This window comes from Streptantibioticus cattleyicolor NRRL 8057 = DSM 46488 (assembly GCF_000240165.1).
Classification (GTDB): Bacteria; Actinomycetota; Actinomycetes; order Streptomycetales; family Streptomycetaceae; genus Streptantibioticus; species Streptantibioticus cattleyicolor.
In genome coordinates, this window is sequence record NC_017586.1 from 5,935,858 (window position 1) to 5,991,935 (window position 56,078).

Here is a 56,078-nt window from a genome sequence, read left to right on the forward strand (position 1 = left end):
CACCGGGCTGCGGCTGCTCAACCCCGGCTCGCCCACCGACCGGCGCCGCCAGCCCTACCGCACCTACCTCACCGCCGAGGCCGGCCACGGCGAGCTGACCGGCGTCACCTGGCACCGGATCCCGCCGCCCGGACGGTGACCCGCCGGGCGCGTACGGCTCACCAGGCGTAGATCCGCGTCATGATCTCGCGCCGGGCGGCGCGGTCCGGCCCCGGGTAGGAGACCAGCACCGGCACACCGTTCGGGTCCCGCCCCTCCACCAGGGTGAAACCGTCCCCCGACTCGGTGGTCAGATAGGCCCCGCGGTCCTTGAGGAAGTCCTCGCAGCGGCGCAGGTCGTCGGGGTCGCGCGCGGTCCAGATCGCGTACTGGATGCCCACCGCGCCCATCGGATGCTCCCCGTGCGGGCCGATCTCCCGCAGGTAGACCTGGGAGCCCTCGGCGCCGGTCAGCAGCGCCGCCGACGTCTCCCGGGCGGTGGTGCGCAAACCCAGCAACCCGCTGTAGAAACCGGCCGATTCCTCCAGGTCGTGCACGAAGAGCACCACCGAGGCCAGCCGGAGACCGGGCCGCTCCGGCTCCTCGCCGACTCCGGCGGCCCCGTCGCGGCCGGCCCGCGTCCCGTGCGGCTCAGACGACATCGGCGCCCTTCCCTTCCCGTGTGCTCGAAGGCTTCCCGCGGCCGTGCCCCGTCCCCTCCCACGGTATCGGGCCGCGCGCCGGGGCGCCCCGGCGCGCGGCGCTCACTCCTCCCGGTACGCCAGCCCCGCCAGCGCCGCGCCCTGGCGCAGCACGTCACGGAGCATCACCGGGGTCAGCCGCCCGGTGAAGACGTTGCGCTGACTGGGGTGGTAGCAGCCCAGCACCGCCAGCCCCGGGCCGCCGGTCCGGTCCGGCAGCGTCACCCGCACCCCGTGGCCGAACGCCGGACGCGGCCGGCCCACCGTCCATCCGGCGCCCTCCAGCACCGGCAGCAGCGCCTGCCAGCCGAAGCCGCCGAGCACCACCACCGCCCGCAGCGTCGGCCGCAGCAACGCCAACTCCCGCTCCAGCCACGGCCGGCAGGTGTTCCGCTCCCGCGTCGTCGGCCGGTTCTCCGGCGGCGCGCAGTGCACCGGCATGGTGATCCGCGTCCCCAGCAGCTCCAGCCCGTCGCCGGGGCGCTCGGCGGTCGGCCGGGAGGCCAGCCCCACCGCGTGCAGCGCCGCGTAGAGCACGTCCCCGGACGGGTCGCCGGTGAAGGCCCGCCCGGTGCGGTTGCCGCCGTGCGCCGCCGGGGCGAGGCCCACCACCGCGAGCGCCGCGTCGGACGGCCCGAACCCCGGCACCGGACGCGCCCAGTACTCCCAGTCCAGGTAGGCCCGGCGGCGTACCCGGGCGACCTCCTCGCGCCACGCCACCAGCCGCGGGCAGGCCCGGCAGCCGGTGACCGCGGTGTCCAGCGCGGCCAGTGTCCCGGCCCGCCCGGCGGCGCGCACCGGGTACCCCGCCTCGTCCTCCGGCCGCACCGTGTCGCGCCCGCCCGCCATCGCGTGCCTCCTGTTCGTCCGTCGCCACCGGCACACCCGGACGGCTGCCCCGCGCCGTCCCTCCGATGCGCGCCCCGGGTGGCGCGCCGCCCCGGGGCCGGTTAGGTCTTACCTCAACCGAAGGACCGACCCGGGCACCGGCGACCCACCGGTGGCCGGCCGCACCCGTCCCGCCTCGCGTCACAGTGGAGTCGCGCCATGTTCCCAGAGCCAGCATCCCGCACCCCGCGCGACGCCGAGCGCTCCGCGAGCCACCCCGGGCTCTCCGCGCCGCCGACGCTGGAGGAACAGCAGGAACAGGCGCGCACCCTGCTGCGTACCGCCGCCACCCAGCGCCCGGTGGCCGAGGTGGCGGCGCTGGTGTCGCTGCTGAAGCAGACCGGCGGGGTGCCCGACCCGGCGGAGGAGGCGCTGCACGCGGCGGCGCTGGCCCGTCCGGTCGAGGAGGTCACCGAACTCGTCGCCCTGCTCAACCGGCCGCCGCACGACCCGGAGGTGGCCACCGCCGCCCTGCGCGCCGCGGCCCTCGCCCGCCCCATCGACGAGGTGAACGCCCTGGTGGTCGCCCTCAACCGGCCGCCGCACGACCCCTCGGTCGCCGACGACGCGCTGCGCGCCGCCGCGACGGGCCGCCCGGTGGAGGAACTGGTGCAGCTCGTCCGGCTGCTCGGCCACCGCGTGGACGAGCAGGACGCCCTGCCGCCCGAACCGCCGGCCGGCCACGACGTGTACCCGGCCGACGACCACCACGGCGGGGGCTGGGCGGACGAACCCGCCGCGACGACCGCCTTCGCCCTCCCCGACCCCGGCTACGAGCCCGCCATGGAACCGGAACCGGTCACCGACGTCTACCCGGCCGAGCCCGCCATGGTGTCCGAACACCGCGAGCTGTTCGCCCCGTTGCCGCCCATCCCCGCCTACGCCGGCCCGCTGTCGGCCGTGGACCCGGCGGCCACCGGGGGCGGACGCGGCCTGGACGCCATGGCGCGCGGGGCGCTGCGCTGGCCGGCCGCCGCCGCGCTGGCGGTCTGCGGGCTGATCCATCTGCCGCCCGGATTCCCGCAGTTGCGCGCGGACGGCTTCGCCGACGTGGTCTCCCTCGCGGTGACCGCGCTCTGCCTGGTGCTCGCGGTCTGCCTGGCCGGCCGGGACACCGCGCGGCTGTGGCTGGCCGGCGCGGCGGCCGGGCTGGCGGTGATCGTCCTGCACGCGCTGGCCGGCGTCCCCGCGCTCGCCGGCCTCGGGCTGGACGCCATCGGCACCGCGGCGGGGCTGGCGGCGGGCACCTTCGCGCTGCTCGCCGTGGTGCTCTCCGCCGCCGCCCTGCTGTGGCGGCCCCGTGCCGAGCGGGACGCGGCCCCCGGGGCGTGACCGGCGGCCGGGTCACCGGGGCTCCAGCACCACCCACACCTGGCCCGGCCGGAACGTCATCCGCCGCCCGCGGAAGGTGAACACCGTGCCGCCGTCCGGCTCCGGCCGCGACCAGGCGGCGTCGTACCGCCGGCCGTCCCGCAGCACCACCGCGTCCCCGCCGCCGACCGTCGGCGCGAACGGCGAGCGCACCCCCGGGGAGTCCATGAAACCGCGCGGCGACGTCGTCTCCGCGACCTTCTGCACCACCACCGTGGCCGCGCCCAACGGCCCGCCGTCGGTGGTCCGCCCCGCCGTCCCGTCCAGCGCCACCAGGTACTTCCCGGCCGCCGGCGACCAGGTGAAGGTGAACGAGGCGGCCGGCATCCGCGCCGTGTACGCACCGGCCGCCACCCCGCCGTCCGGCGCCGGGCCGAACCGGAAGCCCACGTCCCGCGCCGGCGCCGCCCCCGGGCAGTGGCGCAGCGCGGCGGCGGGGGAGACGTACTCGTTGTACGGCGGCGCGCCCGGGCCGCGGTGGAAGGCCGCGTCCGCCTGCGACGGCGAGCAGTTGACCACGTCCGCCGCCGCCAGCACCGGCAGGAACCCCGTCAGCGCCCCCGAGTAGACGAAGGCCGCCCGGCCGTAGGCGCGCAGGATCTCCAGGTCGGTCTCTCGGGCGCTGCGCACCGGGCCGATGGCGTCACCGGGCGGCAGATGGCGGTCGTCGTAGACGGCGAGGAACCGGGAGAGGCCGCCTTCCACCTCGGCCGCGTAGACCACGTCGGCCGCCGCCAGCCCGGTCTGCGGACGGGCGAACGAGACGTTGTCCACCTTCACCGCCAGCACCCGCCCGGCCGCCCCGGGCACCCCGGTCAGCGGGGAGACCACCGGTCCGCCGGGCGCCGCCGGCCGGGTGCGCGGGCCACCGGTGCCCAGCACCACCACCGCCACCACGACCCCGGCCACCACCGTGAGCACCGCCCCGGCCAGCGCCACCCGGCCGCGTACCGGCAGCGCCGTCCACCACGACCGCAGCCGGGCGAGGGAATCGGCCACCACAGCTCACCTCCGCGACGCCCGGCCGGATACCGGACGTGACCGACGGTAACCACCCGCCGGGCGCCGGCCGGGCAACCGCCCGGGGTGTTTCCCCGCGCGATGCGCGGCGACCCGCCGGGGAGGACGATGGATGCTGGAAGCGGAGCCGGTGCGAGGGAGGCCGCCGTGGAGTTCGACGTCGTCGTGGAGATACCGCAGGGGTCGCGCAACAAGTACGAGGTGGACCACGACACCGGGCGCATCCGGCTGGACCGGATGCTCTTCACCGCGACCCGCTACCCGGCCGACTACGGCTACGTGGACGGCACCCTGGGCCGGGACGGCGACCCGCTGGACGCCCTCGTCCTGGTCGGCGAACCCACCTTCCCCGGCTGCGCCATCGAGTGCCGCGCCATCGCCATGTTCTGCATGACCGACGAGAAGGGGCCGGACGAGAAGGTGCTGTGCGTCCCGGCGCACGACCCGCGCTACGACGAGGTGCAGGACATCGGTGACGTGCCGGAGTTCGACCGGCTGGAGATCACCCACTTCTTCGAGGTCTACAAGGATCTGGAGCCGGGCAAGTCGGTGGAGGGCTCGCACTGGGAGGGCCGGGCGAGCGCCTACGCCGAGATCGAGGCGGCCCGGCAGCGCGCGGCCGGCGCCGGCCACGGCTGACCGCGGCTCAGGCGCGCGGGCCGCTGCTCCACCGCGGTCCGATCTCCTCCCACTCGCGCTCCCACTCGGCGGCCCGGTGCCGGTCGAGGGCGGCCCGCGCGACCCGGTCGGCCCCCAGCACCACCCCGCACACCCCGCACCCCACGGCGGTGCCCATCGCCCACCCCTGCGCGTCGGCCTGGAGGCCCCCGGTCGGCGGCAGGGCCACCCGGCCCCGGTCGTCGAGCCAGATCGTGGTGGCGGACCCCGCCCTCGTCCCCTCCGGCACCGTGGCCTCGCCGGAGTGCGGCAGGCCGTCCGGCCCCGTCCAGCGCACCGCCGTCGGCACCCGCGTCGCGCCGAGGCCGGCCGCCCCGAACGCCGCCCGGTCGCCCGCGTCGCGCAGCAGCACCGCGGCCACCGGATGGCGGTGGAGCGCCTGGTCGTGCAGCGAGTCCACCACGGCCGACGCGGCGGCGGCACCGGCGGCCGGCGCCCCCACCAGGGCGAGCATCGCGCAGACCAGGCCGATCCACCCCTCGGCCACATCCGAGCGGCGTCGCAGCGGATTGCGCCGCCACCGCCACAGCTTCACCGTGCTGCCCATCGCAGGCCCCCATGGTTCCCGGTGCCCTGAAGACATCATCCGCCCGCGGCGCCCCTCCGCCCAAGCGCCGGTCAGCCCCGGGCCGCCCGCGCCTGGAGCAGCCGGGTGATGTCGTGGGCGGTGACGATCCCGGCCAGCCGGCCCTCCTCGTCGACCACGAGGATCCGGGCGCCGGACGCCGTGCCGAGCCGCCCCATCACGTCCAGCAACTGCTCGTCCGGGCGGGCCACCGGACACGCCACCGCCACATCCCGCACCCGCACCTCGTCGCGGCGGGCCGGCGCCACCATGGCCAGCCGGCGCAGCGTCACGATGCCGCTGGGCCGGCCGTCGAAGTCCACCAGCGCGAACGCCGAATGGCGCGGCGCCTCCGCCATCCGCTCCAGGAAGCGGTCCACGGTGAACCAGTCCGGCCCGAAGACCACCGGCGCCGACATCGTCCGCCCCACCGTCACCCCGCGCAGCGCGGACTCCAGCATCGAGCGGCGCAACTCGGCGGTGGCCGTACTGGAGACGAAGAACCCCACCAGCACCAGCCACAGCCCCCCGCCCCAGCCGCGCAGGAAGCCGATCCCGCCGACCGCGACCAGCGCCACCCCGATCACCCGCCCGCTGCGCCCGGCCACCTGGTCGGCCCGCTCCCGGTCCTTGCCCCACCACCACACCGCCGACCGCAGCACCCGACCACCGTCCAGCGGCGCGGCCGGCAGCAGGTTGAAGACCCCGAGCAGCACGTTGGCCCAGGCCAGCCACGTCAGCACGGCGGCCGGCAACAGCAGCGCGGGCGCCGTCGCCACCCCGCGGGCCACGCCCAGCGCCGCACCGCCGAACGCCAGCGAGACCAGCGGACCGCTCACCGCGATCGCCAGCGCCGCGCGCGGCGACTCCGCCCGGCCCATCCGGGTCATGCCGCCCAGCGCCCACAACGTCATGTCCTCGACCTTCACCCCGGCCCGGCGCGCGGTCAGCGCGTGCGCCGACTCGTGCAGCAGCAGACTCCCCAGCAGCAGCACGGCCCCGGCCACCCCGCCCACCGCGTACGCGGCGCGCGAGTGCCCCGGCACCCACACCGGCAGCGTCTGCCTGCCCAGGCTGTAACCGAAGACGAGCAGCAGCAACGGGGCGCTCCAGTGCAACCGCAAGGGCACCCCGAACAGCCGTCCCATCCGCCACGAACCGTCCATCGCCGACCACCCGCCACTCGTCCCGCCCCCATGCCAGCATCGCGCCCGCGCCGCCGGTGCGGGAGTCCGGCCTACCCATCGGCGGCGGTCATTGCGCCATCAGCACCGCCACCCCCGTCACCTCGCCCGCCGCCAGGTCGGCCAGCGCCCGGTCGGCCCGGCGCATCGGATAGCGGGTCAGCCGCACGGAGGGGCGCAGCCGGGCGGCCTCGGCGAGGAACGCCCGGCCGTCCTCACGGGTGTTGGCGGTGACGCTGCGCACCGTACGTTCCTGGAACAGATGGCGCCGGTAGTCCAGCGCGGGAACGGCGGACAGGTGGATGCCCGCGATGGCGAGGGTGCCGCCCCGGTCGAGCGCGGCCAGCGCCACCGGCACCAGCTCACCGGCGGGCGCGAACAAGATCGCCGCGTCCAGCGGCTCCGGCGGTGTCTCGTACGCGTCCCGGGCGGACGCCGCGCCCAGGTCGAGCGCGAGCCGGCGGGCCCGCTCGCCACGGGTGAGCACGTGCACGGTGGCGCCGCGGGCCAGCGCGAGCTGCGCGGTCAGATGGGCGGAGGCGCCGAACCCGTAGACGCCCAGACGTCCGCCGGGCGGCAGTTCGGCGCGGCACAGGGCGCGGTAGCCGATGATGCCGGCGCACAGCAGCGGCGCCGTCTCGTCGTCCGCCCAGCCGGCCGGGGGCCGGTAGGCGTAGCGGGCGTCCACCAGCACGTGGCCGGCGTACCCGCCGTCGACGTCCCAGCCGGTGTACCGGGAACGCGGGCACAGGTTCTCCCGCCCCGACCGGCAGTAGGCGCAACGGCCGCAGGTGCCGGCCAGCCAGGCGGCCCCGACCCGGTCGCCGGGGGCGAAGCCGCGCACCGCGTGGCCGGCCTCGACCACCCGCCCGACGATCTCGTGGCCGGGCACGCACATCGGGCGGCGCGGGGGCAGGTCACCCTCGGCCAGGTGGAGATCGGTGCGGCAGACCCCGCACACGGTGACCTCGACCAGCAGCTCGTCCGGGCCGGGGGGCGGGGAGTTCGCGGGTGACCCGGCGCAACGGGGCGGTGGCCAGGGGGCCGGGCTCGGCCACGGCCCACGCCGTGGTGGTGATCGCGGTGGGCCGGTGCGGGTCCATGGTCTCCTCGGGCACGTCGGTCGGGGGGTCCGGTGGCGTCCCGGGCGCGGTGAGCCGTTTGCCCGCGGCGTGCGCGGTCAGGAGTCCGGTCAGGGCGTGCCGGACGCGTTCGCGGATGCGTTTCCGGATGCGTACGGGTGCGTTCCAGCGGGCGAAGGAGGCCGAAGATGCTGCATGCCATCGCCGATGTGCTCAAGACGGTCGGCGGGACCGTCGCCGATGTGGTGACGCTGCCGTTCCGGGCGCTGGCCCGCCTCTTCGGAGGCTGAGGCGGCGCCCCCGGCGACCAGGGCGGCCCGAGCGGGCGGCCGTGGCCTCGACGTGTGCGACCCGCGGGAAGATCCCCCCCAGGACGATCCCGTGAGGGGGACCTTCCCGGGCCCGCGCGGACGGCCGGTCAGGGCCGGGGTGTTCCGCGCGGTGGTGCGGCGGGGCCGAGGTCAGCCCTTGGCACCACTGTGCTGCCTGCGGCGCAGGTACAGCACGCCGCTGCCGATGGCGGCGGCCAGCAGGGCGCCGCCGCCCGCCATCGTGCCGGTGGTCACACCACTCGCCGCGCCGCCTTGGCCGGCGTGCACGCCGTGGTGGATGTGACCGGTGATGACGCGGACGGAGGTTTCGAACCGGCGGCCGTCGGGGCAGTGCCCGTAGATGCGGAAGCGCGGTACTTCGTGGTCGCGGTAACCGTCCCGGCCCTCGCCGAAACCGTCCCGTCCCTCGCGCCCCTCGTCACGGCCGTCGCCGAACCCGTCGCGGTCCTCGCGACCGTCACGGAACCCGTCCTCGCGGCCCTCCTGCCCGGCCCGGAGGCTCTTCCTGCCTTCCTGGACGCCTTCCTGGCCGTCCCGGACGCCGTCGGAGCTGTCCGTGCCGATGCCGGGTGCCTTCTCCGGCTCGGACCCCGCCCTGCCGGCCTCGGGCCCCTCCGCGCCAAGGCCGGGCCGGGACTTGCCGGACTCCGGTCCCTCCTTGCCGTGGTCGAAGCCGTCCCGGCCACGGTCGTCACCCTCACGCCCGTGGTCGAAGCCGTCCCGGCCGTGGTCGTGGCCCTCACGCCCGTGGTCGTAGCCGTGACCGCCGTCCCAGAAGTGCCAGTGGGGAGCGATCTTGGCAACGCCCACGTAGACGGCATCGTGGTCACGGTGGTAGTAGTCACCGTGCCCGTGATCACGGTCACCGTATTCGTGGTCACCGTGTTCGTGGTCGCCGTGTTCGCGGACCAGGTGGAGCCGGGCGGTGTCCCCGGCGAACGCCCGGGAGTGCGCCTCGATCTCGTGCCGTCCGTCGTAACGGCAGGCGACGAAGAGTGAGACGAACGACCCGGGGGTGGTGACCTCCGGGTGGACGTGGGCCACGGGACGGTAGTAGCCGTCGGAGTCGGCCACGGCGGTCGGTGCGGCCATGCCTATGAGAGTCGTGCCCGCGAACGCGGCGGCAACCAGACGAGTGCGACGCATGTGGTTTTCCCACTTTCCCGGGGCGCGGCCACAGACTCATGCATCTGTGTAATCACGTAACCACGCTCCGTGATTCCGAACGCTAGGTGCGTGCCACAGGGCCCGCAACGCCACTCCGCCATTAGGGAGTACCGCCGAACGGGGCCCGGTCCGCGGGCCACCGGCCCCGGCCCGCAAGCGGTTTCCGGCCCGCGCGCGGTGGCGTCGACCCGCCGGGAAGGCACCGGCGGACTCCCCGTCTTCGAGCGGAAATCATCTCCCGCCCGCCGACGGGGAGTTGGCCGCCCGTCGCCTCCGGGCCGACACCATCGAGCGGGCGTTGTCGTCGCCATGGCGTGCCGTCGCCGCCCGCACCGGCGCGTCCGGGCCGCCCGGACTTCACCGCCGCGCAACTCGGCCCGCGGTGACCGGAGTTCGACCCTCCGCCGACAGCACCCCGGCCGTCCGCGCCCACCGCGGGACCGGCGTCGTGCGCCGCCACGGCCCCGAGGCGGCCTGGCCCGCCGTCAACTCCGCAAGCCCCGGACGTTCGTGGGCGTCCGCCGCGCGCACCGTGACCCGGACGAAGCGGGCCGGCCACGTCACGGGCAGCCGGCCGCCGGCTCCGGGGGACACCGGCCGCCAGTGGGTGCCGTCCGGGGAGAGCGCCACCGTGGAGGAGGCGGGCCGGACGGCCGTCCAGCGGGTGGTGATCCGGGAGACCGGGACGGTGCGGCCCAGGTCGACGGTGAGCGTGGCGCGCGGGGCCGCGGGCACCCACGCGGTCTCCGGGCTGCCGTCCACCGCCGCGTCGGCGTACCGGCCCGGCTGCTCGGAGTCGGCGGAGGCCGGACGGCAGCGGGCCGCGTCGTCGGTGGGCGCCAGGTCCGGGCGGCGGGTCTTGAGCACCAGCGGCACCCCCGCGCTCACCACCTGGGCGCCCTGCGGCCCGTACACGGTCATCGGCCCGCCGCCGGTGAGCCGCACCGTGGTGGTGTGCGCCCCGATCGCCACGTCGAAGGCGCGCCCCCGCCAGCGCAGCCCGCGCAGCACCACCCCGTCGGCCAACTGCGGTGGCAGCGACGGGTCCAGGCGCACCCCGTCCGCCTGCCACCGCAGCCCGCCCAGCCCCGCCGGGAACGTCTGGAGGAAGCCGCCCGCGCCGGTCAGGAAGTCCTGCGCCGGCGCCCCCGCCAGCGGATCGGCCGCCCCCGCCTTCGCCCCGCGCGCCTCGGAGAACTCGTCGAACGGCCCCCGCACGAACGGCTCCACGGAACGCCGCAGATAGGTGTACGTGGCGCACCCCGGCGCCCCGACGACGGCCGCGTCCACCGCGTGCACCGAATCGGTCATCGCGGGGCCGTCCGGGTCGGTCCGCGCCGCGTAGTACGCCAGCGTGGCCCGCGCCGCGCCCGGCGGCATCGGCCAGTTGAGCGGATACAGCAGCATCACGGTGTCGGCCTGCTTGATCAGCGAACCGTGGTACCCCGCGTACTGCTCGAAGATGTCGCGCGACCGGTCGAACGGCACCCGCAGCCGGTCGGCGATCCGCGTCCAGGCGGCCGGGGCGGGCCGGCCCAGCAGCCGGGCGGCCCGGACGGCGGCGCGCAGCGCGGTGGCGGCACCGGCGTTGGTGAACGCGCCGTCGGTCACCCCGTTGCTGTATTCGTCGGGGCCGGCGACGTTCCGCACCGAGTAGCCGCCGTCCGGATCACGGGTCGCCCGGCCGGCCCAGAACCGGGCGACCCCGGAGAGCACCGGCCAGCCGTGGCCGCGCAGCCAGCCCAGGTCGCCGGTGGCCAGGTAGTACTGCCACACCGCCAGCGCGATGTCGCTCTGCAGGTGGATCTGGGTCACGCAGTGCGGCGGCTGCCAGCTCTGGCACTCGGTGCGCAGATCCCCGCTGGAACCGCTCTCCCACGAGTAGAACAGCCCCCGGTACCCCAGCCGGCGGGCGTTGGCGCGGGCCGCCTTCCGGGTGCGGTAGCGGTACTCCACCACCGAACGCGCCAACCGCGGATGGAACGCCAGCAGGCTGGGGAACATCCACGTCTCGGCGTCCCAGAAGACCAGCCCCGCGTAGTTGTCACTGGTCAGTCCGGTGGGCGCGACGCTGTCGGCGGCGCCCGCCCGCAGGCTCGACAGCAGCCCGTACTCCGAGGCGCGTACCCACCCGGTCAACTCCGGCCGCCCGGGCACCTCGACGCCCGAACGCCACAGCCGCGCCCACCGCCGTGCCTGCTCCGCCAGGAGCGCCGGCCACCCCAGCCGGGCCGCCCGCACCGCCGCCGCCCGCGCGCCGGCGTCCGGGTCCGGCGCCGTCAACGCGGTGTCCACGCCGACGTACTTGGTGAACGTGTACGTCCGCCCGGCCCGCACCGGGAACGTCACCGCGCGGCGCCCGGTCAGCGGTGCGGCGCCGTCCGCCGGGCGGACGGGCCGTGCCGCGACCTCCGGGCCGGGGCGCAGCACCGAGACGACGGAGCCGGCGACGCCGGTGCCCAGGGTGCGGAAGGACACCCGGTTGGCGCCGCCGGGGCCGGCCGCCGGGCGGGGGCGCAGCATCCGGGCGCCCCGGCCGTCGATCAGGTCGGTCACGGTGGACTCGCCGTTCCAGCGCGGTGTCATCCGCAGCCGTACCGCGCCCACGTGCGGATCGGCGCGGTCGGCGAGGACGTCGAGGACCAGGCCGGTCACCCGGCCGTCGGAAGCCGTCCAGGTGAGCGAGGTACGCACCAGCCCGCAGCGCAGCCACAGCGTCTGCCGGTAACCCGACACCCGCCCGGCCGGCGTACCGGAGGAGAAGGTGTCCGCCCCGACGCCCACGGTCAGCGGCGTCCAGGTCGGCAACGCGGCGATCACCTGCCGGCCCGAGGTGACCGACTTCTCGCGCGCGTACAGCCCGGCGACGAACGACCCGTCGTAGCGCGGCGTGAACAGCGGCCAGCCGGTCCTCGCCGTCCCGGCCCAGTAGCCCGCGCCGAGCGGCGGGACCCGCTGGCCGAGGTAGCCGTTGCCGACGAACGCGTGGTAGCTGTCGGCCGGATCGATCCGGGTGGCCGTCGGCGCCCACGACGGGTCCACCGCGCCGTCACCGTCCGGGCAGCCCGCGGCGGGCGGCGCGGTGGCGGTGCGGGGTGTGCCCCGGTGTCCGCCGGGCACCGCGCAGACGGTGAGGGCCAGCGCCAGCGCCAGCGGAACCGCCCCCGCGGCACGGCGCGTCAGGGGGCCCATGGGCCGCTGGGTGAGGCCGCCCGTCGCTACCCCTCCGCGCCCAGGTACGGCAGCAGCGCGTCGGGCCGGGCCGGCAGGGTGCGCACCCGGATGCCGGTGGCGTGGTGGATGGCGTTGGCGACGGCCGCCGCGGTGCCGACGATGCCGATCTCGCCGATGCCCTTGGACCCCATCGGGTTCAGGTGCGGGTCGTCCTCGTGCAGCCAGTGGGCCTCGATACGCGGTACGTCGGCGTTGCTCGCCACGTGGTAGGTGGCCAGGTCGCGTTCGGCGTAGTCGCCGAACTCCGGGTCCATGGTGCTGCCTTCCATCAGCGCCATCGACATCCCCATGGTCATCCCGCCGATGAACTGCGAACGCGCCAGCCGGGGGTTGAGGATGCGGCCCGCCGCGAAGACCCCGAGCAGCCGGCGCACCCGGGTCTCCCCGGTGTCGACGTCCACCTGCACCTCGGCGAACTGGGCCCCGAAGGCGTGCCGGGCGTACCCCTGGCCGGCCTCGACGTCCTCGGTGGTGTCGGCGAACGCGGACAGCCCGCCGGCCGGCACCGAGCCTCCGTGCCGCGCGATCGCCGCACGCAACTCCACGCACGCCTGGTGCACCGGCCACCCCCACGACGCGGTGCCCGACGAACCGCCGGCCACCGGAGCCCGGCCCAGCTCGCTGGCGCCGATCCGGATGCGTACCCGTTCCAGCGCCACGTCGAGGGCGTCGGCGGCGATCTGGGTGAGCACGGTGCGCGCGCCGGTGCCGATGTCGGTGGCGTTGACGTGGACCCGGAAGCCGCCGTCGGGGTCGGCGAACGCGGCGGCCTGGCAGGGGGAGACGTACACCGGATAGGTGGAGGCGGCCACCCCGCTGCCGATCATCAGCCGGCCCTCCTGCCGCACGGCGTTGCGCGGGTCCCGGTCGTGCCACCCGAACCGGCGGGCCCCCTCGCGCAGACAGTCCACCAGATGACGGCTGCTGAACGGATGGCCGCTGTCCGGCTCGAACTCCGGCTCGTTGCGGATCCGCAGCTCCACCGGGTCCACGTCGCACGCCTGCGCCAGCTCGTCCATCGCCGACTCCAGCGCGAACATCCCCGGGCACTCGCCCGGCGCCCGCATCCACGACGGGGTGGGTACGTCCAGCCGGACCACCTGGTGCGTGGTGCGGCTGTGCGGGGAGTGGTACATCGTGCGGGAGACCACCGCCGCCTGCTCGACGAACTCCTGGCCGGTGGAGGTGTCGGTGACCACGTCGTGGGCGAGCGCCCGGATCCGGCCGTCGGTCTCCGCGCCCAGCCGCAACCGCTGGAAGGTCTCGGCACGGTGGCCCACCACGGCCGCCATCTGCTGTCTGGGCAGGGCGAGTTTGACCGGACGGCCCACCACCCGGGCCGCCATCGCCGCCAGCACCACGTGCGGACGCGGCGTACCCTTGGAGCCGAAGCCGCCGCCCACGTGCTCCCCGATCACCCGCACCTGCCCCGGGTCCAGCCGGAACAGCCCGGCCAGCGCCTCCTGCACCGCGCTGGCCCCCTGGCACGAGTCGTACACCGTCAGCTCGTCGCCGTCCCACAACGCGGTGGCCGCGTGCGGTTCCATCGGGTGGTTGTGCAGCGGCGGGATGTGGTACAGCCGGTCGATGCGCACCGGGGCGCCCGCGTACTCGGCGTCGAAGTCACCGCGGCTGCGCACCGCCGGGAAGCCGCCGTTGACCGTCTCGGGCACGTACAGCCCCGGGTGGTCGCGGGTGAGCACCACGTCGTACGGCTCGGTGGCGTACTCGACGCGCACCGCCTCGGCGGCGGCGCGGGCGGCCTCCAGCGTGGTGGCGACGGCGAGCGCCACGAACTGGCCGTGGTGGGCGACCCGGGGGGACTGCAGGACGTCCGTCATCGGGTCGCCGGCGACCTGAAGGCGCGGCGCGTCGGCGTGGCTGAGCACGGCGAGCACGGCGGGGTCGGCCAGCGCCGCCTCGGTGTGCACCGCCGTCACCGTGCCGTGTGCCACGGTGGCCGGCACCGGCCAGGCGTAACCGACGTCCGGCGGCTGGTACTCGGCGGCGTACCGGGCCTCGCCGGTCACCTTGGCCCGGCCCTCCAGCCGGGCCGCCGGAGCGCCGAGCAGGGGCTGGGTGGTCGTCATCGGATGCCTTCCGTTCCGTTGCCGCCGGCCAGGTCGGCGAGCACGCGCACCGCGAGGTTGGCGGCCATCGCCACCTTGTAGCCGTTGTCCCGCAGCGGTTCGGCGGCGGCCAGTTCGCCGGCCACCGCGTGCCGGAACGCGGTCTCCACCGCCGGGCCCCCCACCAGCGTCTGCTCCGCGGTACGCGCCCGCCACGGCTTGGCCGCCAGCGCCCCGAGGACCAGCCGCACGTCGTGCACCGCCCCGTCGCGCACCTCCAGCAGCGCCGCCACCGACGCCAGCGCGAAGGCGTAACTGGCCCGGTCGCGCGCCTTGCGGTACGCGCCGCGGGCGCCCGGCAGCGGCGGCGGCAGCTCCACCGCCGTGATCAGCTCGCCGTGGCGCAGCACGGTGTCCCGTCGCGGCTCGTCGCCGGGCAGCCGGTGCAGTTCGGTGACGGGGATCCGGCGCGACCCCTCGGCGGAGAGCACGTGCACCTCGGCGTCGAGCGCCGCCAGCGCCACCGCCATGTCACCGGGGTGCGTGGCCACGCAGTGCTCGGAGGCGCCCAGCACCGCCAGGTCCCGGTGCTCGCCCTCGCGGGCCGGGCAGCCGGAGCCGGGCACCCGCTTGTTGCAGGGCTTGGCGACGTCCTGGAAGTACACGCAACGGGTGCGCTGGAGCAGGTTGCCGCCGATCGTCGCGGTGTTGCGCAGCTGCGCGGAGGCGCCGGAGAGCAGCGCCTGCGACAGCACGTGGTAGCGCTCGCGCACCAGCGGATGGGCGGCGAGGTCGCTGTTGCGTACCGTGGCCCCGATCAGCAGGCCGCCGCTCCCGGTGGGCTCCACCCGGTCCAGCGGCAGCCGGCTGACGTCCACCAGCAGCCCGGGCACCTCCACGCCGAGCTTCATCAGGTCGACCAGGTTGGTGCCGCCGCCGAGGAACCGCGCGTCCGGCTCGTCGGCGAGCAGCGCGACCGCCGACCGCGGGTCGGCGGCGCGTTCGTACCGGAACGGCTTCACCGGGCGCCCACCTCCTGCACCGCGTCGACGATGTGCGGATAGGCCCCGCACCGGCACAGGTTGCCGCTCATCCGCTCGCGCACCTCGGTGTCGGTCAGGGCCACCGGGCCGTCCGGCACCCCCGGCGCCGTGACCGCGCTGGGCCACCCCCGGGCCGCCTCGTCGATCGCGCCCACCGCCGAGCACAGCTGACCGGGCGTGCAGTAACCGCACTGGAAGGCGTCGAGGTCGACGAAGGCCCGCTGCAACGGATGGAGCCGCCCGTCGTGCGCCAGCCCCTCGACCGTGGTGATCCGCTCGCCGTCCGCGCTGACCGCCAGCCGCAGACAGGCGTTCTCCCGGCGGCCGTTCACCAGGACCGTGCACGCGCCGCACTGCCCGTGGTCGCAGCCCTTCTTCGTCCCGGTCAGCCCGGCGTGCTCGCGCAACAGGTCGAGCAGGGTCGTCCGGTTGTCCAGGGTGAACGTCCGGCGGTCGCCGTTGATCTCCACAGTGACCGGCGTAGAGGTGCCCATGGCCCCGCCTTCCCTCGCGTTGGAACGGCACAGCCTTCCTGGCTAACCGCTGCGTGCCGCCGTCAAACCCGCCGCGGCGGGCCCGGTGCGCCATCGGACGTACCGCGCCCCTCGCGTCGCGCGTGGGCGAACGGGAGCGCCGCGCGGATGCCGTGCGCCCGGCTCCCACGGCGTGCGGCGCCCCAACGCTTCCGGCGGGCGGCGGCGACACCTGGCCTTCGCGCATGTCGCGGGGGGTCAATGGACGGGACGGACCACGCCGGCGCCGTGCCGCGCCGGCCACCCCGACCGCCACCAGAGAGGACAGCCGATGACGGCTCCGACCAGCCCCTCCGACCGGCATCCCAGCAGCGCCGTCGAGTTCATCGGCGGCATCGTCGACGACGCCAGGAGACTCTTCGACGACTGCCTGGACCGGGCCCAGGTCCTCAAGCAGGACGCGCGCCGGGCCATCGGCGACGGCATGCGGTCCCTGGACCACCAGGCCCGCGAAGCGGCGGAGGCCGAGCTGAACCGACTCCAGGAACGCCTGGCCCACCTCCAGAGCCAACTCGCCCAGCTCTCCGACACGTTGGCCTCCCAGGACCGGGACCGGGACCGGGACCAGAACCAGCACCAGGACGACGGCGGCGGTCACGCGGGCTGAGGCCCGCTCAGCCCGCGGGGACGTACCCCGGGGCGGACGAGGGCGCGCCGGCCCAGCGGCGCAGCGCGGCCTCCAGACCGACGGGATCGGCGGTGTCGCAGGCCCAGGCGACCACCCCGTCCGGGCGCACCAGCACCCCGGTGGGCGTCGCCCGGTCGTCGGCCACGACGGTGACCCGGCCGCTCCAGGCCGCGGCGAGGCGGGCGAACGTGCCCTGCGCGGTGCGGTCGAGCAGCAGGAACCCGCCGCCGTGGCCGTGGTCGGCCGGCCGGGAACCGTCGTTGAGCCACAGGTCGGGGGCGTACCGGCCGACCAGCGGGTGTCCGCCGGGCAGGTCGACGCGCTGGGTGACGCCGGAGATCTTCTTGACCGCGTAGGTCGTGCCCGCCCGGGTGGCCAGCAGGTCGGCGACGACCTCCCGGAGCGCGGCCGACCCGGCGTCGCCGCGCATCACCGCGGTCTGGGCCCGCGTCCAGTCCAGCACCCAGGCGCCGAGGGGACGACGCTCGGCGTCGTAGGTGTCGAGCAGCCCCTCGGGTGCCCAGCCGGTCACCACGGCACCGAGTTTCCAGCCGAGGTTCATCGCGTCGCCGACCCCGAGGTTGAGCCCCTGGCCGCCGAACGGCGGGTGCACGTGGGCCGCGTCGCCGGCCAGCAGCACCCGCCCCGCCCGGTAGGACGCGGCCTGCCGGGCGTTGTCGGTCCAGCGGGTCGCGGGGCCGCGCAGCGCGGTCAGCGTGACGTCGGTGCCCGAGACCCGGCGCAGGCTGCTGCGCACCTCCTCCAGGGTCACCGGCGCCGAGCGGTCGGCGGGGGCGCCGCCGAACTCCACGGTCACCACGCGCCCCGGCTGCGGCCCGTGGCGGTACGCGCCCCGGGGCGACCACACCCAGCCTTCCGCGAGCTTCTCCGGGTCGGCGATGTCGGCGACCGCGAGGTGCCCGGTGAGTTCCGGGCCGGTGCCGGGGAAGCCGATGCCCGCGAGACGGCGCACGGTGCTGCGCCCGCCGTCGCAGCCGACCAGCCACCCGGTGCGCAGCGGCCCGGCGGTGGTGCCCACGAGCACGCCGTCGCCGGTGTCCTCCAGCGCGGTGACCTCCACCCCGCGCCGCACGGTCACGCCGAGCCGCGCGACGTGGGCGGCCAGCAGTTCCTCCAGCTCACGCTGCGGCACCATCCTGGCTCCGGCGACCGCGGTGTGCGCGGCGAGGTCGGGGTCGGACCAGTCCACCAGGTCGGGGTCGAGGACCATCCCGGCGAAGTGCCCGGTGAACCGCGGCCGGGTCGTCCGCCGTCCGCCTCCGGTCCGCCGGTCGAACGGCCCCACCCGCAGGAGCTGTTCGCGCTGGATCCGTTCGGCGGCGGGCAGCAGGCCGCGCCGGTCGAGCGCCTCGGCCGTCGGTACGTTGATCGCCCCCGCCTTCATCCCCTCGTCCGGCTCGGTCCGCCGCTCCAGCACCTGAACCGTCGCCCCGGCGAGCGCCAGCTCCGCGGCGAGCACCAGGCCCACCGGACCGGCTCCGGCCACGGTCACGTCCACATCTTGATTCACGTTCGTTGACACGAACACCGTTCTACGGGCGAACAGTGTTCGTGTCAAGGGCGACGATGCCCGGCCGGGCATCGTCCAGGGGGACGGGACGGCCGGGCGGTCAGTCGCCCAGGCCGGCTTCCTCCAGGTCCAAGGCGCGCTGGAGGCGGCGCCGGGTGGTGTCGCTGATCTCGTTGCCGGCGTAGAGGCGGTGGAGTTCGGCCGTCTCCTTGGCGATCACCGAGCGGCGCAGCGCGTGGTAGGCGGCGATCGTCTCGGCGGGCGCCCCGGTCGCCGGTTCCTGCTCCGGGTCCTCGTCCAGCCGGGCCTGGAGCGCGCGGCGCACCTGGTCGATGGCGGCGGCCGGAGCCGCCTCCAGGCCGGCGAGTTCGTCGAGGTGGTCCAGGCCGGCCCGGGCGATCGCGGCGCGGGCCCGGGCCTCCTCGCGCGCGGTGTGCTCCGGCTCCAGCGCGATGCCGGACCAGCGGACCACCGGGGCCAGGGTGAACCCCTGGAGGACCAGGGTGGCGACCACCACACCGGTGGTGATCACCAGCACCAGCGGACGGTGCGGCAGCGGGCTCCCGTCGTGCGCCGCCAACGGGATGGAGAGCGCGGCGGCCAGCGGCATCACCCCACGGGTACCGGCCCAGGTGACCACGGCCGGAACGCGCCACGAGACGGCGGACGCGCGCCGTCGCTGGGTCAGCGCGGAGAGCGGGAAGACACCCAGCAGCCGGATCCCGATGACCGTCGCCGCCACCGCGCACACCCCCAGCGGCCAGTCCCGGTCGGCCGCCGACAACTCGTGGATCAGCGTGGGCAGTTCCAGCCCGATCACCGCGAAGACCACGCTCTCCAGCAGGAAGACCACCGTGGCGTAGACCGCGTGCACCTGGATGCGGATGGCGGCGTTGGTCAGCCGGTGCCCGGTGCTGCCCAGCACCACCCCGGCCACCACCACCGCGGTCACCCCCGAGGTGTGCAGATCCTCCGCGACCAGATAGGCGGCGTACGGGGTGGCCAGCGCTATCACCGTCTCCAGCACCGGATCCTCGGTGCGCCGGCGGATCAGGGCGACCACACCGGCCACCGCCGCGCCCACCGCCGCGCCGCCACCGCCCAGCACCGCGAACTCGCCCGCGCCACCCGGCACCGAGACGGCACTGGCGGCCACCGCGGCCCCCACCGCCACCTTGAACAGCACCAGACTGGTCGCGTCGTTGAACAGGCTCTCCGACTGCACCATGGTCTGCAGCCGGGCGGGCAGCGACAACCGCCGGCCCAGCGCGGTCACCGCCACCGGGTCGGTGCTGGCCAGCACCGCGCCCAGCACGAACGCCATCGGCCCGGTCAGCGGGGTGACCGTGTGCGCGACCAGCGCCACCACCGCCGCCGTCACCAGCACCAGGCCCAGCGCCAGCACCGTGACCGGCCGCCACACCGCCCGCAGCTCACGCCAGGAGATCTCCTCGGCGGAGGCGTACAGCAACGGCGGCAGCACCACCACACTGATCACCTGCGGGGAGACGTGCAGATCCGGCACCCACGGCAGCAGCCCGATCGCCACCCCGACCACCACGAGCAACGACGGCGCCGGTATGCGCCAGTGCCGCGCGCCGGTCGCCACGGCGGTCGCCAGGACGACGAGGAGAAGGACGGCGGTCACAACGGTCACGCTGGCTCCCGGGGCTGAGGACGAGGACTCACCGCCGACCAGACTTCCCGGCACACCGCAAGCGAACTTACACGACGCTGACGCGATCCTGCCACGATGGTAACGCCCTCACCCCCCACGCGACCTGCGCGGAAGCCGGTGCGCACGCCGCATGCGGGCACCCCGGCGGCTCCGGCCGGAATTCGCCCCCACCAGGTCACCGCGGCGTGATATCACCGTACCGTCCGGACGGTACGGGAGGGTTCATGAGTGATTTCTCGGTGGAGGCGGAGGCCGGTGAACTCGGCTTCGACCAGCGGCGGTTGGCGCGCATCGACGCCTATCTGCGCCCGTTCGTGGACGACGGGCGGCTGCCCGGCTGGCTGATGACGGTCAGCCGCCGCGGCAAGCTGGTGCATCTGTCGTCCTACGGCGAACGGGACAAGGAGGCGGGGCGGCCGGTCACCACGGACACGGTGTGGCGGCTGTACTCGATGACCAAGCCGATCACCTCGGTGGCCGCCATGATGCTGTGCGAGGAGGGCGCGCTGTCGCTCACCGACCCGGTGGCCGCGTACCTGCCGGCCTTCGCCGACATGCGGGTCTTCACCGGCGGCAGCGCCACCGACCCGGTGACCGAGCCCGCCCGCACGCCGATCACCGTATGGCACCTGCTCACCCACACCGCCGGGCTCACCTACGGCTTCCTGCGCGGCCACCCGGTGGACTCCATCTACCGCGCGCACGGCTTCGAATGGGGCCGCCCCAAGGGGTACGACCTGGCCGCCTGCTGCGACGCCTGGGCCGCGATGCCGTTGCAGTTCGAGCCGGGCACGGGGTGGAACTACTCGGTGGCCACCGACGTCCTCGGCCGGGTCGTCGAGGTCGTCTCCGGGCTGAGCCTCGACGCGTTCCTGCGCACCCGCATCTTCGAACCGCTCGGCATGACCGACACCGCCTTCCACGTCGGCCCGGCCGACACCGAACGCCTCGCCGCGCTCTACGTACCCGGCCCCGGCGCCACCGCCACCCGCGGCGACTTCGGCCCGGTGCCCACCAGCCCGCCGCGCTTCCTCTCCGGCGGCGGCGGACTGCACGGCACCGCCGCCGACTACCACCGCTTCGCCCGGATGCTGCTGGGCCGCGGCGAACTCGACGGGGTACGCCTGCTGGGGTCGCGCACCGTCGACCACATGACCCGCGACCACCTGCCGGCCGGCGTCAGCCTCAAGACCTTCGGCAACCAGGTCCTCGGCGAGACGGCCGCCGCGGGCAGCGGATTCGGCCTCGGCTTCGGCGTCCTGAAGGACCCGGTGGCCCTGCGCGCCCTCGCCTCCCCGGGCCAGTACGCCTGGGCCGGCGCGGCCACCACGCTCTTCTGGGTCGACCCCGTCGAGGAGATCATCGCCATGTTCTTCACCCAGATGCTGCCGATCGGCACCTACCCGCTGCGGACCACGCTCGGCACGCTGGTGCAGCAGGCCCTGGTCGACTGAGCCGGACGGGCGCGGCGGCGCGCGGCGCATATCGTGAGGGACGTGGAGCACAGCGACGGCGTCCGGCGGGACGTGCCGGGGTGGCTGCTGCCCGGTGAGTTCACCGCCGGCGGCGACCCGACGCGGATCCGCCGGACCCCGCGGGACTGGGCGGTCGACACCGCGACCTGCGGCGGCGCCTTCCTGCTGGGGCTGGTGGTCTGCGGCGTCGCCCAGCGATACGACCCCCGCCCCTCGCAGTGGCTGCTCGCGGCCGATCTGCTGCTGGGCACCCTCGCGTGTGCGTCGCTGTGGTGGCGCCGCCGGTTCCCGCTGGCCGTGGCGTTGCTGGCGCTGCCCGCGCTGGCCGTCTCCACCAGCGCGTTCGGCGCGGGCATCGTGATCACCGTGAACACGGCGCTGCGGCTGCCGTGGCGGCGTTCGCTCCCGGTGCTCGCCGCGTTCCTGACGGCGGGCCTGCTGGGGGTGGCCCTTCTCCAGGGCGCGAACACGGACGGGCTGGTCGGCGCCGCCGTCACGCTGGTGTACTTCCTGGTCTCCTTCGCGTGGGGCAGCACCCTGCGGGCCCGTCGGCTGTGGACGCTGGCGGTGCGGCGCGAGGCCGAGCGGGAACGCGCCGAGCACGCCCGGCGACTGGCCGACACCCGCCGCGCCGAGCGCGAAGCCATCGCCCGCGAGATGCACGACGTGCTCGCCCACCGCATCTCCTTGCTGTCGGTGCACGCCGGCGCGCTGGCGTACCGGGCCAAGCGGTCCGCCGCCGGCACCGGACCGGGCCTCGACGGCACCGAGATCTCCCGCAGCGCGCAGATCATCCGCGACAACGCCCACCAAGCCCTCGGCGAGCTGCGCGACGTACTGCTGGTGCTGCGCGCGGACGGCGCCGACGGCGCGGCAACGCCCCCGCAGCCGACCCTCGCCGACCTTCCGGGCCTGGTCGAGGAGGCCAGGGCGGCCGGACAGGACGTGGACCTCCACGACGAACTCGCCGGCCCGGCGCGGCCCCCGCGCCCGCAACTCCAGCGCACGGCCTACCGCGTCGTCCAGGAGGGCCTGACCAACGCGCGCAAGCACGCCCCCGGCGCCCGGGTGACCGTACGGCTGACCGGCGAGCCCGGCTCCCACCTGACGATCGAGGTCGGCAACCGCCTGCCCGCCGAGGCGTCCGCACCAGGCGTCCCCGGCGCCGGAGCCGGGCTGACCGGCCTGGCCGAACGGGTCCGGCTCGACGGCGGCGCACTGGAACACGGCAGTGACGACGGCGTCTTCATCCTGCGGGCCCGGCTACCCTGGCGGGCGGGGTGACGACGATGATCCGGGTGCTGCTGGTCGACGACGACCCGCTGGTGCGGGCCGGGCTGACGATGATGCTGCGCGGCGCGGCCGACATCGAGGTGGTCGGCGAGGTGGCGGACGGCGCGGGCGTGGCCGGGGCGGTCCGGCGGCACACCCCGGACGTCGTGCTGATGGACATCCGGATGCCGGTCATGGACGGGATCGCCGCCACCCGCACCGTGGCCGGCGGCGACCGCACGCCCAAGGTGATCGTGCTGACCACCTTCGACACCGGCGGCACGGTGCTGGCGGCGATGCGCGCCGGAGCCGCGGGCTACCTGCTCAAACACACCGAGCCCGACGAGATCGTGGACGCGGTCCGCCGGGCCGCCCGCGACGAGCCGGTGCTCTCCCCGGCAGCCGCCCGTACCCTGATCGACCACGCCGCGGCGGGCACCGGCACCCGCACCGAGCGGGCACGACGCAAGCTCGCCGGGCTCTCCGACCGGGAACGCCAGATCGCCCGGGCGGTGGCCGACGGGCTGTCCAACTCCGAGATCGGCGACCGGCTCCACCTGTCCACCGGCACCGTCAAGGCCCACCTGTCGAGCGCGCTGACCAAACTCGACCTGGACAACCGCGTCCAGCTGGCCCTGCTCGCCCACGACGCGGAAGCCGAGTGACCCGGGGCGGCGGTCGGGCCGGACGGCCGGGCAGGTCTGGCCGGGTGGCCGGCACACCTGGCCGGTCGGCGGAGGCGGCGGCCGGGGTCCCGTTCCTAGCCTCGGGGGAATGATTGACGTTCGTGGCACCGCGCACCGCCGCCGGTCGGTCCTCGCGCTGGCGCTGGTGGCCCCGCTGGTGGGCGAGTTCCTGCTGGGCAACACACCGATCAGCGAGCTGGGGTCGCTGATCGGCCTTGTCCCGCTGTACGGGTGCGGGGCCGTGCTGATCCGGGAGGCCGCCCGGCGTACCGGTCGCGGGTGGCCGGCGATGCTGCTGCTGGGGGCGGCCTACGGACTGTTCGAGGAGGGGCCGGTCGACCAGATGTTGTGGAACCCCCGCTACGGCGGCGTCGACTTCGGCCTCACCTACGCGGGAACGCACGTGCCGTGGCTGGGCACGAGCGTGGCCCTGCTCCAGGACGTCGTCACGATGCACATGGTGTGGAGCGTCTGCGTGCCGATCGCCCTGGTCGAAGCGTTCGGCGGCGGTCCGCGGCGGCCCTGGCTCGGCCGGCCCGGGCTGATCGTCACGGCGCTGGTGTTCGCCGGCGGCTCGGCGTCCCTGGCCGCCGTCCAGTACGTCGGCAACGACCGCTTCATGGCGTCGCCGTGGCAGTGGGCGGTGTGCGTGGCCGCGATCGCCGGCCTGATCGCGGCGGCCTTCCGCACCGGCCGTCGCCCCGTGCCCGCCGTCCCGGCCGCCGCCCCCGGCCCGGTGCCGACCGGCTGCGCCGCCTTCGCCCTCACCAGCGCCTACTGGGCAGGTCAGGCGCTGCTGCGCGACCGCGTACCCGACTGGGCGATGGCCGCCGCCTGGGCCCTGCTGGCCGCGGCGGCCGTGCTGACGGTCACCGGCTGGTCACGCCGCCACGGCTGGGGCCCCCGGCACCACACCGCCCTGGCCGCCGGCGCCCTGCTCACCTACGTCTGGGTCGGCTTCACCCAGGCCGGCCAGACGGGCACCCCACCGGCCACCGCCCTGATCGGCAACGTGGTCTTCGGCACCGGAGCCTGCGTCCTCGCCGTTGCCGCCGTCCGATCCGCCGGCCGCCGAGGGGACGACCCCGTCCCGGGCGGTTCAGGTGACCAGCGGGATGAAGACGGTGTCGACGATCTCCTCCAGGGCTGACGAGGACAACGGCCGCAGGTTCATGAGCACGTCGTGCCTGAGCAGGTCGTACGGCAACCGCGTGATGCGCGGGGTGAGCTTCGCACCGTCGATCTCGCCCCGTTCGACGGCACGCCGCGTCACGGACTCGATCAGTGACCACCGCTGTTCGATCAGGGACGCGCGCAGTTCGGCGGGTGTCGTCCCGGTCTCCTCGAAGTAGGCGGCCAGTTGCGCGGTCATCGCCGCGGCGAACATGGTGAAGGCGCCGTTGAGCTGTTCCAGCAGCGCGACGGTGTCGTCGCGCAGCGATCCGGTGTCGGGGTCGGCCAGCGAGAACCGGTCGCTGGCGCGGGTGATTGCGTCCCGGACGAGCGCGTCCTTGGTGGCCCAGTGGCGGTTGACGACCGGCCGGCTGGTGCCGGCGCGCTGTGCGACTGCGGCGAAGGTGAGCGCGGAGTATCCGCGTTCCATCAGCTCGTCCCACGCGGCGTCGAGCAGCGCCGCCTCCAGTTCCGCGCCGTGCCGGCGGCGCTGGGGGCCGGAATCCGTACTTGCAAGATGCATGAGTGCATCTTACGCTCGTCATCGAGCCCACGGCACGCGGCTGGCGCACACCTCGCATGCCGTGGCATCCCGCTGATTCCAGCACACCTCGCCATCTCCTGAAGGGGAACGCCATGCACACCCATACCGACCAGCGGTCACCGCACCCCGTGACGGTCGACGTCCACACGATGGGCCGCACCTTCGAGGAGTCCGCGGTGGACCGGTGGGAACTCGAGGCCGCGCGGCGAGCCCTCAAGAACCTCAAGGCGGTGGCCGGCGGTCAGGTGATGATGGACCTCCTCGCCGACCAGATCGAGGCCGGCGACCGCTTCCACGCCGGCCTCGTCGAGGCGTCCGGCGGCACCTACCGCGAGTCGCGCACCGAGTTCACGGTACGCGGACTCAGCGGCACCGACCTGGCCCGCTGGTTCCGGTCGCAGGCCGCCACCGGACGCTTCCAGGACAAGACGGCGCTCCTCAACGCCCACCCCGAGCACTACGTCGAGCCGCCGGAGTACACCGGCGGCATGGTGGAGACGATCGGCAATCACCTCACCCGGTTCAAGGTGTCGGTCGCCCGCGAACTGCCCCCGCCGGTCAGCGCCCACCTCGACGCCTCGTACCCGATCTCGCTGATGAACGCCCTGCTCAGCCTGGACGACGGCACCCCCTTCGCCTACTGCCTGCACCAGGCGCGGGACACCGCCACCGGCGCGGACGTCGTGGTACGCGTCGTCTACCCGTCCGCCGCCCCGGACTCGATGATCGAGGGGCACTGCGAACACCTGGCGATCGAATTCCGCAGCTGGATCCGGAACGCGGCAGCCGCGACCCGGTGACCGGCCCGGCCGGTTCCGCGCCGCCGGGTCACAGTCGTACCTCGAACCACACGACCTTGCCGCCGGCGGTGCGGCTCGCGCCCCACTCGTCGGAGAGCCGGCTGACCAGGCCCAGACCGCGCCCGTCCTCGTCGGTGGCGCTCGCCGGGCGCAGGGTGGGCATGTTGTGGTCGTCGTCGCTGACTTCGACGAGCAGTTTGTTGTCGGTGCGCATCAGGCGTAGTTGGACGTCGTGCCGGGCCACCCGCAGGGCGTTGGTGACCAGTTCGCTGACGAGGAGTTCGGCGAGTTCGACGAGGTTGTGCAGGCCCCAGGCGGCGAGGCGTTCCACGGTGGCGGCGCGGGCGACGCGGGCTTGGGAGGGGTGACGGGGCAGTTGCCATTCGGCCACGTCGTCGGGTGCGATGCCGTCGAGCCGGGCGACGAGCAGGGCGACGTCGTCGTCGCAGTAGTCGGGTTGCAGGCGGGTCATGATCTGTTCGCACACCTCCTGGGGGCTGTCGGCGGGCCCGTCGGTGATGCCGGCGCACAGCGCCTCCAGGCCCTCGTCGATGGGGCGGCTGCGGCTCTCCACCAGTCCGTCGGTGCACATCACCAGCCAGCTGCCGTCGTCTATCGGGACCCGCATCTCCTCGAAGGCCACACCGCCGACGCCGATCGGCGCGCCGGTGGGTATCTCCAGCAGCCGGGGCTTGCCGTCCGCGTCGACGAGGACCGGCGGGACGTGACCGGCGTTGGCGAGGGTCAGGGTGCGCCGCACCGGGTCGTAGACGCTGTAGATGCAGGTGGCGAGGTGCTCGGTGCTCAGGTGGTGGGTGAGGTTGTCCAGTTGGCGCAGGAGTTGGGCGGGCGGCAGGTCCATCGAGGCCATGGTGATGATGGAGGTGCGGAACTGGCCCATCACCGCGGCGCTCATCAGGCCGTGCCCCATGACGTCGCCGACGACCAGGGCTACCCGGCCGCTCGGCAGCCGGATGGCGTCGAACCAGTCGCCGCCCGCCGCGTTGCCGTGCCCGGGGTGGTAGTCGTAGGCGATCCGCACCCCGGGGATCCGGGGCGGACGGATGGGGAGCAGGCTGCGTTGCAGGTTGACCGCGGTCACCGACTCCAGGCGGCTGAGGCGGGCGTTGTCCAGCGTCGCGCTGACCTCGGCCCCGGCCAGGCGTAGTTGGGCCAGCTGCTCCCGGAGGGTCTCGGCGGTGGCGGTGGCCTCGTTGGTGATGGCGGCCAGCCGTTCCTCGGCGTCCGACCAGGTGGGCTCCAGCAGGTCCTCGGCCTCGTCGTCGTGCATGCCGAGCCCGAGTTCCACGGCTGCCTGCTCGCCGGCGGACCCCAGACGGCTGATGCCCGGCTGCTGGCGGCGCCGTTCCTCGGCCAGCCGGTTCCACGCGGTCTCCCAGCGCGGGTCGTCGGCGGGCTCCACCCCGCACACCTGGAGGAAGGCGAAGAGCCGGGCCTTGGTGGGGAAGGTGCGTCCCGCCAGCATGTCCGCGACCGCCGAACGCGACAGCGACTTGCCGTGCCTGATGGCCCACCGCTCCATGGTCCGCAGCGACGGCTGATCGGCGCGGGTGCGTAATCGCCTCAGCAGTTCCGCGAAGTCCTCGACGGTGACGGCCGTGGCCGGGTCGATGTCGGGATGCAAGGGCACAGCGTCCATCAGCTCCTCGCCGGTCCGGGGGACACCGGAAATGTAGAGGACGTCCACCGGCCTCCACCCGGGAACCGGAACGGGCACTGTCCGTAGTTGGCCGATGTTGGCAGGAAATGGCCGTGACCGGCCGATGCCGTCCGCAGGTGGCGACTCCGCTGGCGGGACACCACGGGCACGGGCGTCCATGGCATCCGGCGCACCGGAGCCGGTGCGTTCCCATGGCACCCGAAGGAGAAGACGTACGTGTCGGGACCCCTGGACACCCTGCAGGCGGCAGCCGTCCTGCTCAACCTCGCCGGCGCGCTCGTCGAGGCGGGCGCCGCGGTGGTGACCGCCGTGGTGAAGCTGCGCGCGTCCCCCTCACCCGCCGGGGAACCACGACGGGTACGACCGCCCCGGCACGCCACGGCCGTCAGGCGCCGGCGGCCACGGCCCCCAGTTCGTCGAGCGTGTCGAGGACGAGCCGCGGCAGGTCGGGTGCGTCGTCCCGTTCGCCGGGCGCGGCGAGCCAGCACGCGAAGGCGACCTTGAGGGCGGCGATCCCGGCCTCCGCGGCCAGGCTCGCGGTGCGGTCGGGGACGCCGCGTTCGCGCAGCGCGTCGGCGATGGCGGCGGAGAGGGAGGCGAGCTTGACCAGTTCGCGTTCCTGGAGTTCGGGGTTGGCGGCGATGACCGCCTGACGGACCCGGGAGCCCTCGCGGTCGAGGAAGATCGCGGTGGCGGCCTTGAGGCCCTCGGCGACCGCGGCGATGGGCCGGACGGAGTCGGGGGCCTCGGCGACCGCCCGCACGGTCACCTCGTGCAGATGGCCCGAGCCCGCGAAGAGCACGTCGCGCTTGTCGGCGAAGTGCCGGAAGAACGTGCGCTTGGTCAGCCCGGCCCGCGCGGTGATCTCCGCCACCGTGGTCCGGTCGAACCCGTGCTCCGCGAAGAGCTCCAAGGCCGCCTGCAACAGCCGGCCACGCGCGTCCGGCTCCCATCGTCCCATGGCGTCATTCTAGTGATGACACCTGGTGTCGTCAGTGTTAGGGTGATGACACCTGGTGTCATCGGCTCCGGGTCTTCCCGTGCCGTGCGGTCGTTTCCCCCTTTTTCCTCGGAGGTTTCCCATGCGTGTTTTCGTCACCGGCGCGTCCGGTCACATCGGCAGCGCCGTCGTCCCCGAACTGCTCGGCGCCGGCCACCAGGTCGTCGGGCTGGCCCGCTCCGACGCCTCGGCCGACAAGGTCGCGGCGCTCGGGGCCGAGGTCCGCCGCGGCGACCTGGACGACCTCGACGGGCTGCGGGAGGCCGCCGCCCTGGCCGACGGCGTCCTCCACCTCGCCTACAAGCACGAGGCGATGCTCCGCGGCGACCTCGTCACCGGCGCCGTCGCCGACCTGCGGGCCGTCGAGGCGATGGGCGAGGCGCTGACCGGCTCCGACAAGCCGCTGGTGATCATGGGCGGGACGCTGCTCCTCACCTTCGCCGGCATCACCGGACGCCCGGGAACGGAGGAGGACGTCCTGGCCTCGGCGCCCCGGGCCGACTCGGAGAACGCGGTGATCGCGCTCGCCGGACGCGGGGTGCGCTCGGCGGCCGTACGGCTCTCACCGGTCGTCCACAGCGCCTACGACCGCGGCGGCTTCATACCGACGCTGATCTCCATCGCCGCCGGGAAGGGCTTCTCCGCGTACGTGGGGGAGGGGGCCAACCACTGGCCCGCCGTGCACACCCTGGACGCGGCACGGCTGTGCCGGCTCGCGCTGGAGAAGGCACCGGCCGGCTCGCGGCTGCACGCGGCGGCCGACGAGGGGATCCCGTTCCGGCGGATCGCCGAGTCCATCGGCCGCCACCTCGACGTCCCGGTCAAGTCCGTCACCGCCGAGGAGGCGGCGGACCACTTCGGCTTCCTCGGCGCCCTGGTCACGCTCGACAACCCGGTCTCCACCGCCCGAACCCGCGAAGTCCTCGGCTGGCAGCCGGTCCACCCCGGTCTCCTCGCGGACCTGGACGAGGGCCACTACTTCGCCGGCCGGACGGCGTAGCACCCCACGGCACCCTCCTGGACCACCGGAGGCGTACCCTCCCCGCCCGCCCCGGCGTTGTACGCGGCGACGCGCGGCGTACCGGACGCCGGGCGGGCGGGACGGGAGGCGTGGATGGGGCCGGCACGCGACGGTGCCCTGGTGATGGGGGTCGTGGTGGCGCGTTCCGGGCGGCTGGCCGGGCTCGGTGACCCGCCGGCGTTCGCCATGTCGTCGCTGGAGCCCTGGCTGGACCGGGTGCGCGCCGGCACGGCCACGTACCCGGTGCGGCTGGTGAGCCGGGACAGCCGTTCCACGGCGGAGGGCGGACGCCGGGCGGTACGCGAGCTGGCCGGCCAGAAGGGCGCGCGGATCGTCGTCACGCTGGCCGGCACCCAGGTGCTGCCCGCCGTCGCCGACGGCTGCGAGGAGGCCGGGGTGCCCTGTGTCTCCAGCGCGTTCCCCTGGCAGGCCTACTACTACGGGCGCGGCGCCACCGAGGCCACCCCGTTCCGCTGGACGTACCACTTCTGCTGGGGACTGGACGCCATCGCGGAGACCTTCACCGACCTGTGGGCGCTCTCCGGCGCCGGGCCCACCGTGGGGTGCCTGTGGAACGACGGCCCGCAGGGCACCTGGTCACGGGAGGCGGAACGCGGCTTCGCGGCCGTCGCCCGCGCCCGTGGCTACCGGCTGGTGGACCCGGCCGCCTACCAGGAACCCGCCGCCGACCTCGGCGGCCACGCCGACGCCTTCGCGGCGGCCGGCGCCGAACTGGTCACCAGCGCCGCCACCGCACGCGACCTGGCGCTCTTCCGCACCACCGCCGCCGAACGCGGCACGCACCCACGGCTGATCACCTGCTCGCGCCGGCTCGCCTACCCGCCCTCGGTCACCGGCGGCGAGCGGCCCGCCCAGGCCGACGTGGCCACCCTGGCCTACTGGACGCCCCGCCACCCCTACCGTTCCTCCCTCGACGGCACCACCGCCGCCCGGCTCGCCGAGGAGTACGAGCGGCACACCGGCTGCCAGTGGCTCCAGCCGCTCGGCCTCGCCCACGCGCTCATCGAGGTCGCCGTCCACGCGCTGCGCACCGCGGCCGACCCCACGGACCGCGCGGCCGTCGCCGACGCGATCGCCCGCACCAAGCTGGAGACCGTCGCCGGACCGCTGGACTGGACGGCCGGCCCGGTCCCCAACGTCGCCACGGTGCGCCTCGCCGGCGGCCAGTGGCGACCGGGCCGCCACCACGACGACGAACTGTCCCTGGTGACCGACGGCGGCATCGACGGACTGCGCGCCGAGGCCGACCTCGTCCTCAGCCGGTAGCCGGCCGAGGATGGTTGAATCCCCGCATGAATGATCTTGTCGTACTGCGGGTCTTCCTCGGGCCGGACGGCGGGGGAGGCAACCTGCTGGGCGTCGTCCCCGACGGCACCGCGCTGCCCGGCCGTCCGGAACGCCAGGAGCGCGCCGCCCGACTCGGCTTCAGCGAGACCGTGTTCATCGACGACCCGGTCCGCGGCGAGGTGGACATCTACACCCCGAGCACCCGACTGCCGTTCGCCGGGCACCCGTTGGTCGGCACCTCCTGGCTGCTGCGTCGGGACGGTCACGACCCGGCGGTGCTGCGTCCGCCGGCCGGTGAGGTGGCGGCCTGGCGGGAGGGGGAGTTCGACTGGATCCGCGGGCGCGCCGAGTGGGCCGCCGGCCGCCGCACCCAGCGGTACGACTCGGTGGCCGAGGTCGACGCGCTGCCCGCCCCGCCGCCCGGCGAGGGGTGGTTGTACGCCTGGGCCTGGCAGGACGAGGCCGCCGGGGTGGTCCGGGCCCGCGGCTTCCCGCGCCGCTCGGACGGGATCACCGAGGACGAGGCCACCGGCGCCGCCGCCGTCGTCCTCACCGCGGAACTCGGCCGCCCGCTCGACATCCGCCAGGGCGCCGGCTCGCAGATCCTCACCCGCCACCACCCCGACGGCTGGATCGACGTCGGCGGCCGGGTCGCCGAAGCGCCCCGGGCCACCCGGCGCTGACCCGGCGGACGCCACAGCCCCGGTTCCGTACCGGCGCCGCGCCCAGGTCAGGGTCGCTCTCAGGGTTCGCCCGGGGCCGGATCAGCCTCAAGGGGGAGCGGGGCGCCCGCGCCGGTACGTAAGACTGGTCGGCGAGCGAGCGGGCGGCCCGGTGAGGCGGCCGTCACCACGAAGGGGGAAACGATGCAACACCGGTCGGCGAAGCGGTTGTTGGCCATGGCCACCGTCACGGCGGTCGGCGCGGCGGGGCTGACCGCGTGCTCCGGCGTCTTCGACCAGCGGCACCGCACCGTCTCCTACGGCGTCCACGAGACCGTGCACGCCCTGGTCGTCAAGGGCGGCACCGGCGACGTCCACGTCACCGGCGGCTCCGGCCCCGTCCAGGTCACCGAACGGCAGAACTACCACGACACGCCCCCCAACGCCACCCACACCACCACCGACGGCACCCTCACGCTCGCCTACTCCGGCCGCGACACCGCCATCGACTACGACGTGCGCGTGCCGGCCGGCACCGTGGTCACCATCACCGACGACACCGGCGACATACGGGTGGCCGGCATCTCCGGCGCCGTGCGCGCCACCACCGACACCGGCAGCGTCACCGGCAGCGGACTCACCTCCCGCCAGGTCGAGTTGGTCTCCGACACCGGCGACGTCACCGCCCGGCTCGACGCCGTGCCCGACCGGGTGAGCGCCGGCTCCGGCACCGGCAAGGTCGACCTCAAGGTGCCGGGGAACGCCTCCTACGCCGTCACCGCCACCGCCGGCACCGGCAAGGCCCGGGTGGAGGTCCCGCAGGCGACCGGCAGCCGTCACACCATCAGCGCCAAGGCCGGCACCGGGGACGTCACCGTGTCCGCCGGCTGACCGGCGCCGGTCACGCCTCGTACCGCACCCCGCCGAGCACGGCGGCGTTCACCGGCGGCAGATACTCCCGCACCGGGTTCCGCCGCCACCAGGCACCGGTCTCGCGCAGCTCGCGCGGGCCGGTGAACCGGTAGCGGAACAGCCGGGCCCGCACATAGGCCGGCGGCGCGTCGGGGAACGGGTTGCGGCGCAGCAGCTTCAGCGTGTCGCGGTCGTTCGCCAGCAGCCTGGCGGCGAGCGCGAGCAGCCACGGCTCCGCGTACAGCGAGGAGAGCGCGGCGAACCACATCAGCCAGTCCAGCCGCAGATGGTAGGGGGCGAACTGGCGGGGCAGCCGCCGCGGATCACCCGGCTTGCCCTTGAACTCGTACTCCAGCCAACGCGAACCGGGGCCCGGGTCGGGGTCGGCGGTGCCTTCGACGACCACCTCCATCCGCACCCGGGTGATCGACCCGAAGGCACCGTAGGCGTTGACCAGGTGGAGGCGGTTGAAGGAGTAGTTCATCAGCTGGCCACGGGAGACCAGGTTCCGGGCCGGCCAGTAGCTGAGCACCGCCACCAGCACGGTGAAGGCGAGCACCACGGCCTCGTACCAGACGGGGGCGGCCGGCGACGCGGGCGGCCGGGGCAGCCCGAGGACGTCCGCCGCCCGCGCACCGTCGACGGCGGCGAAGGCCAGCACGATGGTCAGCCAGTTGAGCCAGGCGAAGTTGCCCGAGGCCACCAGCCACAACTGGGTGACGATCACGATCCCCGCGGCCACGCTCGCCACCGGCTGCGGGGTGAACAGCAGCACCGGGACGACGAGTTGGGCCATGTGGTTGGCGGCCGTCTCCACCCGGTGCAGCGGCTTCGGCAGATGGTGGAAGAACCACGACAGCGGCCCCGGCATCGGCTGCGTCTCGTGGTGGTAGTACAGGCAGGTCAGATCACGCCAGCAGCGGTCCCCGCGCATCTTGATCAGCCCGGCGCCGAACTCCACCCGGAACAGCAGCCAGCGCACCAGCCACAGCACCAGCACCGGCGGCGCGGTGCGCGCGTTGCCCAGGAAGAGCCCCAGCAGCCCCGCCTCCAGCAGCAGCGACTCCCACCCGAAGCCGTACCACACCTGCCCCACGTTGACGACGGACAGGTACAGCGCCCACATCACCGCCCACATCACCATCGACGCCCACAACGGCACCGCGTCGGCCGCCCCCGCCACCACCGCCGCCGACAACGCCGCGCCACCCCACGCCACCAGGGCGAAGAACCGGTCCGAGTAGTGCAGGTGGAACAGGCTCGGGGAACGCCGGAACGGCACCCGGGCGGTGAACCGCGGCACCGGCAGCATGCCGTTCGCCCCGATCAGCGCCCGGAACTGGTTGGCCGCCGCCACGAACGCGATCACGTACAGCGCGGCGAGCGACCGCTGGAAGACCAGCCGGCTCAGCCAGTACCCGGAGGCCGTGAACCACTCCATACCGCAGCCGCCCCTCGCCACGTCGACGTCTCGCCGGGGATCCGTACCACCTCACCGGGGCGGAAAACCGCGCGGACGCCGGACGCCCGGCCCCCGCGGTGGTACGGCGGGCCGCGACGGGGAACCGGAGAAGCGGACGAAGAACCGCGAAAGAGGTGACCGGCCTGATGCACACGCTCGTCCAATGGCTCGGCGGTCTGTCCGGCCCCGTGGTCTACGCGGTCGTCGGGGCGCTGGTCTTCCTCGAGGACGCCATCTTCGTCGGCTTCGTCCTCCCCGGGGAGACCGCCGTGGTCATCGGCGGGGTCCTCGCCAGCCAGGGGGCGGTCTCGGTCGGCTGGCTGATCCTGGTCGTGGTGGCCGCCGCCGTCGTCGGCGACTCGGTGGGGTACGAGATCGGCAGCCGCGTCGGCCCCCGGGTGCTCGCCACCCGGCCGCTGCGCCGCCACGCCCACCGGGTCCGCAGCGCGCAGGACCTGATCCGGCGGCGCGGACCCGTCGCCGTCTTCCTCGGCCGCTTCATCGCCTTCTTCCGCGCCATGATGCCCGCGCTGGCCGGCGTGTCCCACATGCCGTACCCGCGCTTCCTGCTCTTCAACGCCCTCGGCGGGATCACCTGGGGGGCCGGCTTCACGCTGCTGGGGTACTTCGCCGGGACGGCGTACGCGCGGGTCGAGCGGGTCGCGGGACGGGTGATCGCGGTGGTGGTGGCCGCCGTGGTGGTCGTGGCGCTGGTGGTGTGGCACGTGCGCCGGCGCCGCAGGGAGCGCGCGCAGGAGGGCGACGGCGCGCGGTAGCTCTCCGGGACCGGCGGGTCAGTGGTGCGGGACGATCGCCACCGGGCAGGTGGCGTGGTGCACCGCGGCCTGGGCGACCGCGCCGACCCGGTGGACGCCGCCGTGCCGCCGGTGCCGGCCGACCACCAGCAGCCCGGCCCCGGACGCCGCCGCCACCACTGCCCGCGCCGGGCTCTCCAGCCGCACCACGGTCTCCACGGTGACCTGGGGGAAGCGCTCACGGAACGGCCGCAGCGCCTCGGCCACCTCGTCCTCGGCCTCGGCGGAGATCTCCGCCGCCGCGTCCTTGTCCACCCCCCAGGGTGCGTACCCCTGGGCCGGCAGGGCGCGGCCGTGCACCACCCGCAGCGGGACGTCGCGCTGGGCGGCCGTCTCGAAGGCGAAGTCGGCGACCTCGGTGCCGGGCCGGTCCAGGTCGAGCCCGACGGCCACCGGGCGCCGGTCGAGCGCGTCCCCCTGGGCCTCCTCACGGGTGGCGGCGCGCACCAGCACCACCGGATGCTCGGCCCGCGCGGCCACGTGCAGCGCGGTGTCGCCCAGGAAGAAACCGCCGACCGCCCCCAGCCCCCGGGAGCCGAGCACCAGCATCCGGGACTCCTGCGCCGCGGCCAGCAGCGCGCCGGCCGGCTCCTCGGCGACCAGGTCCTGGACCACGGGGAGATCCGGATGGCGGGCGTGGACCGCCGCCCCGGCGTCGCTGACGACGCGCTTGGCCCAGTAGTTGGGGTCCTCGCCCTCCGTACCGTGGCCCGGCTCCCGCGCGGGGCCGGGCCGCCCCGGCGACAGCAGCACCCAGGCGTGCGTCAACCGCAGCGACAACCCCCGCCGGACCGCCTCCCGGGCTCCCCAGTACGCGGCCGACAGGCTCTCCGGCGAACCGTCCAGCCCCACGGTGATCACGGGCTCCACGTCGCCGTCCTCAGCGCGGGACCCGGCGCCGTCGGCCGGGCGGGAAGGGGCGGCGGGCGGCGACGGTCACGGGGGGCATCCCTTCACGCACCGGCCGGCCACGGCGGGCCGGCCGGTGCTCGCGGCGACGGCGAGGAGGCGATCCCACTGTGCCAACCCCGGCCGCCGTCCGTCCGGCCGCCGCGCGAATCACCGGCTCGCATTCCCCCGAACGAGTGAACGTGGCGGCATGGTGTTAGCCCGGCCGGGTGACGGCGGGGTGCCGGATCAGCCCTGGAGCACCTTGTCGAGGAAGGCGTCCAGGTTGGCCGTCATCCGGGCGACCCGCTCGCTCAGCGGCAGCGTCTCGTCGGCCCGGCCGACCAGCTGGGAGGTGCGCTTGCCGCGTACGTACAGCGGGCAGGCCAGGTCCGCGCAGAAGTACGCGCCGACCGTGTTGCCCTCCCGGCCCGCGACACCGGCCCGGCGGGCGGTGAGCAGAGTGACCCCGCTGCCCGGGTGACCGGTCACGCAGATCGAGCACACCGTGGTCCTGGTGAAGCTGCGCCGGATGTTCTGCGGCGCGCGCAGGGTGACGCCGACGAGGCCGCCGTCACGCTCGGCGACCAGGTAGCCGCGGTCGGGGGCGCCCTGGTCGCGCCAGCCGAGGAAGTCCAGGTCGGCCCAGGGGAGTTCGGCCAGGTCGCGGGGGAGGGGGAGGCGCCCCGCCTCGCCCTTGGAGCAGTTGACGAACGACGTGCGTATCCGGTCTTCGGACAGGGGTTGCATGACGGGGAAGCTAACAGTCGGTGACCGTCGGCGTCGCGTGATTTTCCGCCCGCGGGCCTCGTGGGCGCGAACGTCACGGCGCCGCCGTGATCTCGCACCACACACACTTGCCGGTGCCCCGCGGCTCCACCCCCCACGCCTGCGCCAACTCCTCCACCAGCAGCATCCCGCGCCCGGAGGTCGACCCCTCGGGGGCGGCGCGGCGGTGCGGGGTGACCGGCGAGGTGTCGGTGACCTCCAGCCGCAGCGACCGGCCGGCGTGGCGGACCGGGGCGGCGGTCAGCGTGGCGTTGCCGCCGGCGTGCAGCAGGGCGTTGGTGGCCAGCTCCGAGGCGAGCAGCTCCGCGGTGTCCGCCACCGACTCCAGCGACCAGCGGCGCAGCGCCGTGCGCAGCTCCTGCCGGGCCTTGTGCAGCGACTCGGGGTTGCCCGCGCTGATCCTGGTCGCCAGGTGCGGACGCGTCGCGGGGCGCCCCTCCCGGGGCCGGCGCACCAGCAGCAGCGCCACGTCGTCGTCGAGGCCGGTGTGCGCGGCCATGGTGCGCAGCAGATGGTCGGCGAGGGGTTCGGGGCGCAGCGGGCCGGAGTGGAGCGCGGTCAGCAGCTGCCGCCGGCCGTGGTCGATGTCGGTGGTGCGTGATTCGATCAGTCCGTCGGTGCACAGCACCATGGCCGCCCCCGGGGCCAGGGTGACCTCGGTGGCGGGGTAGGAGAGCCGGGCGGTGGGCGGGACGAGCCCCAGCGGCAGCCCGCCCGGGGTGGCGAGCCAGGTGCCGCCGCCGTCCGGATGGCGGACCAGGGGTTCGAGGTGGCCGGCCCGCACCACCTCGGCGATCCCGGTCAGCGGATCGAGGGTGACCAGCAGGCAGGTGGCGAAGCGGTCGGTGTCCAGCTCGGTGAGGAACGCCGAGGCGCGGGCCATCACGCTGGACGGCGGATGGCCCTCGGCGGCGTAGGCGCGCAGCGCGATCCGCAGCTGCCCCATGACGGCGGCGGCGCGCACGTCGTGGCCCTGGACGTCGCCGACGACGGTGGCGACCCGGCCGTCCGGCAGCGGCACGGCGTCGTACCAGTCGCCGCCGATGTCCTGGCCGGTGCCGGCCGGGCGGTAGCGCACGGCCAGGTCGAGCCCGGGCACCCGGGGCAGGTGGCCGGGGAGCATCGCGGTCTGCAGCCCGGTGGCCACCTCGTGCTCGTGGTCGTAGAGCAGGGCGCGTTGCAGCGACTGGGCGATCGCGCCACTCAGCGCGGAGAGCACGGTGCGCTCGTCGTGGGTGAAGCGGTGCTTGCCGCGGAAGGCGAGCCCGAGGGCGCCGATCGGCGTGTCGTGGGCGATCAGCGGCAGGTAGGCGAAGGCGTCGGCGTCCACCTGGGGCAGGTAACGGCGCAGCCGCGGGTAGCGGCGGCCCAGCTCGGACCGGTCGGTGAGGAAGGTCGGCCGCCGGGTCCGGATCGCCTCGCTCAGCGGCAGCGCCTCACCCAGCGGCGCCACGTGCACGTCGTGGACGATCTCGTCCGGCACCCCGCGGCTGCCGACCAGCCGCACCCGCGCGTTCTCCACCAGCCCCAGCACGATGCCGCCGGCGCCCAGCCGGCCCAGCAGCCGAGGCGCGGTGAGCGCCTGGGCCACGTCCTCCACGGTCACCGTGCGGGCCAGCGCGTCGGTGACGTCGCGGACCATGCCGGCCTGGCGGCGCCGCTCGTCCTTGGCCTGCCGCAGCTCCTGGGTCCGGTCGACGGCGCGCAGCTCCTGGCTGGCGTCGCGCACGATGCCGATCACGCGCAGCGGGCGCTGTTCCTCGTCGCAGACGACATGGGCCTGGGTGTGCGTCCAGCGCAGCGTGCCGTCGGGCCGGCGGACGCGGAAGTAGCAGCTGTAGCCGGTGCGTTCGGCCAGCGCCCGGTCGATCTGGCCGCGCAGCGCGGGCAGCTCCTGCGGCAGCATGCGCTCGCTGACGGTGTGCGGGTCGCCGTCGAACTCCGCGGGGTCGATGCCGAGGACGTCGAGCGCGGCCTCGTCGTAGCGGAGCAGCCCGGACGCCAGGTCCCACACGAAGCTGCCCATGCCGTTGAGGGCCAGCGCGACGTCCGCGGTGACCGGTGACGGCCCCCGGTGCGCTGGGCGGTCGGACCGAGGGGAACGGCGCACGCTTGCCTCCCTGGTTGCCCAGGGCCCAGGACGCGCCGGTGGACGCGCCCTCGTGCGCCGGCGGCCACGACGGCGCACGCGCGGGGCCGGAGCTTCCATTGTGCGGTCCTTCACCGCCGCCCGCCTGTCGGCGCCGCCGGGACGGCGTGCCCGTACGGGCAACGGGGCGCGCGAACGGCCCGGCCCCGGCGCGCTGCGGCACGGCCGAGCGGACCCAACGGCTAGGGTTTGCCCATGGGTTGACCACCCGGGCCCGCCCCGTCGCACGGGGCGCGGCATGCCGGTACGACAGCGGGGGCGGACGCCGACGGCACCGGATGCCCGGGTCCGCCCGGGGAGGGGAACGACGATGACGGACGCCGCCGACTGGATGCGCGGGAGCGACCGCCCCCCGGTGGAACTGCACACCGACCGGGCCCACGCCGCCCGGGTCTACGACTACCTGCTCGGCGGCAAGACCAACTACGCCGCCGACCGGCTCGCCGCCGAGGAGGCGCTGGCCGTCCTGCCGAACGCCGCGTCGACCGCCCGGCACAACCGCGCGTTCATGCACCGTGTCGCCCGCCACCTGGCCGTCCGGGCGGGGATACACCAGTTCCTGGACATCGGCACCGGCATCCCCACCTCACCCAACCTGCACGAGGTGGTGCAGGCGGTGGTCCCGCACGCACGGGTCGTCTACGCCGACAACGACCCCATCGTGCTCACCCACTCCCGGGCCCTGCACGTCAGCCACCCCGGCGGACGCACCGCCTACGTCCACGGCGACCTGTGCGACCCCGAGGCGATCCTGGCCTCCCCCGAACTGCGCGAGACGCTCGACCTGGAGCGCCCGGTCGCCCTGACCCTGGTGGCCGTCCTGCACTGGCTCCCCCGCGACCAGGACCCGTACGACATCGTGCGCCGGCTGACCGACCGGCTGGCCCCCGGCAGCTACCTGGCGTTATCGCACGTCACCGCGGACTTCGAGCACGACATCGACCGGATCTCCGAGACCTTCGAGCGGACCGGCTCGCAGGTCAACGCGCGGACCAGGGCCGAGGTGGCGCGCTTCTTCGACGGGCTGGAACTGATCGAGCCCGGCATCGAGGTGGTCCAGCGCTGGCGCCCCGAGGAGGGCGACCCCACCCTGCTCGACCAGGTCGGCGACGCCCAGGTGCCGCTCTACGGCGGGGTGGCCCGCAAGCCCTGAACCGGTCGGCGCCCGCGACCCGGTGGCCGCGGGCGCGCCACTGATCACCGCGCGGTCAGCGCGGCCCACACCGCCTTGCCGGAGGCGTCCGGGGTGGTCCACCCCCACGAGTCGCTGAGCGCGTCGATCACATGGAGGCCGCGCCCGGACTCGGCGAAGTAGTCCGGCTTCCGTATCACCGGCACCTCGGGGTTGGGGTCGCAGACCGCGCACAGCACGGTGCGGTCGCGGCGCAGCAGCCCGAGCCAGACCGGTCGGGCGGAGGCGCGCCGGCCGCGCGGACCGGCCACGCCGTACCGCAGGGCGTTGCTCAGCAACTCGGAGACGACCACCGCGACGTCGTCCACCACGGTGGCCAGGCCCCAGCCGCCGAGCGTGCGCCGGGTGAACTGCCGTGCCTCACCGGTGGCCTGGGGGTCGGCACCGAGCGCGCAGGCGGCGAAGCCGGTGGCGCCGTGCCCCAGTTCGCCGAGGGGGAACGCCTCGTCGGCGGCGGCGGCGAGCCAGTGTCTGCCACCCGGCCCCTCGGAGAGCACGTCACCTGTCGAACCGGCCGGATGTGCAGTCATCAACAACTCCGCGGTGCCTCTTCGGGCAATCGTCACGAACGGGCCTGGGCGATTCCACTATCCCCGCATCCTTCTGGTGCTGCAAGCACATCTGCAATTACAGTCGTAAGGACATCGGTAAGCACATCCGCGCTTGCATCGGTAAGAACGGATGCACGTGCACGAGGAGTTGACGGTCCGTCAGCTCCCAACTGTGTGCCCTGGTACGACGAGGAGCAGCCGCGATGGACCAGACAGACAACGGCGTGTACAACGGCGTGCAGTCCACCCGGATCGAAGGCGTGCGGTGGCTCAAGAGCCGGCGCAGCAACCCCAGCGGCAACTGCGTCGAAGTGGCCGCACTGCCCGACGGCGGGTTCGCCGTGCGCAACTCCCGCCACCCCGAGGGCCCGGCGCTGATCTACACCCACGCCGAGCTGGCGGCCTTCGTCGGCGGCGCCAAGGACGGCGACTTCGACGCCCTGGTGGCGGGCGAGGGCACCCGGTGAGCCGGGGGTCCCGGGGCCACCCGCGCCCCGCCCGGGCACCGCACCGCCCCGGGACCCGAACCGGCGGCCACCGGCGCTGTACCGGACCGCGTCCCGGATGTCAGACTGAGTGCTTGCCCAGTCACTCACGGGAGTTGGAATGACCGCGATGATGCGGCCGGACAGCCAGCCGTCGATAAAGCGCTACCTGGACCATCCCCGGGGCGGCCCCACCGTCCTGCGGATCGTGCTCGGCACCCAGCTGCGCAAACTGCGCGAGGCGGCAGGCATCTCCCGTGAGCACGCCGGGGACGCCATCCGCGGCTCGCACGCCAAGATCAGCCGCCTCGAACTGGGCCGGGTCAGCTTCAAGGAACGCGACGTCGCCGACCTGCTCACCCTCTACGGCGTCCACGACGAGGACGAGCGCGCCGAATACCTCACCCTGGCCCGGCACGCCAACACCCCGGGCTGGTGGTACCGGTACGGCGACGTGCTGCCGTCCTGGTTCGAGACCCACATCGGGCTGGAGGAGGCGGCCACCCTGATCCGCACCTACGAGGTGCAGTTCGTCCCCGGCCTGCTGCAGACCGAGGAGTACGCCAGGGCGGTCACCCGGCTCGGCCACCCCGACGCCTCGGCGCGGGAGATAGAGCGCCGCGTCGATCTGCGGATGGCCCGGCAGAAGATGCTGGCCCAGCCGGAGGCGCCCCGGCTGTGGGCGGTGATCGACGAAGCCGCGCTGCGCAGACCACTCGGCGGACCGGAGGCCATGCGCGACCAGCTGACGCACCTGCTGCGCATGGCCGAGCTGCCCAACGTCACCATCCAGGTCGCCCCGTTCAGCGTCGGCGGCCTCGCCGCGGCGGGCGGACCCATCACCATCCTGCGGTTCCAGGAACCGGACCTGCCCGACATCGTCTACCTGGAACAGCTGACCAGCGCCCTCTACCTGGACAAGCCCGACGACATCGACCGCTACCTGACGGTGATGGACCGGCTGTGCGCCGAGGCCGCCGAGCCGCGCCACTCGGTGAGGTTCATAAAGGAACTCCTGGTCTGACCGCGTGGTGCCGTCCGCGTACGGCACCACGGGGCGGCACGCTATGCGGGTGCCTTCACTTCCCAACCAACTCCAACCCGAGGCGCCCGCGCGGCACATGGTGGTCTGCGGTGACGACGCGCTCGCCCGCCGCCTCGCCGACGAGCTGTCCGCCGTCTACGGCGAGCAGGTGGTGCTCGTCGTGCCGGCGGCCGGCGAGGACCCCGGCACGGCCTTCCCGATCGCCGGACTGCCGGTCACCGGCCGCGCGGCGATGATCCTCGGCCGGGTGGCCGGCGCGGTCGGCCGCGCCCCGGCGACGGGCTCCGGCCCGCCGCGGATCGTCGAGGCGGCCACCGCCGACGACGAGGCGCTGATCGAGGCCGGTGTGCTCCAGGCCGCCGCGCTCGCCCTGGTCTTCGACGACGACGAGGCCAACATCCACGCCGCGTTGCGCGCCCGGCGCCTCAACCCCCGGCTGCGCCTGGTGATCCGGCTGTACAACCGGCGGCTCGGCCAGTACCTCGCGGAACTGCTGGACCAGGCGGTCACCGCCACCGCCCCGGACGGCCGGCCACCGCACGGTGACGACCCGGCGCCGGACGCCCCCTCACAACTCCCGCCCCCCGACGAGGCGTACGACACCTCCACCACCGTCCTCTCCGACGCCGACACCGCCGCCCCCGCGCTGGCCGCCGCCGCGGTCGCAGGCACCAGCAAGGTGCTCCAGGCCGACGGACTCCTGCTGCGCGCCACCGAACGCACCGCGGACCGCCGCGCCGACACCGGACCACCGGCCGTCTGCACCCTGGCCGTACTCTCCGGCAACCGCGGCCGGGGCACCGCAGACGCCACCGGACCACTGCTGCTGCCCTCGGACGCGGAGGTGGAACGCGCCTCGCCGGAACGCAGCACCATGGTGCTGGAGAAGGTCGCCCGGGGCGGCCCGCCCGCACCGGCCTCCCGGCTGGGCACCGGATCGCTGCCGCTGCGCTCGCTGTTCTCCCGGCGGCTGCGCTGGGCGCTGGGCGGCCTCGTCGCCGCCGTCGGCGCGCTCGCCGTCGCCTCCTGGCTGGTCACCGGTGAACGCCCGGTGCACGCGGGCTACTTGACGCTGCTCGACCTGTTCGCCATAGACGACCCGGCGATCGGCCAGCCGGCCGGCCGCAAGATCCTGCAACTGCTCGCCGGGCTCACCGGGTTGCTGCTGCTGCCGCTGCTGGTGGCCGCCGCGCTGGAGGCCATGGGCACCTTCCGGGACGCCACCACGCTGCGCCGTCCGCCGCGCCGGATGGCCGGTCACGTCGTCCTGCTGGGCCTGGGCAAGATCGGCTCACGGGTGCTGACCAGGCTGCGGGAGCTGGACATCCCGGTGGTCTGCGTCGAGCGCGACCCCAAGGCCCGCGGGGTCGCCCTCGCCCGCAGCCTGCGCGTCCCCACCCTGATCGGCGACATCACCCAGGAAGGCGTGCTGGAGGCGGCGCACATCGGCCGCAGCCACGCCCTGCTCGCCCTCACCAGCTCCGACACCACCAACCTGGAGGCGGTGCTCTACGCGCGCAGCTGCAAACCGGACGTCGGCGCGGTGATGCGGCTCCACGACGACCAGTTCGCCGGCGCCGTCTACCGCACGCTGCGCGATTCCCATCCGCAGGCGCTCACCCGCAGCCGCAGCGTCTCCTCGCTGGCCGCCCCCGCGTTCGCCGCCGCCATGATGGGGCGCCAGATCCTCGGGGCCATCCCGGTCGAGCGCAAGGTGCTGCTCTTCGTCACCGTGGAGGCCGGCGGCCACCCCCAGCTGGCCGGGCGCACGGTGGCCGAGGCGTTCCGCCCGGGCGCCTGGCGGGTGCTCGCGCTGGAGCTGCCCGGCGCCGCCGGGGCCGGTACGGCGGGGGTGGCCGGGCGGCTGCTGTGGGAGCTGGCGCCGGACCGGATCCTGCGCCCGCGGGACCGGGTCGTCCTGGTGGCCACCCGCCAGGGCCTGGGTGAACTCCTCGGCCGCCGCACCCGCTCGCGGACCACCGTCTGAAGAAACCTTTCCCCACCGCGACGGCTGCCGGTCCGCCCCGCTCGCCCCCGCCGACGCCGACGGCCCGGACGCTTCCGCCCGGGCCGTCGGACCGTTCCTGGACCGCACGTCCGCCAGGTGAGGGCGGGGCGTACGGCGCGCGGCTACAGCTTGGAGACCCCCAGGACCTTCTGCGCCGAGCCGACCCGCTGTCGCGGGGTCTGGCCCACGTCGTCGATGATGGCCGCGGCCGTCACCTTGTCCCCGACCCGGTAACGGGACGAAGTGTCCTGGACGTTGGGCGTGATGCCCACCCAGTCGTGCGTCTCGCCGTCGCAGCGCAGCACGAAGCGCTTCTTCTGGTAGGCGGAGCCGAACTGGACGACCCCGGTGCGCCGGTTCTGTGCGGCGAAGAAGACGCCGGGCTGCCGCACACTCCGTTCGCAGGAGTAGGTCCCCTCGACGACCAGGTTCTCCTCGTGGCCGGGGATGAGCATCGCCCGGTCGACCGTGATCGTGCCGAGGTCGTCGTCGGCCCGGGCGACACCCGGGGCGGTGACGACGGCGGCGGGCAGGAGCAGCGCGGCGGCGGTTGCCGCGCGCCGCAGACCGGTTCGCACGTGCATATGGCGGTGCCTTTCTTCCGTCAGGGCGTCCCGATCGTAGGGCCGGGTACCACGCCCGACGCCCCGCCGCGCGCCGGAACGGCGCCGCCTGCACCACCGATTCACCGGTACGGGTGGCGGCGGCCGTCACATGCGGTGGCCGCCCAGGTGGAACAGGAGCCAGACGAACCCGGCGAACAGATGGGTGGCGAAGACGTAGACGAAGACCCGCAGGAGGACCCCGCGCTCCTTGGCCTTCTCGGTGACCTTCTCGTCCTCGGGCGCCGGAAGCGCCCCTCGAGGGGCGGCGCCGGTCATCGCGGTTCTCCTGCTCGGCGTGGGCGGCCCCCAACGGTACCCCGCGCCCGGGCCCGGTCAGCCGTCGCCGGCCTGGTCCCCCAAGGTGTGCGGAACGCCGGCCGGCGGCACCGACGGGGCGGTCGCCCGGCCGAGGGAGAGCTCCAGCAGCCGGTCCCACAGCCCGTCCAGCACGGCGGCGGCCGACCGCTCGTCGGCCGCGTACCGCCGCGCCAGCCGCGCGGTCTCCTCGTCCCCGGCCCGCCCGGCCAGGGCGCCCAGCAACTCGTACCCCGGCACCGCCAGATGCGCCAGGACGTAGGCGTCCCGGGCGTTGCCGGCCGGGTGGCCGCCGCGTACCCGGGCCAGCAGCGACTCGCCGAGCGCGGCCAGCGCGAGCCCGGTGTCCCGGGCGGCCGAGGGGGCGGCGCCGTGGGCGGCCAGCCGCGCCTCCAGGGCGGCCAGGTGTTCGCGGGTCACCGCGCGATGGGCCTGGAGCGGCCCGCGCAACTCCGGTACCGCGGTGGCGGAGACCAGCGCGCCCAGCCCGGAGTCGACCAGGCGTTCCAGCGCGTGGACGTCGCGTAGCTGGGCGAGGAACACCTCGCGTACGGTGGCCGCCCTCATCGCCGCGCCGCCAGCGGAGCCAGCGGATCCCGCAGCAGCTCACCGGTGAGCGACTCCAGTACCGTCACCGCCCCGGCCACCGCCGCCCGCACCGGCGCGCTCAGCTGTGCGACCGCGCCCGGCCCGCCGTCCGCCGCCCGGACCAGCGGCTCGCACCCCAGCAGCAGCGTCCGGGGGAGCGGCGCCCCCTCGTCCCGGGCGATCCGGCGGGCTACCGCGAGCGCCCGCGCGGTTCCGGAGGCGCCGGACGGGTCGGGGGCCGGGGCCGGTTCGAGGAGGTAGAGGGTGCCGGGCCGGCCGCCGCGCGGCGCCGCGTCCACCAGCACGGCCGCGTGGTAGCCGTCCAGCAGCCGGTCGGCCAGGTCCGTGGCGTGGGTGCCGAAGTCGACCACGTGCACCCCGGCCGGCACCGGCCTGCCCCGCATCGCCTCGACCACCTCCGGGCCGAAGGAGTCGTCGGCCACCAGCAGTTCGCCGACCCCGGCGACCAGGATCCGCACCGGCCCCGCCCCGGCCGCCGTACCGGTACGTGCCGTGCGCGCCGGGACGTACCCGTGGGTGCCGGGCCGCCCTCCGGTACGAGGCCGTACCCGGCCTCCCCGGCGGTAGCGGACCTGGCCGGCCGTCACCGTTGGCTCGCTCACGTCTCCTCCAGGGCGGTCGGGAACGCCGCGGCGACCGCACCGCCCGCCGTCCTCGGCGGACCAGGGGCGCCGCCGCCAAATCTGGCACAGCGGGATGTTTCCGACAACGGGAGCGTCGGACCACCGACCGCGGCCGGCCACCGGCACGGTTGGGCCGGGCGGGCGAAGACCGGCCCGCGGCACGGCGGGGGCCACCCCCGTGCGCCACCCGGGCCCCTACAGTGACCGCGTCCGGCCGCCACGGCGCACCGCCGACCCGCGCCTGGGCCGCCGTAACGCCGGCGGCGCGCCGGCCGTGGACCGCCGGACGCGGGGGAACTCCGGCCGTCCGGTGCCGGGTCGTCGCACGTGGGCCGAACCGAGGAGACCAGCGGATGACGCACCGTCGCATCGAGCCCGCCCGGCCTGCGGTCGCCACCGCCACGGCGGTGAGCTGACCGTGGCCCGCCGGACGCAGGGGACGCTAACCGCCCCCGGGGACCAGGGGGCCGTTCGGCACCGGGTCGTGGTGCGGGGGATCGTGCAGGGGGTGGGGTTCCGCCCGTTCGTGCACGGGCTCGCCGGTGAGCTGGGGCTGGCCGGGTACGTCATCAACAACGCCGGCGGGGTCGTCGCCGAGGTGGAGGGCGACCCCGGACGGGTGCACGTGTTCTGCCGCCGCATCAGCGCCGACGCCCCGCCCCGCGCCGTCATCCACTCCGTCTCCCACATGCGGGTCCCCCCGCTCGGCGGCACCGACTTCACCATCCGCCCCTCCGAGAAGGGCCCCGGACGCACCCTCGTCCCCGCCGACACCGCGCCGTGCCCCGCCTGCCTGGCCGAGCTGACCGCCCCCGGCGACCGGCGCTACCGCCACCCCTTCATCGCCTGCGCGCACTGCGGCCCGCGGTTCACCATCGTCACCGCGCTGCCCTACGACCGCGCCGCCACCACGATGGCGCCGTTCCCGATGTGCGGGCGGTGCGCCGCCGAGTACGCCGACCCCGCGGACCGGCGGTTCCACGCCCAGCCGGTGGCCTGCCCCGACTGCGGACCCGCGCTCCACCTCACCGCGCCGCGCCGTCCGGCACCGCTCCACGGCGACCAGGCGCTCGCCGAGGCCCGCCGGCTGCTGACCGCCGGGGCGGTCCTCGCGGTCAAGGGCCTCGGCGGCTACCAGCTGGTCTGCGACGCCACCGACGAGGGCGCCGTGGCCGCCCTGCGGAGCAGGAAGGGGCACGGCACCCGGCCGTTCGCCGTGATGGCCGCCGACCTGGAGACCGCCGCCGCCCTCGCCCCGGCCGGGGAGGAGGAACGCGCCCTGCTCTGCGACCCCCGCCACCCCGTCGTGCTGCTGCGCCGCGCCGCCGTCCCCGGCCCCGGAGCCGGCCAACGCCCCACCCCGGCCGACGCCGTCTGCCCCGGCGGCCCCGACATCGGCGTCACGCTGCCCCACACCCCGCTGCACCACCTGCTCTTCGGGCTCCCCGGTGACCCGCCCGGCCCCCGGCTGCTGGTGGTCACCGGCGGCAACCGGCCCGGCGAACCACCCGTCACCGACGACACCGAGGCCCGCGACCGGCTCGACGGCATCGCCGACGCCTGGCTGTGGCACGACCGCGGCATCCGGGTGCCCTGCGACGACTCGGTGGTACGCGTACGCCCGGACGGCGAGCCGCAGCCGCTGCGCCGGTCGCGCGGTTACGTGCCCGAGCCGGTCGAGCTGCCCTACGCGGTGCCGCCCTCGCTGGCCGTCGGCGGGGCGGACGACACCACGTTCTGCCTCGCCCAGGGGCGTACCGCCTGGCTCTCCCCGCACCTCGGCGACCTGGCGCGGCCGGCCGCCGCCGCCGCGTTCGCCCGCACGCTGGACCACCTGGCCGCGCTGACCGGGGTACGGCCGCGGATCCTCGCCGCCGACCGGGACCCCGGCGACCTGGCGGCGCGCTGGGCCCGGGAGCACGCCGAGGGGCGCCCGCTCCACCTCGTCCAGCACCACCACGCGCACGTGGCCGCCGCCATGGCCGACGCGGGCCTCGACGGCACGGCGCCGGTGATCGGTGTCGTCCTCGACGGCGGCGGCCACGGCGACGACGGCGCGCTGTGGGGCGGCGAGGTGCTGCTCGCGGACTACGACGGGTACCGGCGGGCGGCCCACCTGGCCTACCTGCCGCTGCCGGCCGCCGCGCGCGGGAACAGCCCGGCCCCGTACCGGACGGCCCTCGCCCATCTGCGGGCGGCCGGCCTGACCTGGGAACCCTGGCTGCCGCGCGCGGCGGACCAGCCGGCGGACGAACCGGACGCGGCGGACACCGGCGAGGTCTCCACCTCCAGCATGGGACTGCTCTTCGACGCGGTCGCCGCCCTCCTCGGGCTCCGCCCCGACGACGGCCACCCGGCCGCCGTGCTGGAGGCGTGCGCGCTGCCCGCCATGGCCGACGAGGGCGACCACGCCTACGCCTTCGGGCACCGCGCGGACGGCGTGCTCGACCCGGCGCCGGTGCTGCGTTCCCTCGTCGCCGACCTGCGCACCGGCACCCCCGCCGCCACCGTCGCCGCCCGCTTCCACCACGCGGTGGCCCACGCGGTGCGCACCGCCTGCCGGCGGGTACGGGAGGCCGACGGGGTGACCACGGTCGTCCTCACCGGCGACCTGTTCGCCGACGCCCTGCTGGAGGAGGGGTGCCACCGGGCGCTGCGCGCCGACGGGTTCACCGTGCTGCGCCACCGCCAGGTGCCGTGCGGCGACGGCGGACTCGCCCTGGGCCGGCTGATGGTGGCCACCCGGCTGCGCGCCCGCCCGGCCGGTGCCACCGGGACGGGCACCGGCGCGCGGGGCGGTACCTCCCGCGGCCGGTCGCCCGGGTGAGCCGCCGGACGACAGGTGGGATCGGGGTGGTGGCCGTGGCCGGTGGGGCGCGGGCGCCCGGCCGCGGGCCGTTCAACTCGCCGTCGAGCGGGTAGCCGCGAAGCGTAAGGCACCGACCGGCCACCACAAACCGACCACAGATCGAGGTGAGGGTGATGTTCCTGCTGGGCTTCCTGCTGCTCGCGGCCTCCGCCGCGTTCACCGGGCTGGTGATCGCCGGCAACACCGGCGGCGGACCCGACTACACGGCGAACGTGCTCGGCCAGCATGTCGCCACCCTCAACACGCTGGGCGTCTTCGCGGCCGGCCTCGCCCTCGGGCTGATCTTCTGCCTGGGCCTGGCGATGATGACCGGCGCCGCGCGGGCGCGCCGCCGCAAGGCCGAGCTGACCTCCGCCCGCCAGGAGGCGGCGCGGGCCACCGCCGAACGCGACGCGGTCACCGCCCGTACCGGTGACGAGGCCGACCGCCCGGCCGCCACCGGCGCCCGGCACCGGCACGCCCGCCACCTGTTCGGCCACTGAACGACGCGGGCACCCGGTGTCGCCCAGGTCAGGCCGCCCTGAACTGGCCGAATACCGCCGTAAGCGCGACTTCGCCGCCACCGCGGAACCCGCGGGCGGCGAGGACGCGGGCACGCCGGGCGGCGACGGCCGGTTCGTGGTGCAGCTCCACGACGCGAGCACCCGACACTTCGACTTCCGGCTGGAGTCGCGCGGCGTGCTGAAGTCGTGGGCGGTGCCCAAGGGACCCTCCAGCGACCCGCGTGACAAGCGGCTGGCGGTGCCCACCGAGGACCATCCGCTGGAGTGCCGCGACGTCGAGGGCGTGATCGGCGAGGGCTACGGCGCCGGCACCGTGCTGGTGTGGAACACCGGCACCTACCGCAACCTCAGCCGGCGCCACGGTGAGCCGGTGCCGTTCGCCGACGCGCTCGACGCCGGCCACGTCTCGTTCTGGCTGGACGGCGGGAAGCTGCGCGGCGGCTACGCGCTGACCAGGCTGCGCGACGGGGCCTGGCTGCTGGTGAAGGAACGCGACCGGTACGCGCACGGTGGCGGGTCCCCGAGTCCGGAGCGGGTGCGTTCGGCGCGGACGCACCGCACGCTGCGGCAGATCGCGCGGGAGGAGGGCGGCTGACCGGCACCGGGAACGCGCGCACAGCGGAACCTGCGGGGCGTTCTCCCTTCGCCGGTATTGCCCGGATCAGGTATTGGGGGTCGCCTCCGGATCGTGCGATCCCGGGGCTTTCGGCACACCCGGAATTCGTCGTCCTTGATCCTTCGGCCTCTCAGTCCGATCGTCGACCGAGGTACCAGCGGCAGATCAACCGGTCTGTCGCCGCTGCCTCCTGCGGTCGAACTCCCTCGCTCGCCTCGCAGGCCCACCTCCATAGTGCATCGCCCCACCGGTGAACACCAGAGGTTCCGCGAACAATACCGACGAGTAGGCAAGGGTTTTTCCAGCCATCTCCACGCGCCCGTTCGTACCGCTGTACGGGCCGCGTCCAGCCGTCGCGGGCGGCTCCGCCACCCTATGATGAGCGCCGACAACACCCGGTAACGAAGGGGCAGTTGGATGACCGACGCCATCGGCGAGGTGGACCAGACGAAGCCGAGCATCGCCCGTGTCTACGACTATCTGCTCGGCGGCAAGGACAACTACGCCGTCGACCGGGAGATCGGTGACCGGTTCAAGAACGAGATGCCCGGGTCGGTCGCCATCGCCTACACCAACCGCCGGGCGCTGGTGCGCGCGGTGCGGGACATCGCGCTGCACACACCGATCCGCCAGTTCATCGACGTGGGCAGCGGCCTGCCGACCGCCGACAACGTGCACCAGGTGGCCCAGCGCCACGCGCCGCCGACCCGGGTGCTCTACGTCGACAACGACCCCATCGTGCTCGCCCACGGCCGCGCCCTGCTGGAGGAGAACGACCTCACCGGCGTCATCCGGGCCGACGTGCGCCACCCGCAGGTCATCCTCGACCACGCCATCGCCAGCGGGCTGATCGACTTCGGGCGCCCGGTCGCCATCATCCTCAGCGCGATCCTGCACCACATCAACGACGACGAGGACCCGCGTGCCGTGGTGCGTTTCTGGCGCGACCACGTCCCCTCCGGCAGCCACTTCTTCATCAGCCACTTCCGCAGCGGCCACAACGACGAGACCAGGGAGGCCGAACGCGTCCTGCAGACCACCTTCGGGCGCGGCCGGTGGCGCACCGACCAGGAGATCGAGGCGCTCTTCGACGGGCTGGAGATCCTCGAACCCGGCATCCTGCCCGCCGTGCTGTGGCGGGCCGGCGACCCCGACGACGACGTCTCACGCATCGGCCAGGAGTCCGCCGGACGGGCCCCCACGGTGTGGGAGCAGCTGATCGTCGCCGGCCTCGGCCGCAAGCCCTGACGCGGTCCGGCCGGCCACCGCCACGCCCCGCGTACCCCGGCGGCCCGGCCCCGCCCGCCGTACCCACACCGACAGCACCACCGGCAGCGTGAGGTAGCCGAACCGGCCCGCCGGGGCCAGCAGGAACGCCACCGACAACCCGGCGGCCAGCCGGTCCGCGGCGGCCACCGCGGTCCGTGGCGGACGCACCACCAGCGACACCGCCACCAGCACCGCGCCGCAGACCACCAGCGCCACCGCCGCGTACCACCCGGCCGGACCCAGCGCCGCCAGCAGATGGCCCGGCAACGGGCTGCCCGCCGGGGTCGCCACCGCACCGCGTCCGGCGGGGAACGCCAGCACCTGCTCCACCACCCGGCCCGGGGCCACCAGCACGCACGGCAGCACCAGCGCCACCGCCCCCGTCCCGGCCACCACCGCGCACCGCACCGCCGCCCGGGCACCCAGCACCGCGCCGGCGAACGCCACCACCACGGCGACCGCCGGCCACGCCGTCCACTTCAGCGACGACGCGGCGGCGAGCGCGACCCCCGCCCACCCCGGCCGCCCCCGCGCCGCCCACGACACCGCCAGACAACACAACCCGGTCAACGGCAGATCGACCCCGCTGACACACAACGGCAACGCCACCACCGGCGAGGCGATCAGCACCCACGGCCGCCCCCGCGCCCACCCCGGACGCGCCGCCGCCAACGACCCCAGGAAGACCGCCGCACACCACACCCGGGCGTCCCCCAGCACCGCGCCCACCCCGCCGAGCGGTGCCAGCACCACCCGCGGCAGCCCGAGCAACGCCATCCCCGGCAGGTACGGCGTGTAGTCGCCCACCCGGCGCGGATCGGGCAGGTACGGGGTGCCCGTCGACAACAGCAACCGCGCGGAACGCTCGATCACGTCCACCTCGCTCTGCCGCCCCCCGGTCAGCAGCAGCACCGCCAACGGCACCACGACCGCCCCGGCGACCGCGCACCCCGACGCAACCCCCCGCGCCCGCGAGGCGGGCCACCACAGCGTCACACAGGCCGCGAGGAGATACCCGGCCGCCGCACAGCGACCCCACACCCGGTGCGTGTCCAGCGTGGACAGCAACGGGAACCCCGCGGCCCACACCGCCGCCCCCAGCCACACCACGGCCCACTTCCACCGTCCCGCTGCCTCCACCGGCGCCGTCCTCCCTCAACAGACGTACGCCACCGACGACTTCGGGGCGTTCGCACCCCGGAATCGGATCACCGCGCGCCCGCCGCCGTCACGGCGTCTGGACCGACCCCCGCCGGTGGGGTTTTCCCCACCGGCGACCGGCCGGGCAGCCGCAGCGCGCCGGGCCGGCGGGGTGTGCCAGGCTGGCGGCGGAGACGGCACGGCGAGGAGGCGAGGGCGTGGGGAGCGGGACGGGGGCGCCGCCGTGCGCGTGGCGGGCGGTGCGCGCGCGTCCGTTCCGGTACCTGTGCTCGCTTCGGCCGTTGCGGTGCGCGGCGTACGTGCTGACCGGCGCGGTGTGCGGTCCGGTGCTGATGTCGGCGCTGGCCGTGCTGACGGTGGCCGGGGTGGTCACGGCGCCGCTCGGGGTCGGACTCGTCGCGTTGCTCGCGGTGGCGCTGAGCGGGGTCGCGGTGGGGGCGGTGGAACGCCGCAGGCTGCGGCTGGTCGAGCCGGGACGGCCGGCGAGCCCGCACCGCGCACCGGTCGGCGCCGACCCGCTGCGCTGGGTGCGTCTGCGCCTCACCGAGCGGGCCACCTGGCGGGAACTGGGGTACGTGGCGCTGTGGTGCACGGTGTTCACCGGCACCGGGGTGGTCTTCGCGGCGCTGCTGGGGCTGAGTTGCCTGCTCGCCGCGGCGCCGGTGGTGGCCGCCGCCATCGCCCCGGACCACCTGATGATCCCGGCCGGCCACCTGGTCCCCGGCCCGGCGCGGGCGCTGCCGGCCGCGGTGGTGGGGCTGGCCGGGCTGGTGGTGTGCGCGTGGCTCGCGGCGTTGCTGGCCGGCGCGCAGGCCAAGGCGGCCGGTGCGCTGCTCGGCCCCCGGGACGACGACCTGGGCGCCCGGGTGATCGAACTGACCCGGTCCCGGGCGCGGATGGCACTGGGGCAGCGCGAACGGGAGGCCGGAGCGCTGATCGCCAGGGCCAGGGGCGAGGCCCGTGACGCCCTGGACCTCCTGCGCGACCTGGTGCGCGGCGTCCACCCCCAGGTGCTCACCGACCACGGACTGGTCGCCGCCGTCGAGGAGTTGGCGGCCCGCCACCCGGTCCCCGTCGCCGTCACCGTCGACCTGCCGCACCGGCTGCCGCCCGCCGTCGAGGCCACCGCGTACTTCACCGTGGCCGAAGCGCTCACCAGCGCCGCCAAGCACAGCGGGGCCGGCCGGATCGAGGTGTCGGGCGGCTTCGACGGCACCCGGCTCGCGCTGCTCGTCCACGACGACGGGCGCGGCGGCGCGGACCCGTCCGCCGGGGCCGGACTCCAGGGGCTCGCCGACCGGCTGGCGATCCTCGGCGGGACGCTGGTGGTCTCCAGCCCGGCCGGCGGCCCGACCCGGCTGCGGGTGGAGGTGCCGTGCTGAACGTGGTGCTCGCCGAGGACTCGGTGCTGCTGCGCGCCGGTCTGGTGGAACTGCTCACCCGTGGCGGCCACCGGGTCACCGCGGCGGTCGGTGACGCCGAGGCGTTGTCGCGGGCGGTGGACGCCCAGGTGCCGGACGTCGTCGTGGCGGACGTGCGCATGCCGCCCGGCCACCGGGACGAGGGCCTGCGCGCCGCCGTCGAGCTGCGCGAGCGCCACCCCGGACTCGCCGTGCTGGTGCTCTCCCAGTACGTCGCCACCGCGTACGCGACCCGGCTGCTGTCGGACGGCGGCGCCGGCCCGGCCGGCCTGGGGTACCTGCTGAAGGACCGGGTCGGTGAAGTGGCCGAGTTCTTCGACGCGTTGCGGCGGGTGGCGGCCGGCGAGACGGTGATCGACCCGGAGGTGGTACGCGTTCTGCTGGCCCGCCGCACCGCCGGCCGCCCGCTGGACCGGCTCACCCCGCGCGAACGCGAGGTGCTGGCGCTGATGGCCGAGGGACGCACCAACGAGTCGATCGCCCGGCGCATCACCACCACCGAGGCCGCCGTGGTCAAGCACGCGGGCAACATCTTCGCCAAGCTCTCCCTGGAACCGGCGGACGGCAACCGTCGGGTGCTCGCGGTGCTGGCGTACCTGCGGCACGCCACCGGCTGACCGGCCGCGCCCACACGGCGACGTGCTCCGGCGGGACGCCGTCTGCGATCATGCGGCGATGACCTCCTCGATACCGCCCGTGGTGGCCGCCGGACGGATGGCCCGTGGCGAACAGCCGGTGCTGGGGCTCTCCGACGGCGAGGAACTGCGCCCCTGGCGCGCCGAGGACGCCGGGGTGCTGGCGGCCTCCTGCGGCGACCCGGCGATCAGGCAGTGGAACCGCACCCCGGCGCTGACGATCCGCGAGGCCGAGGAGCGCATCGACAACTGGCGGCGCCGGTGGTGGGCGGAGGAGCGCGCGGTGTGGGCGATCGCGCGGCGCGGCGGCGAGGTGCTCGGCCTGATCGGGGTCGGCGACATCGACCTGGGGCGCGGCGGCGGCGAGTTGTTCTACTGGCTGCTGCCCGCGGGCCAGGGCGGCGGCACCATGACGCGGGCGGTGCTGCGGGTCGCCCGGTGGGCGCTGGACGAGGTCGGCCTGCACCGTCTGGTGATCACCCACTCGGTGGCCAACCCGGCCTCCTGCCGGGTCGCCGAGGCCACCGGGTTCCGGCTGGAGGGCACCATGCGCGGCGCGCTGCTGCACGCCGACGGCTGGCACGACGAGCATCTGCACGCCCGCCTCCAGGGCGACCCCTGGCCCTGACCGGGCCGGCGTCACCCGTCCTGGCGCGTCCGGGCGGGGCGGGCCGGTGGCCGTCCGGGATGTCGCGGCGCCGTGCGGCGGCGGGCGCCGGAAGCTGGGCCGGTGGACGGCGATCACCGGCGGCGGCCGGAACGGTGCCCGGGCGGCGGCCTGGATGCGGTCACCCCGGCGCACGGCGCGGGCGTGATGGCGACCGGGGTGCTCTCGGTCGGGCTCTCCTCGGCCGGCGCCGGACGGTTGTCGGCGGCCCTGCTGGTGGTGGCCGTCGGGTGGTGGCTGGTGCTGGCGGTGGTCTTCGCGGCGCGTCTGGTGCGGCGGCCGGAACGCTGGTCGAGCGAGGCGGAGAGCCCGCCGGCGCTGACCGCGGTGGCCGCGACCGCCGTGCTCGGCACCCGTTTCGCGCTGCTCGGCCGGTACCCGGTGGCGTGGGCGCTGCTGGCGCTCGCGGCCGTGGCGTGGCTGGGACTGCTGCCGGTGGTGCTGGTACGCCGTGGCCGGCGTGACGCGGTGCCGGGCTCGGCGTTCCTGGTCACCGTGGCCACCGAGGCGCTCGCGGTGCCGGGTGGCGTGCTCGCCGCCGCGCTGCGTGTCGAGTGGCCGCTGGTGCCCTCCGGCTGCCTGCTGCTGCTCGGGCTGGTGCTGTACGCGCTGGTGCTCACGCGGTTCGACTTCGGGCAGCTGCGCGACGGGGCGGGGGACCAGTGGATCTTCTGCGGCGCGGTGGCGATCTCGGCGCTGGCCGCCGCCCGGCTCGACGCGGCGGTGCGCCGGGTGTCCGGTCCAGGCCGCCCGGGTACGGCGGTGACGGTGCTGGACGAGGCGGCGCTGGCGCTGCTGCTGGTCTCGTTCGCCTGCTGCCTGGCCGCGCTCTGCTGCGAGGTGCGGTGGCCGCGGCCCAGGTACGACGTACGCCGCTGGTCGACCGTGTTCCCGCTGGGCATGACCGCGTCGGCGGCGCTGGCCACCGGGCAGACGTCGGGCCTGCGGTGGGCGGCGTCGGCGGGCCGGGCGCTGGTGTGGGTGGCGCTGGCGGCGTGGGTGGTGGTGGCGGTGGGCGCGCTGCGCCGTTCCGGCCGGAAGGCTGTTACGCAGTAAATAATTCGTCCAATTTAAGGACTAATCACATTATTTGATGTGGAGTCTACCGATTCTTGGGTAATTGTTTCCTTGTTGGTCGTCATCGGTCACACCGCTCCGTGCGTCTCTATAAGTGCGCGCGTCCG

General features: G+C 75.2%; 53 protein-coding genes (1 of these 53 running past the window's edge). 27 read left to right on the top strand and 26 right to left on the bottom strand.

Annotation, left to right across the window (positions count from 1 at the left end; genetic code table 11):
* Positions 1-139: the 3' end of a metallophosphoesterase family protein gene (locus tag SCATT_RS26160; RefSeq protein WP_041825224.1), read on the top strand. Its footprint begins 368 nt before the window's first position; 139 of the gene's 507 nt are visible here — the last part of the coding sequence; its start codon lies beyond the left edge, outside the window; its stop codon occupies positions 137-139.
* Positions 140-158: 19 nt separating this feature from the next.
* Here SCATT_RS26160 and SCATT_RS26165 read toward each other — a convergent pair whose 3' ends face one another.
* Together SCATT_RS26165 and SCATT_RS26170 are read right to left on the bottom strand one after the other, a co-directional pair.
* A complete protein-coding gene (locus SCATT_RS26165; RefSeq protein WP_014146224.1) occupies positions 159-641 on the bottom strand; it encodes a VOC family protein in 483 nt (160 codons plus the stop codon).
* A gap of 102 nt (positions 642-743) precedes the next feature.
* Positions 744-1,529: a uracil-DNA glycosylase gene (locus SCATT_RS26170; protein ID WP_014146225.1), complete on the bottom strand. Its 786-nt coding sequence runs from the start codon at positions 1,527-1,529 to the stop codon at positions 744-746.
* Between the two features lie 198 nt (positions 1,530-1,727).
* Between SCATT_RS26170 and SCATT_RS26175 the strand changes: the two genes are divergently transcribed.
* Positions 1,728-2,900: a hypothetical protein gene (locus SCATT_RS26175; RefSeq protein WP_014146226.1), complete on the top strand. Its 1,173-nt coding sequence runs from the start codon at positions 1,728-1,730 to the stop codon at positions 2,898-2,900.
* A 12-nt stretch (positions 2,901-2,912) separates the two neighbouring features.
* Here the strand turns inward: SCATT_RS26175 and SCATT_RS26180 are convergent, their stop codons facing one another.
* Complete coding sequence (locus SCATT_RS26180; RefSeq protein WP_231905168.1) at positions 2,913-3,938, bottom strand: DUF3048 domain-containing protein; 1,026 nt, start codon at positions 3,936-3,938, stop codon at positions 2,913-2,915.
* Positions 3,939-4,106: 168 nt separating this feature from the next.
* On the opposite strand from SCATT_RS26180, the gene SCATT_RS26185 reads away from it, so the two are divergent.
* Positions 4,107-4,598 carry an inorganic diphosphatase gene (locus SCATT_RS26185; protein WP_014146228.1) on the top strand — a complete coding sequence of 164 codons (492 nt, stop codon included), beginning with the start codon at positions 4,107-4,109 and terminating at the stop codon, positions 4,596-4,598.
* Positions 4,599-4,605: 7 nt separating this feature from the next.
* Here the strand turns inward: SCATT_RS26185 and SCATT_RS26190 are convergent, their stop codons facing one another.
* From SCATT_RS26190 to SCATT_RS26200, 3 genes are all read right to left on the bottom strand, one after another.
* Complete coding sequence (locus tag SCATT_RS26190) at positions 4,606-5,184, bottom strand: Rv1733c family protein (RefSeq protein ID WP_014146229.1); 579 nt, start codon at positions 5,182-5,184, stop codon at positions 4,606-4,608.
* Positions 5,185-5,255: 71 nt separating this feature from the next.
* A complete protein-coding gene (locus SCATT_RS26195; RefSeq protein WP_014146230.1) occupies positions 5,256-6,368 on the bottom strand; it encodes a site-2 protease family protein in 1,113 nt (370 codons plus the stop codon).
* An 88-nt stretch (positions 6,369-6,456) separates the two neighbouring features.
* Positions 6,457-7,347 (bottom strand): zinc-binding alcohol dehydrogenase family protein, encoded by an 891-nt coding sequence (locus SCATT_RS26200; RefSeq protein WP_014146231.1) that lies wholly within the window; start codon positions 7,345-7,347, stop codon positions 6,457-6,459.
* A 309-nt stretch (positions 7,348-7,656) separates the two neighbouring features.
* Here SCATT_RS26200 and SCATT_RS40435 point away from each other — a divergent pair, with 309 nt between their 5' ends.
* On the top strand, positions 7,657-7,758 hold the full coding sequence (locus SCATT_RS40435) for an LPFR motif small protein (protein ID WP_014146233.1): 102 nt from the start codon (positions 7,657-7,659) through the stop codon (positions 7,756-7,758).
* Between the two features lie 171 nt (positions 7,759-7,929).
* Here the strand turns inward: SCATT_RS40435 and SCATT_RS26205 are convergent, their stop codons facing one another.
* From SCATT_RS26205 to SCATT_RS26225, 5 genes are all read right to left on the bottom strand, one after another.
* Positions 7,930-8,892, bottom strand: a complete 963-nt coding sequence (locus SCATT_RS26205; RefSeq protein WP_014146234.1) for a hypothetical protein — start codon at positions 8,890-8,892, stop codon at positions 7,930-7,932.
* A 432-nt stretch (positions 8,893-9,324) separates the two neighbouring features.
* Entirely contained in the window at positions 9,325-12,159 is a 2,835-nt protein-coding gene (locus SCATT_RS26210) for a discoidin domain-containing protein (RefSeq protein WP_014146236.1), read from the bottom strand.
* A gap of 26 nt (positions 12,160-12,185) precedes the next feature.
* Positions 12,186-14,291, bottom strand: coding sequence for a xanthine dehydrogenase family protein molybdopterin-binding subunit (locus SCATT_RS26215; protein ID WP_014146237.1), 2,106 nt, complete (start codon positions 14,289-14,291; stop codon positions 12,186-12,188).
* Positions 14,288-15,292, bottom strand: a complete 1,005-nt coding sequence (locus SCATT_RS26220; RefSeq protein ID WP_014146238.1) for an FAD binding domain-containing protein — start codon at positions 15,290-15,292, stop codon at positions 14,288-14,290. Before SCATT_RS26220 ends, SCATT_RS26215 begins: the two co-directional genes overlap by 4 nt.
* Positions 15,289-15,807, bottom strand: a complete 519-nt coding sequence (locus SCATT_RS26225) for a 2Fe-2S iron-sulfur cluster-binding protein (RefSeq protein ID WP_014146239.1) — start codon at positions 15,805-15,807, stop codon at positions 15,289-15,291. The genes SCATT_RS26220 and SCATT_RS26225 overlap by 4 nt, the downstream gene beginning before the upstream one ends.
* A gap of 310 nt (positions 15,808-16,117) precedes the next feature.
* Between SCATT_RS26225 and SCATT_RS26230 the strand changes: the two genes are divergently transcribed.
* Positions 16,118-16,453: a hypothetical protein gene (locus tag SCATT_RS26230; protein ID WP_014146240.1), complete on the top strand. Its 336-nt coding sequence runs from the start codon at positions 16,118-16,120 to the stop codon at positions 16,451-16,453.
* Positions 16,454-16,460: 7 nt separating this feature from the next.
* On the opposite strand, the gene SCATT_RS26235 is transcribed toward SCATT_RS26230, so the two are convergent.
* On the bottom strand, positions 16,461-17,993 hold the full coding sequence (locus tag SCATT_RS26235) for an FAD-dependent monooxygenase (protein WP_014628717.1): 1,533 nt from the start codon (positions 17,991-17,993) through the stop codon (positions 16,461-16,463).
* 112 nt (positions 17,994-18,105) lie between these two features.
* Positions 18,106-19,662 (bottom strand): Na+/H+ antiporter, encoded by a 1,557-nt coding sequence (locus SCATT_RS26240; protein ID WP_014628718.1) that lies wholly within the window; start codon positions 19,660-19,662, stop codon positions 18,106-18,108.
* Positions 19,663-19,907: 245 nt separating this feature from the next.
* Between SCATT_RS26240 and SCATT_RS26245 the strand changes: the two genes are divergently transcribed.
* The 4 genes from SCATT_RS26245 to SCATT_RS26260 all read left to right on the top strand — a co-directional run bounded on the left by SCATT_RS26245 (position 19,908) and on the right by SCATT_RS26260 (position 24,266).
* The gene (locus SCATT_RS26245) at positions 19,908-21,137 is read left to right on the top strand and encodes a serine hydrolase domain-containing protein (protein ID WP_014146243.1); all 1,230 of its coding nucleotides are present in this window, start codon (positions 19,908-19,910) and stop codon (positions 21,135-21,137) included.
* A gap of 42 nt (positions 21,138-21,179) precedes the next feature.
* Positions 21,180-22,442 (top strand): sensor histidine kinase, encoded by a 1,263-nt coding sequence (locus SCATT_RS26250; protein WP_014146244.1) that lies wholly within the window; start codon positions 21,180-21,182, stop codon positions 22,440-22,442.
* Between the two features lie 5 nt (positions 22,443-22,447).
* On the top strand, positions 22,448-23,095 hold the full coding sequence (locus tag SCATT_RS26255; protein WP_014628721.1) for a response regulator: 648 nt from the start codon (positions 22,448-22,450) through the stop codon (positions 23,093-23,095).
* Positions 23,096-23,204: 109 nt separating this feature from the next.
* Positions 23,205-24,266 carry a hypothetical protein gene (locus tag SCATT_RS26260; protein WP_014146246.1) on the top strand — a complete coding sequence of 354 codons (1,062 nt, stop codon included), beginning with the start codon at positions 23,205-23,207 and terminating at the stop codon, positions 24,264-24,266.
* Here the strand turns inward: SCATT_RS26260 and SCATT_RS26265 are convergent.
* Positions 24,216-24,812, bottom strand: coding sequence for a TetR/AcrR family transcriptional regulator (locus SCATT_RS26265; RefSeq protein ID WP_014146247.1), 597 nt, complete (start codon positions 24,810-24,812; stop codon positions 24,216-24,218). The genes SCATT_RS26260 and SCATT_RS26265 overlap by 51 nt on opposite strands.
* Positions 24,813-24,925: 113 nt before the next feature.
* On the opposite strand from SCATT_RS26265, the gene SCATT_RS26270 reads away from it, so the two are divergent.
* On the top strand, positions 24,926-25,633 hold the full coding sequence (locus SCATT_RS26270; protein ID WP_014146248.1) for a hypothetical protein: 708 nt from the start codon (positions 24,926-24,928) through the stop codon (positions 25,631-25,633).
* A gap of 28 nt (positions 25,634-25,661) precedes the next feature.
* On the opposite strand, the gene SCATT_RS26275 is transcribed toward SCATT_RS26270, so the two are convergent.
* Together SCATT_RS26275 and SCATT_RS26280 are read right to left on the bottom strand one after the other, a co-directional pair.
* Complete coding sequence (locus tag SCATT_RS26275; protein ID WP_231905170.1) at positions 25,662-27,293, bottom strand: ATP-binding SpoIIE family protein phosphatase; 1,632 nt, start codon at positions 27,291-27,293, stop codon at positions 25,662-25,664.
* A 406-nt stretch (positions 27,294-27,699) separates the two neighbouring features.
* Positions 27,700-28,275 carry a TetR family transcriptional regulator gene (locus tag SCATT_RS26280; RefSeq protein ID WP_014146250.1) on the bottom strand — a complete coding sequence of 192 codons (576 nt, stop codon included), beginning with the start codon at positions 28,273-28,275 and terminating at the stop codon, positions 27,700-27,702.
* 121 nt (positions 28,276-28,396) lie between these two features.
* On the opposite strand from SCATT_RS26280, the gene SCATT_RS26285 reads away from it, so the two are divergent.
* The 4 genes from SCATT_RS26285 (at position 28,397) to SCATT_RS26300 (ending at position 32,196) form a co-directional block, all read left to right on the top strand.
* Positions 28,397-29,314, top strand: coding sequence for an SDR family oxidoreductase (locus tag SCATT_RS26285; RefSeq protein WP_014146252.1), 918 nt, complete (start codon positions 28,397-28,399; stop codon positions 29,312-29,314).
* Positions 29,315-29,428: 114 nt separating this feature from the next.
* Entirely contained in the window at positions 29,429-30,622 is a 1,194-nt protein-coding gene (locus SCATT_RS26290; RefSeq protein WP_014146253.1) for an ABC transporter substrate-binding protein, read from the top strand.
* Positions 30,623-30,648: 26 nt separating this feature from the next.
* A complete protein-coding gene (locus tag SCATT_RS26295) occupies positions 30,649-31,326 on the top strand; it encodes a PhzF family phenazine biosynthesis protein (protein WP_014146254.1) in 678 nt (225 codons plus the stop codon).
* A gap of 183 nt (positions 31,327-31,509) precedes the next feature.
* Positions 31,510-32,196 (top strand): DUF4097 family beta strand repeat-containing protein, encoded by a 687-nt coding sequence (locus tag SCATT_RS26300; RefSeq protein ID WP_014146255.1) that lies wholly within the window; start codon positions 31,510-31,512, stop codon positions 32,194-32,196.
* Positions 32,197-32,206: 10 nt separating this feature from the next.
* On the opposite strand, the gene SCATT_RS26305 is transcribed toward SCATT_RS26300, so the two are convergent.
* A complete protein-coding gene (locus SCATT_RS26305) occupies positions 32,207-33,658 on the bottom strand; it encodes a lipase maturation factor family protein (RefSeq protein WP_014146256.1) in 1,452 nt (483 codons plus the stop codon).
* Positions 33,659-33,825: 167 nt separating this feature from the next.
* On the opposite strand from SCATT_RS26305, the gene SCATT_RS26310 reads away from it, so the two are divergent.
* Complete coding sequence (locus tag SCATT_RS26310; protein WP_014146257.1) at positions 33,826-34,455, top strand: DedA family protein; 630 nt, start codon at positions 33,826-33,828, stop codon at positions 34,453-34,455.
* An 18-nt stretch (positions 34,456-34,473) separates the two neighbouring features.
* On the opposite strand, the gene SCATT_RS26315 is transcribed toward SCATT_RS26310, so the two are convergent.
* The 3 genes from SCATT_RS26315 to SCATT_RS26325 all read right to left on the bottom strand — a co-directional run bounded on the left by SCATT_RS26315 (position 34,474) and on the right by SCATT_RS26325 (position 38,281).
* Complete coding sequence (locus SCATT_RS26315) at positions 34,474-35,364, bottom strand: universal stress protein (RefSeq protein ID WP_014146258.1); 891 nt, start codon at positions 35,362-35,364, stop codon at positions 34,474-34,476.
* 267 nt (positions 35,365-35,631) lie between these two features.
* Entirely contained in the window at positions 35,632-36,132 is a 501-nt protein-coding gene (locus SCATT_RS26320) for an FBP domain-containing protein (RefSeq protein WP_014146259.1), read from the bottom strand.
* Positions 36,133-36,205: 73 nt separating this feature from the next.
* Complete coding sequence (locus SCATT_RS26325; RefSeq protein ID WP_014146260.1) at positions 36,206-38,281, bottom strand: SpoIIE family protein phosphatase; 2,076 nt, start codon at positions 38,279-38,281, stop codon at positions 36,206-36,208.
* Between the two features lie 349 nt (positions 38,282-38,630).
* Between SCATT_RS26325 and SCATT_RS26330 the strand changes: the two genes are divergently transcribed.
* Complete coding sequence (locus tag SCATT_RS26330) at positions 38,631-39,473, top strand: SAM-dependent methyltransferase (protein ID WP_014146261.1); 843 nt, start codon at positions 38,631-38,633, stop codon at positions 39,471-39,473.
* A gap of 44 nt (positions 39,474-39,517) precedes the next feature.
* Here the strand turns inward: SCATT_RS26330 and SCATT_RS26335 are convergent, their stop codons facing one another.
* On the bottom strand, positions 39,518-40,042 hold the full coding sequence (locus SCATT_RS26335) for an ATP-binding protein (RefSeq protein ID WP_014628725.1): 525 nt from the start codon (positions 40,040-40,042) through the stop codon (positions 39,518-39,520).
* Positions 40,043-40,266: 224 nt separating this feature from the next.
* On the opposite strand from SCATT_RS26335, the gene SCATT_RS26340 reads away from it, so the two are divergent.
* From SCATT_RS26340 to SCATT_RS26350, 3 genes are all read left to right on the top strand, one after another.
* Positions 40,267-40,530: a DUF397 domain-containing protein gene (locus tag SCATT_RS26340; RefSeq protein WP_014146263.1), complete on the top strand. Its 264-nt coding sequence runs from the start codon at positions 40,267-40,269 to the stop codon at positions 40,528-40,530.
* Positions 40,531-40,669: 139 nt separating this feature from the next.
* Positions 40,670-41,572, top strand: a complete 903-nt coding sequence (locus tag SCATT_RS26345; protein WP_014146264.1) for a helix-turn-helix domain-containing protein — start codon at positions 40,670-40,672, stop codon at positions 41,570-41,572.
* Between the two features lie 97 nt (positions 41,573-41,669).
* On the top strand, positions 41,670-43,580 hold the full coding sequence (locus SCATT_RS26350; protein ID WP_014146265.1) for an NAD-binding protein: 1,911 nt from the start codon (positions 41,670-41,672) through the stop codon (positions 43,578-43,580).
* 143 nt (positions 43,581-43,723) lie between these two features.
* Here SCATT_RS26350 and SCATT_RS26355 read toward each other — a convergent pair whose 3' ends face one another.
* The 4 genes from SCATT_RS26355 to SCATT_RS26365 form a co-directional block, all read right to left on the bottom strand.
* Complete coding sequence (locus tag SCATT_RS26355; protein ID WP_014146266.1) at positions 43,724-44,185, bottom strand: hypothetical protein; 462 nt, start codon at positions 44,183-44,185, stop codon at positions 43,724-43,726.
* A gap of 126 nt (positions 44,186-44,311) precedes the next feature.
* Entirely contained in the window at positions 44,312-44,482 is a 171-nt protein-coding gene (locus SCATT_RS39075) for a DUF6126 family protein (RefSeq protein ID WP_014146267.1), read from the bottom strand.
* Positions 44,483-44,539: 57 nt separating this feature from the next.
* On the bottom strand, positions 44,540-45,088 hold the full coding sequence (locus tag SCATT_RS26360; protein ID WP_014146268.1) for a DUF892 family protein: 549 nt from the start codon (positions 45,086-45,088) through the stop codon (positions 44,540-44,542).
* Positions 45,085-45,732 carry a hydrogenase maturation protease gene (locus tag SCATT_RS26365; RefSeq protein ID WP_157894850.1) on the bottom strand — a complete coding sequence of 216 codons (648 nt, stop codon included), beginning with the start codon at positions 45,730-45,732 and terminating at the stop codon, positions 45,085-45,087. The genes SCATT_RS26360 and SCATT_RS26365 overlap by 4 nt, the downstream gene beginning before the upstream one ends.
* Positions 45,733-46,171: 439 nt before the next feature.
* Between SCATT_RS26365 and hypF the strand changes: the two genes are divergently transcribed.
* The 4 genes from hypF (at position 46,172) to SCATT_RS26385 (ending at position 50,989) form a co-directional block, all read left to right on the top strand.
* Positions 46,172-48,580, top strand: coding sequence for a carbamoyltransferase HypF (gene hypF, locus SCATT_RS26370; protein WP_157894851.1), 2,409 nt, complete (start codon positions 46,172-46,174; stop codon positions 48,578-48,580).
* 155 nt (positions 48,581-48,735) lie between these two features.
* Positions 48,736-49,104, top strand: a complete 369-nt coding sequence (locus SCATT_RS26375; RefSeq protein ID WP_014146272.1) for a hypothetical protein — start codon at positions 48,736-48,738, stop codon at positions 49,102-49,104.
* A 16-nt stretch (positions 49,105-49,120) separates the two neighbouring features.
* Positions 49,121-49,720 carry a DNA polymerase ligase N-terminal domain-containing protein gene (locus tag SCATT_RS26380; protein WP_014146273.1) on the top strand — a complete coding sequence of 200 codons (600 nt, stop codon included), beginning with the start codon at positions 49,121-49,123 and terminating at the stop codon, positions 49,718-49,720.
* A 438-nt stretch (positions 49,721-50,158) separates the two neighbouring features.
* Positions 50,159-50,989, top strand: a complete 831-nt coding sequence (locus tag SCATT_RS26385; RefSeq protein ID WP_014146274.1) for an SAM-dependent methyltransferase — start codon at positions 50,159-50,161, stop codon at positions 50,987-50,989.
* On the opposite strand, the gene SCATT_RS26390 is transcribed toward SCATT_RS26385, so the two are convergent.
* A complete protein-coding gene (locus SCATT_RS26390; RefSeq protein ID WP_014146275.1) occupies positions 50,906-52,150 on the bottom strand; it encodes a DUF2029 domain-containing protein in 1,245 nt (414 codons plus the stop codon). The two genes, SCATT_RS26385 and SCATT_RS26390, sit on opposite strands and share 84 nt — an antisense overlap.
* A 218-nt stretch (positions 52,151-52,368) precedes the next feature.
* Here SCATT_RS26390 and SCATT_RS26395 point away from each other — a divergent pair, with 218 nt between their 5' ends.
* From SCATT_RS26395 to SCATT_RS26410, 4 genes are all read left to right on the top strand, one after another.
* Positions 52,369-53,553, top strand: a complete 1,185-nt coding sequence (locus tag SCATT_RS26395) for a sensor histidine kinase (RefSeq protein ID WP_014146276.1) — start codon at positions 52,369-52,371, stop codon at positions 53,551-53,553.
* Positions 53,547-54,209 carry a response regulator transcription factor gene (locus tag SCATT_RS26400; protein WP_014628730.1) on the top strand — a complete coding sequence of 221 codons (663 nt, stop codon included), beginning with the start codon at positions 53,547-53,549 and terminating at the stop codon, positions 54,207-54,209. Before SCATT_RS26395 ends, SCATT_RS26400 begins: the two co-directional genes overlap by 7 nt.
* Positions 54,210-54,267: 58 nt before the next feature.
* Positions 54,268-54,855 (top strand): GNAT family N-acetyltransferase, encoded by a 588-nt coding sequence (locus tag SCATT_RS26405; protein ID WP_014628731.1) that lies wholly within the window; start codon positions 54,268-54,270, stop codon positions 54,853-54,855.
* 102 nt (positions 54,856-54,957) lie between these two features.
* Positions 54,958-55,950 carry an SLAC1 family transporter gene (locus tag SCATT_RS26410; RefSeq protein ID WP_014146279.1) on the top strand — a complete coding sequence of 331 codons (993 nt, stop codon included), beginning with the start codon at positions 54,958-54,960 and terminating at the stop codon, positions 55,948-55,950.
* Positions 55,951-56,078 lie beyond the last annotated feature (128 nt).

Bases quoted from the DNA above. Each gene is read 5' to 3' on its own strand.
- SCATT_RS26300 (WP_014146255.1), top strand. From the start codon at position 31,510: ATGCAACACCGGTCGGCGAAGCGGTTGTTGGCCATGGCCACCGTCACG.
- SCATT_RS26170 (WP_014146225.1), bottom strand. From the start codon at position 1,529: ATGGCGGGCGGGCGCGACACGGTGCGGCCGGAGGACGAGGCGGGGTAC.
- SCATT_RS26275 (WP_231905170.1), bottom strand. From the start codon at position 27,293: ATGGACGCTGTGCCCTTGCATCCCGACATCGACCCGGCCACGGCCGTC.
- SCATT_RS26190 (WP_014146229.1), bottom strand. From the start codon at position 5,184: ATGGGCAGCACGGTGAAGCTGTGGCGGTGGCGGCGCAATCCGCTGCGA.
- SCATT_RS26215 (WP_014146237.1), bottom strand. From the start codon at position 14,291: ATGACGACCACCCAGCCCCTGCTCGGCGCTCCGGCGGCCCGGCTGGAG.
- SCATT_RS26165 (WP_014146224.1), bottom strand. From the start codon at position 641: ATGTCGTCTGAGCCGCACGGGACGCGGGCCGGCCGCGACGGGGCCGCC.
- SCATT_RS26195 (WP_014146230.1), bottom strand. From the start codon at position 6,368: ATGGACGGTTCGTGGCGGATGGGACGGCTGTTCGGGGTGCCCTTGCGG.
- SCATT_RS26355 (WP_014146266.1), bottom strand. From the start codon at position 44,185: ATGCACGTGCGAACCGGTCTGCGGCGCGCGGCAACCGCCGCCGCGCTG.
- SCATT_RS26350 (WP_014146265.1), top strand. From the start codon at position 41,670: ATGGTGGTCTGCGGTGACGACGCGCTCGCCCGCCGCCTCGCCGACGAG.
- SCATT_RS26210 (WP_014146236.1), bottom strand. From the start codon at position 12,159: ATGGGCCCCCTGACGCGCCGTGCCGCGGGGGCGGTTCCGCTGGCGCTG.
- SCATT_RS40435 (WP_014146233.1), top strand. From the start codon at position 7,657: ATGCTGCATGCCATCGCCGATGTGCTCAAGACGGTCGGCGGGACCGTC.
- SCATT_RS26290 (WP_014146253.1), top strand. From the start codon at position 29,429: ATGGGGCCGGCACGCGACGGTGCCCTGGTGATGGGGGTCGTGGTGGCG.
- SCATT_RS26295 (WP_014146254.1), top strand. From the start codon at position 30,649: ATGAATGATCTTGTCGTACTGCGGGTCTTCCTCGGGCCGGACGGCGGG.
- SCATT_RS26280 (WP_014146250.1), bottom strand. From the start codon at position 28,275: ATGGGACGATGGGAGCCGGACGCGCGTGGCCGGCTGTTGCAGGCGGCC.
- SCATT_RS26245 (WP_014146243.1), top strand. From the start codon at position 19,908: ATGAGTGATTTCTCGGTGGAGGCGGAGGCCGGTGAACTCGGCTTCGAC.
- SCATT_RS26330 (WP_014146261.1), top strand. From the start codon at position 38,631: ATGACGGACGCCGCCGACTGGATGCGCGGGAGCGACCGCCCCCCGGTG.
- SCATT_RS26375 (WP_014146272.1), top strand. From the start codon at position 48,736: ATGTTCCTGCTGGGCTTCCTGCTGCTCGCGGCCTCCGCCGCGTTCACC.
- SCATT_RS26205 (WP_014146234.1), bottom strand. From the start codon at position 8,892: ATGGCCGCACCGACCGCCGTGGCCGACTCCGACGGCTACTACCGTCCC.
- SCATT_RS26305 (WP_014146256.1), bottom strand. From the start codon at position 33,658: ATGGAGTGGTTCACGGCCTCCGGGTACTGGCTGAGCCGGCTGGTCTTC.
- SCATT_RS26405 (WP_014628731.1), top strand. From the start codon at position 54,268: ATGACCTCCTCGATACCGCCCGTGGTGGCCGCCGGACGGATGGCCCGT.
- SCATT_RS26270 (WP_014146248.1), top strand. From the start codon at position 24,926: ATGCACACCCATACCGACCAGCGGTCACCGCACCCCGTGACGGTCGAC.
- SCATT_RS26335 (WP_014628725.1), bottom strand. From the start codon at position 40,042: ATGACTGCACATCCGGCCGGTTCGACAGGTGACGTGCTCTCCGAGGGG.
- SCATT_RS26285 (WP_014146252.1), top strand. From the start codon at position 28,397: ATGCGTGTTTTCGTCACCGGCGCGTCCGGTCACATCGGCAGCGCCGTC.
- SCATT_RS26385 (WP_014146274.1), top strand. From the start codon at position 50,159: ATGACCGACGCCATCGGCGAGGTGGACCAGACGAAGCCGAGCATCGCC.
- SCATT_RS26310 (WP_014146257.1), top strand. From the start codon at position 33,826: ATGCACACGCTCGTCCAATGGCTCGGCGGTCTGTCCGGCCCCGTGGTC.
- SCATT_RS26345 (WP_014146264.1), top strand. From the start codon at position 40,670: ATGACCGCGATGATGCGGCCGGACAGCCAGCCGTCGATAAAGCGCTAC.
- SCATT_RS26360 (WP_014146268.1), bottom strand. From the start codon at position 45,088: ATGAGGGCGGCCACCGTACGCGAGGTGTTCCTCGCCCAGCTACGCGAC.
- SCATT_RS26230 (WP_014146240.1), top strand. From the start codon at position 16,118: ATGACGGCTCCGACCAGCCCCTCCGACCGGCATCCCAGCAGCGCCGTC.
- SCATT_RS26320 (WP_014146259.1), bottom strand. From the start codon at position 36,132: ATGCAACCCCTGTCCGAAGACCGGATACGCACGTCGTTCGTCAACTGC.
- SCATT_RS26255 (WP_014628721.1), top strand. From the start codon at position 22,448: ATGATCCGGGTGCTGCTGGTCGACGACGACCCGCTGGTGCGGGCCGGG.
- SCATT_RS26175 (WP_014146226.1), top strand. From the start codon at position 1,728: ATGTTCCCAGAGCCAGCATCCCGCACCCCGCGCGACGCCGAGCGCTCC.
- SCATT_RS26225 (WP_014146239.1), bottom strand. From the start codon at position 15,807: ATGGGCACCTCTACGCCGGTCACTGTGGAGATCAACGGCGACCGCCGG.
- SCATT_RS26265 (WP_014146247.1), bottom strand. From the start codon at position 24,812: ATGCATCTTGCAAGTACGGATTCCGGCCCCCAGCGCCGCCGGCACGGC.
- SCATT_RS26260 (WP_014146246.1), top strand. From the start codon at position 23,205: ATGATTGACGTTCGTGGCACCGCGCACCGCCGCCGGTCGGTCCTCGCG.
- SCATT_RS26340 (WP_014146263.1), top strand. From the start codon at position 40,267: ATGGACCAGACAGACAACGGCGTGTACAACGGCGTGCAGTCCACCCGG.
- SCATT_RS39075 (WP_014146267.1), bottom strand. From the start codon at position 44,482: ATGACCGGCGCCGCCCCTCGAGGGGCGCTTCCGGCGCCCGAGGACGAG.